This window comes from Bacteroides sp. 1_1_14 (assembly GCF_000162515.1).
In the GTDB taxonomy this organism is placed as follows: domain Bacteria; phylum Bacteroidota; class Bacteroidia; order Bacteroidales; family Bacteroidaceae; genus Bacteroides; species Bacteroides thetaiotaomicron.
This window is the reverse complement of the sequence record NZ_GG774704.1, coordinates 4,671-62,341: the sequence shown is the minus strand read 5'-3', so window position 1 is coordinate 62,341 and position 57,671 is coordinate 4,671. Positions and strand designations below refer to the sequence as shown.

At 43.9% G+C, this 57,671-nt stretch carries 39 protein-coding genes, 2 tRNA genes and 1 pseudogene (1 of these 42 only partly in view); 4 read left to right on the top strand and 38 right to left on the bottom strand.

Translation table 11 applies throughout. The features are described from left to right. From rpsB to yaaA, 11 genes are all read right to left on the bottom strand, one after another. Positions 1-779, bottom strand: the 5' portion of a protein-coding gene (gene rpsB, locus HMPREF9007_RS17435; protein WP_008760802.1) for a 30S ribosomal protein S2. The gene continues 58 nt to the left of window position 1, outside the view; only the first 779 of its 837 coding nucleotides appear in the window; its start codon is at positions 777-779; its stop codon lies off the left edge, out of view. Positions 780-898: 119 nt separating this feature from the next. Continuing rightward, complete coding sequence (rpsI, locus tag HMPREF9007_RS17440) at positions 899-1,285, bottom strand: 30S ribosomal protein S9 (RefSeq protein ID WP_008760801.1); 387 nt, start codon at positions 1,283-1,285, stop codon at positions 899-901. Positions 1,286-1,291: 6 nt separating this feature from the next. Beyond that, complete coding sequence (gene rplM, locus HMPREF9007_RS17445; protein WP_008760800.1) at positions 1,292-1,753, bottom strand: 50S ribosomal protein L13; 462 nt, start codon at positions 1,751-1,753, stop codon at positions 1,292-1,294. A 305-nt stretch (positions 1,754-2,058) separates the two neighbouring features. Then, positions 2,059-2,550 carry a DUF4488 domain-containing protein gene (locus HMPREF9007_RS17450; protein ID WP_008760799.1) on the bottom strand — a complete coding sequence of 164 codons (492 nt, stop codon included), beginning with the start codon at positions 2,548-2,550 and terminating at the stop codon, positions 2,059-2,061. Between the two features lie 139 nt (positions 2,551-2,689). Continuing rightward, the gene (asnS, locus tag HMPREF9007_RS17455; protein WP_008760798.1) at positions 2,690-4,093 is read right to left on the bottom strand and encodes an asparagine--tRNA ligase; all 1,404 of its coding nucleotides are present in this window, start codon (positions 4,091-4,093) and stop codon (positions 2,690-2,692) included. A 27-nt stretch (positions 4,094-4,120) separates the two neighbouring features. Beyond that, complete coding sequence (locus tag HMPREF9007_RS17460; RefSeq protein WP_008760797.1) at positions 4,121-5,611, bottom strand: pseudouridine synthase; 1,491 nt, start codon at positions 5,609-5,611, stop codon at positions 4,121-4,123. A gap of 74 nt (positions 5,612-5,685) precedes the next feature. Then, positions 5,686-7,032, bottom strand: coding sequence for an adenylosuccinate lyase (gene purB / locus HMPREF9007_RS17465; RefSeq protein ID WP_008760796.1), 1,347 nt, complete (start codon positions 7,030-7,032; stop codon positions 5,686-5,688). Between the two features lie 140 nt (positions 7,033-7,172). After that, positions 7,173-7,247: transfer RNA gene (locus tag HMPREF9007_RS17470), tRNA-Val, on the bottom strand. A 32-nt stretch (positions 7,248-7,279) separates the two neighbouring features. Then, a tRNA-Val gene (locus HMPREF9007_RS17475) sits at positions 7,280-7,354 on the bottom strand. Positions 7,355-7,590: 236 nt separating this feature from the next. Beyond that, positions 7,591-8,142: a sugar O-acetyltransferase gene (locus tag HMPREF9007_RS17480; protein WP_008760795.1), complete on the bottom strand. Its 552-nt coding sequence runs from the start codon at positions 8,140-8,142 to the stop codon at positions 7,591-7,593. Positions 8,143-8,147: 5 nt separating this feature from the next. Next, on the bottom strand, positions 8,148-8,921 hold the full coding sequence (gene yaaA, locus HMPREF9007_RS17485) for a peroxide stress protein YaaA (RefSeq protein WP_008760794.1): 774 nt from the start codon (positions 8,919-8,921) through the stop codon (positions 8,148-8,150). A gap of 146 nt (positions 8,922-9,067) precedes the next feature. Between yaaA and HMPREF9007_RS17490 the strand changes: the two genes are divergently transcribed. Continuing rightward, entirely contained in the window at positions 9,068-11,053 is a 1,986-nt protein-coding gene (locus HMPREF9007_RS17490) for a family 20 glycosylhydrolase (RefSeq protein ID WP_008760793.1), read from the top strand. A gap of 834 nt (positions 11,054-11,887) precedes the next feature. Here the strand turns inward: HMPREF9007_RS17490 and carB are convergent. Next, positions 11,888-15,109, bottom strand: a complete 3,222-nt coding sequence (gene carB, locus HMPREF9007_RS17495) for a carbamoyl-phosphate synthase (glutamine-hydrolyzing) large subunit (RefSeq protein WP_008760792.1) — start codon at positions 15,107-15,109, stop codon at positions 11,888-11,890. A gap of 431 nt (positions 15,110-15,540) precedes the next feature. Here carB and trpS point away from each other — a divergent pair, with 431 nt between their 5' ends. After that, positions 15,541-16,641, top strand: a complete 1,101-nt coding sequence (trpS, locus tag HMPREF9007_RS17505; RefSeq protein WP_008760790.1) for a tryptophan--tRNA ligase — start codon at positions 15,541-15,543, stop codon at positions 16,639-16,641. A gap of 81 nt (positions 16,642-16,722) precedes the next feature. On the opposite strand, the gene HMPREF9007_RS17510 is transcribed toward trpS, so the two are convergent. The 24 genes and pseudogenes from HMPREF9007_RS17510 to tig all read right to left on the bottom strand — a co-directional run bounded on the left by HMPREF9007_RS17510 (position 16,723) and on the right by tig (position 54,571). Further along, positions 16,723-19,098: a DUF2339 domain-containing protein gene (locus HMPREF9007_RS17510; protein WP_032850262.1), complete on the bottom strand. Its 2,376-nt coding sequence runs from the start codon at positions 19,096-19,098 to the stop codon at positions 16,723-16,725. A gap of 80 nt (positions 19,099-19,178) precedes the next feature. Next, complete coding sequence (locus HMPREF9007_RS17515; RefSeq protein WP_008760788.1) at positions 19,179-20,327, bottom strand: glycoprotein endo-alpha-1,2-mannosidase; 1,149 nt, start codon at positions 20,325-20,327, stop codon at positions 19,179-19,181. A gap of 74 nt (positions 20,328-20,401) precedes the next feature. After that, positions 20,402-21,304, bottom strand: a complete 903-nt coding sequence (locus tag HMPREF9007_RS17520) for a LamG-like jellyroll fold domain-containing protein (RefSeq protein ID WP_277754636.1) — start codon at positions 21,302-21,304, stop codon at positions 20,402-20,404. Further along, positions 21,270-21,542, bottom strand: coding sequence for a DUF4972 domain-containing protein (locus HMPREF9007_RS27560; protein ID WP_277754635.1), 273 nt, complete (start codon positions 21,540-21,542; stop codon positions 21,270-21,272). Before HMPREF9007_RS27560 ends, HMPREF9007_RS17520 begins: the two co-directional genes overlap by 35 nt. Before the next feature lie 26 nt (positions 21,543-21,568). Then, a complete protein-coding gene (locus tag HMPREF9007_RS17525) occupies positions 21,569-22,699 on the bottom strand; it encodes a DUF4972 domain-containing protein (protein ID WP_008760787.1) in 1,131 nt (376 codons plus the stop codon). Positions 22,700-22,732: 33 nt separating this feature from the next. After that, positions 22,733-24,709, bottom strand: a complete 1,977-nt coding sequence (locus tag HMPREF9007_RS17530) for a GxGYxYP domain-containing protein (protein WP_008760786.1) — start codon at positions 24,707-24,709, stop codon at positions 22,733-22,735. Positions 24,710-24,747: 38 nt separating this feature from the next. Further along, entirely contained in the window at positions 24,748-27,015 is a 2,268-nt protein-coding gene (locus HMPREF9007_RS17535; protein WP_008760785.1) for a GH92 family glycosyl hydrolase, read from the bottom strand. 31 nt (positions 27,016-27,046) lie between these two features. Then, complete coding sequence (locus HMPREF9007_RS17540; RefSeq protein ID WP_008760784.1) at positions 27,047-28,954, bottom strand: GxGYxYP domain-containing protein; 1,908 nt, start codon at positions 28,952-28,954, stop codon at positions 27,047-27,049. Positions 28,955-28,972: 18 nt separating this feature from the next. Then, a complete protein-coding gene (locus tag HMPREF9007_RS17545) occupies positions 28,973-29,668 on the bottom strand; it encodes a DUF3823 domain-containing protein (RefSeq protein WP_008760783.1) in 696 nt (231 codons plus the stop codon). Between the two features lie 28 nt (positions 29,669-29,696). Further along, positions 29,697-31,628 carry a RagB/SusD family nutrient uptake outer membrane protein gene (locus HMPREF9007_RS17550; RefSeq protein WP_008760782.1) on the bottom strand — a complete coding sequence of 644 codons (1,932 nt, stop codon included), beginning with the start codon at positions 31,626-31,628 and terminating at the stop codon, positions 29,697-29,699. An 11-nt stretch (positions 31,629-31,639) separates the two neighbouring features. After that, complete coding sequence (locus HMPREF9007_RS17555) at positions 31,640-34,771, bottom strand: TonB-dependent receptor (protein ID WP_008760781.1); 3,132 nt, start codon at positions 34,769-34,771, stop codon at positions 31,640-31,642. A 465-nt stretch (positions 34,772-35,236) separates the two neighbouring features. Continuing rightward, positions 35,237-37,804: a hypothetical protein gene (locus HMPREF9007_RS17560; RefSeq protein ID WP_225651710.1), complete on the bottom strand. Its 2,568-nt coding sequence runs from the start codon at positions 37,802-37,804 to the stop codon at positions 35,237-35,239. Positions 37,805-38,032: 228 nt separating this feature from the next. Next, positions 38,033-39,217 carry an OmpA family protein gene (locus HMPREF9007_RS17565; protein ID WP_008760779.1) on the bottom strand — a complete coding sequence of 395 codons (1,185 nt, stop codon included), beginning with the start codon at positions 39,215-39,217 and terminating at the stop codon, positions 38,033-38,035. Between the two features lie 102 nt (positions 39,218-39,319). Further along, complete coding sequence (mutL, locus tag HMPREF9007_RS17570; RefSeq protein ID WP_008760778.1) at positions 39,320-41,242, bottom strand: DNA mismatch repair endonuclease MutL; 1,923 nt, start codon at positions 41,240-41,242, stop codon at positions 39,320-39,322. Between the two features lie 14 nt (positions 41,243-41,256). Then, positions 41,257-41,559, bottom strand: a complete 303-nt coding sequence (locus HMPREF9007_RS17575; protein WP_008760777.1) for a hypothetical protein — start codon at positions 41,557-41,559, stop codon at positions 41,257-41,259. A 1-nt stretch (position 41,560) separates the two neighbouring features. Then, entirely contained in the window at positions 41,561-43,291 is a 1,731-nt protein-coding gene (locus HMPREF9007_RS17580) for an OstA-like protein (RefSeq protein ID WP_008760776.1), read from the bottom strand. Between the two features lie 22 nt (positions 43,292-43,313). Next, a complete protein-coding gene (locus HMPREF9007_RS17585; protein ID WP_008760775.1) occupies positions 43,314-44,696 on the bottom strand; it encodes a peptidylprolyl isomerase in 1,383 nt (460 codons plus the stop codon). A 9-nt stretch (positions 44,697-44,705) separates the two neighbouring features. Then, positions 44,706-45,551 (bottom strand): peptidylprolyl isomerase, encoded by an 846-nt coding sequence (locus HMPREF9007_RS17590; protein ID WP_008760774.1) that lies wholly within the window; start codon positions 45,549-45,551, stop codon positions 44,706-44,708. A gap of 54 nt (positions 45,552-45,605) precedes the next feature. Then, the gene (locus tag HMPREF9007_RS17595) at positions 45,606-47,150 is read right to left on the bottom strand and encodes a peptidylprolyl isomerase (RefSeq protein ID WP_008760773.1); all 1,545 of its coding nucleotides are present in this window, start codon (positions 47,148-47,150) and stop codon (positions 45,606-45,608) included. Between the two features lie 94 nt (positions 47,151-47,244). Further along, positions 47,245-48,723, bottom strand: a complete 1,479-nt coding sequence (guaB, locus tag HMPREF9007_RS17600; RefSeq protein WP_008760772.1) for an IMP dehydrogenase — start codon at positions 48,721-48,723, stop codon at positions 47,245-47,247. Between the two features lie 87 nt (positions 48,724-48,810). Further along, a pseudogene (gene recQ, locus HMPREF9007_RS17605) lies at positions 48,811-50,993 on the bottom strand (DNA helicase RecQ). A 169-nt stretch (positions 50,994-51,162) separates the two neighbouring features. Further along, the gene (gene clpX / locus HMPREF9007_RS17610; RefSeq protein ID WP_008760771.1) at positions 51,163-52,407 is read right to left on the bottom strand and encodes an ATP-dependent Clp protease ATP-binding subunit ClpX; all 1,245 of its coding nucleotides are present in this window, start codon (positions 52,405-52,407) and stop codon (positions 51,163-51,165) included. 2 nt (positions 52,408-52,409) lie between these two features. Next, positions 52,410-53,072: an ATP-dependent Clp endopeptidase proteolytic subunit ClpP gene (gene clpP, locus HMPREF9007_RS17615; protein ID WP_004297164.1), complete on the bottom strand. Its 663-nt coding sequence runs from the start codon at positions 53,070-53,072 to the stop codon at positions 52,410-52,412. Positions 53,073-53,215: 143 nt separating this feature from the next. Next, on the bottom strand, positions 53,216-54,571 hold the full coding sequence (gene tig / locus HMPREF9007_RS17620; protein WP_008760770.1) for a trigger factor: 1,356 nt from the start codon (positions 54,569-54,571) through the stop codon (positions 53,216-53,218). 398 nt (positions 54,572-54,969) lie between these two features. On the opposite strand from tig, the gene HMPREF9007_RS17625 reads away from it, so the two are divergent. Further along, complete coding sequence (locus HMPREF9007_RS17625; RefSeq protein WP_004297160.1) at positions 54,970-55,215, top strand: RNA-binding protein; 246 nt, start codon at positions 54,970-54,972, stop codon at positions 55,213-55,215. 87 nt (positions 55,216-55,302) lie between these two features. Here HMPREF9007_RS17625 and HMPREF9007_RS17630 read toward each other — a convergent pair whose 3' ends face one another. Continuing rightward, entirely contained in the window at positions 55,303-56,073 is a 771-nt protein-coding gene (locus tag HMPREF9007_RS17630) for an ABC transporter ATP-binding protein (RefSeq protein WP_008760769.1), read from the bottom strand. Beyond that, positions 56,070-56,813 (bottom strand): ABC transporter permease, encoded by a 744-nt coding sequence (locus HMPREF9007_RS17635; protein WP_008760768.1) that lies wholly within the window; start codon positions 56,811-56,813, stop codon positions 56,070-56,072. Before HMPREF9007_RS17635 ends, HMPREF9007_RS17630 begins: the two co-directional genes overlap by 4 nt. 75 nt (positions 56,814-56,888) lie before the next feature. Between HMPREF9007_RS17635 and lptB the strand changes: the two genes are divergently transcribed. Next, on the top strand, positions 56,889-57,656 hold the full coding sequence (lptB, locus tag HMPREF9007_RS17640; RefSeq protein ID WP_008760767.1) for an LPS export ABC transporter ATP-binding protein: 768 nt from the start codon (positions 56,889-56,891) through the stop codon (positions 57,654-57,656). Positions 57,657-57,671 lie beyond the last annotated feature (15 nt).

Below are 57,671 nucleotides of genomic sequence, written 5' to 3'. Positions count from 1 at the left end.
TCATCAGACTTGTCGAGTCTTGCTTTTACTGATTTCTTCTTGCCTTTGTTTGCAGGAGCTTCACCAGCAGCTTCCATATCGATCTTTTCAGCTTTTCTTTCTTCCAAACCTTCGATCATTGCAGCACAGCAAGCATCCAGGATAACTTCTACCGATTTAGTAGCGTCATCGTTAGCAGGAATTACGAAGTCAACGTTTGTAGGATCAGAGTTAGTATCAACGATACCGAATACAGGGATACCCAGACGGTTAGCTTCACGAACTGCGATATTTTCTTTCATTACGTCGATAACGAACAATGCAGACGGCAGACGAGTCAGGTCAGCGATAGAACCCAAAGTCTTGTCCAATTTTGCACGTTGACGAGAGATCTGAAGAACTTCTCTCTTAGAAAGGTTAGAATATGTACCATCGTTAGTCAATTTATCGATAGTAGCCATCTTCTTCACAGCCTTACGGATAGTCGGGAAGTTGGTCAACATACCACCCGGCCAGCGCTCGATTACATAAGGCATATTAACAGATTGAGCTTTCTCAGCAACAACCTGCTTTGCTTGTTTTTTAGTAGCAACAAAAAGAACTTTCTTGCCTGATTTGGCAATCTGTTTCAAAGCTTCAGCAGCTTCGTCTACTTTTGCAACAGTTTTGTGGAGGTCAATGATGTGAATACCATTGCGTTCCATGAAAATATAAGGAGCCATTGCAGGGTTCCACTTTCTCTTAAGGTGTCCGAAGTGGCAACCGGCTTCCAATAAAGTATCAAAATTTGTTCTTGACATCTTGTTTTTCTTTAAATCGTTTACTTTCTTTTTGTTTTTTCTAAACCAACCGCTGGGTAGTCTATGAGCAGAGTCCCAGTAGTTTAGATACTAAACATATTCCTCGGTCAGGCAGCACATTAACGCTTGCTGAACTGGAATCTTCTACGAGCTTTCGGCTGTCCCGGTTTCTTACGCTCTACAGAACGTGGGTCACGAGTCATGAAGCCTTCAGCACGAAGTGCAGCCTTATCTTCAGCGTTCATCTTAACCAATGCGCGAGCGATTGCCAAACGCAATGCCTGAGACTGGCCAGTGAAACCACCACCACACAAGTTTACTTTGATGTCATACTTCTCAGCAGCACCCAGCTTGTTCAATGGTTGTTTTACAACATACTGAAGTATAGTTGATGGAAAGTACTCTGCAAGGTCTCTCTTGTTAATAGTAATCTTTCCTGTACCTTCGCTTACGAATACACGTGCAATTGCACGTTTACGTCTGCCTAATGCATTTACTACTTCCATTATATCTTATTTATATGAATTAATATCAATCATTTTCGGGCTCTGAGCTTCATGTTTGTGTTCGCTACCAGCGTATACATACAGGTTACCCAGCAATTTAGCTCCCAAGATATTCTTAGGAAGCATACCTTTCACTACTTTTTTCAGTAATCTCTCTTCGCCGTTCGGTTTAGTGATCAAACGGGCAGGAGTCATTTCTCTCTGACCACCAGGGTAGCCTGTATATGACAAATATACTCTGTCATTCCATTTGTTACCAGTCAGTTTTACTTTGTCTGCATTGATGATAATAACGTTATCACCGCAGTCTACGTGAGGAGTAAAGTTTGGTTTGTACTTTCCTCTCAGCAATTTTGCAACTTTTGCTCCCAGACGACCTAAAGTTTGGTCTGTAGCGTCAACGATAACCCATTCTTTGGTTACGGTCGCTTTGTTTGCAGAAATGGTCTTGTAACTTAAAGTATCCACTCTAATTTTGTTTTTTAAATGTTACTACTAAAAATTTTCTTCACCACATATCAGCCTCCCCGGACAAAGGAGGACTAACTTGCTATGAATTAATCTCTTATCATTTTGTGATAATAATCGGCTTGCAAAAGTACGGCTTTTCTTTGAATTGGCAAACTATTTCTAGCTTTTTTTTGGATTTATCGGGTTGAATGACAAGGGGAACTTACTATATTTGTAGATAAGGTGCAGAAAATAAAAAGGCCTCCTCCGGATTGACACCGGGGAGGTCAAAAAACAACAAAGAATCTATATTGCAATCTAATTTATCGCACAATATCTTCCGGAAACTTAGCCGGCATCTCCACCCGTTTCCAGGTCTCATAATACCAAGCGTTCAGTTCATTTCCGTTCAGATCGTTCTTGATGAAGTATTTCAAATGCAGATAATCATTATCCTTTATTTCAAACTCCAGAATATTATCCTGATTATCGAGCATCGGAAGGTGGATATTCTTCTCGATACTCTCTTTATAAGAATCATCAGTCAACTGTTTATACGTACCATATCCTGTGATAATCGCATCCGAACCGGGAATAATGGTAAAATTCACGATTCTGCCGTCATCACTCAATACCTTAAATGTATTACTGGGTTTCAACGATCCCGGAACATCGGGAGATTCTGATACATAATGGCACAACTGCCAGATCCCTTTCAAATCGGCCGGTTTGAATTTGGTTTTCTTTTGGGCCGTCGCACCTGTTACCGCTAACAACATAATTGAAAGCATGGTAAAGAAATAGAGCTTTTTCATGACAATATGATTTTAGTTTACACTCTTGAATGCGCATGTCCAAATATAAAGATTTATTTTGAGAAAGTAACAATCAAATGCACAAAAAAACTCGCACAATCAAAAGATTATGCGAGTTTTACATAAATATACCGAAATATTAGAAATCAGCATTTCTCGGTGTACGCGGGAACGGTATCACGTCACGGATATTTGACATACCTGTTACAAACAGCAACAGACGTTCAAAACCGAGTCCGAAACCGGAGTGAGGGCAAGTACCGAACTTACGGGTATCCAGATACCACCACATATCCTTCATCGGGATATGCATTTCTTCAATACGAGTCATCAGCTTGTTATAATCCGCTTCACGTTCAGAACCACCAATGATCTCACCGATCTTCGGGAAAAGAACGTCCATTGCACGTACTGTCTTCCCATCCTCGTTCTGCTTCATATAGAAGGCTTTGATTTCCTTCGGATAATCAGTCAGAATCACCGGACGTTTGAAGTGTTCTTCCACCAGATAGCGTTCGTGCTCGGAAGCCAAGTCTACCCCCCAGTAAACAGGGAATTCGAACTTGTGACCTTTCGCAACGGCATCTTCCAGAATCTTGATACCATCCGTATAAGGCAAACGAACGAAATCATCCTTCAATACACCTTGCAGACGTTCAATCAAGCCCTTATCGAACATATCGTTCAGGAACTTCACATCATCCGCACAGTTATCCAACGCCCATTTCACACAATATTTGATAAACTCTTCTGCCAGGTCCATATTATCGGCAATGTCGTTGAACGCAACTTCCGGCTCAATCATCCAGAACTCTGCCAAATGGCGGGGAGTATTGGAGTTTTCGGCACGGAAAGTAGGACCGAATGTGTAGATAGCGCCCAAAGCAGTGGCAGCCAATTCACCTTCCAACTGACCGGATACTGTCAAACTTGCCTGCTTGCCGAAGAAGTCGTCATCATAAGAGATAGAACCTCTTTCGTCTTTCTTCAAGTCATACAGATTCATGGTAGTTACCTGAAACATCTGTCCGGCACCTTCACAGTCGGAACCTGTAATAATCGGTGTATGGAAATAGAAAAATCCCTTTTCATGGAAAAACTTGTGAATAGCAATCGCCATGTTGTGACGAATGCGGAACACTGCACCAAAGGTATTGGTACGCGGACGCAAGTGAGCGATCTCGCGCAAGAATTCCATGGAGTGACCTTTTTTCTGCAATGGATATGTATTGTCGCAAGTACCCAGCACTTCGATTTCTTTAGCCTGCACTTCCACCTTCTGACCGGAACCCACAGATTCCACCATTACTCCGTTCACGCTAATACAAGCCCCGGTAGTAATCAGTTTCAGCATCTCTTCATCGAAATTAGCCAGATCTACTACGATCTGCACATTATTTATTGTAGAACCGTCATTCAGTGCGATAAAGTTAACTTGTTTGCTACCTCTGCGGGTGCGAACCCATCCTTTCACATTGACCATAGCGCCAATATCTTCGCGCTTCAACAGATCAACAATTTTTGTTCTACCAATCTTTTCCATAAAACTTTTTTAATACAATATTATATATTACTCAAACGACCCCATGCGGAGGTAGTTTACTTCTGCTTCCGACAGGTAACGCCAGTCTCCGCGGCGCAGACCTTTTTTGGTCAGTCCGGCAAAGAATACACGGTCGAGTTTTACTACTTTATATCCCAGTGATTCGAAAATACGGCGAACGATACGGTTCTTGCCGGAGTGAATCTCGATACCTACCTGGTCTTTCTTGAAATCATCTGTGTAGCTGATAGCATCTGCATGGATTTCACCGTCTTCCAACTGTACGCCGGCTGCAATCTGATCCATATCTGCTTTTGTCAGGTTCTTGTCCAGATGAACATGATATATTTTCTTTTTCAAGAATTTCGGGTGTGTCAGCTTGGAAGCCAGGTCACCGTCATTTGTCAACAGAAGTACACCAGTCGTGTTGCGGTCAAGACGCCCTACCGGATAAATGCGTTCGTTGCAAGCGCCTTTTACCAGATCCATTACCGTGCGGCGTTCCTGCGGATCATCCGATGTAGTAACCGTATCTTTCGGCTTATTCAACAGTACGTATACCTTACGTTCGATGCTAACCGGTTCATCGTGGAACTTCACCACATCCGAGCGTTTGATCTTTGTACCCAATTCAGTTACTACTTCACCGTTTACAGAAACCACACCTGCTGTGATAAACTCATCAGCTTCGCGACGTGAGCAAACACCGGCATTAGCCAAGAACTTATTCAGACGAATCGGTTCGTTCGGATCAACAAACTGTTCCTTGTACTCAATCTGCTTCTTGATGCTATACTTAGCATTCGGATCGTAATCACTGGTACGCGGACGCGGACGATAGCCACCCTGCGAACGGTCATTGTTAAATCTCGGACGATAGCCACCACCGTTGTTATTACGGTAGCCACCACCTTCACCACTGTTGAAGCGGGGACGATATGGACGATCACCACCTTCGCGGTTATAAGGACGCTGAGGACGGTCGCCACCTTCGCCACTGTTAAAACGGGGACGGTACGGACGGTCGCCATAAGAGCGTTGCTCGCCACCTTCACGATTGTAAGGACGCTGCGGACGATCGCCACCTTCGCCGTTCGGATTGAATCTCGGACGATACGGACGGTCTCCACCTTCACGGTTGTAAGAAGGGCGTTGAGGACGATCATAAGAACGTTGTTCACCACCTTCGCGGTTGTAAGGACGTTGCGGACGTTCGCCTCCTTCATTGTTGCTATTGAAGCGAGGACGATACGGACGGTCTCCACCTTCACGATTGTAAGAAGGACGTTGGGGGCGATCATAAGAACGTTCACCATAAGAACGCTGTGGGCGCTCTCCACCTTCACTATTCGGATTAAATCGCGGGCGATACGGACGATCCCCACCTTCACGGTTGTAAGAAGGACGATACGGACGTTCTCCACCTTCTCTGTTGTAAGACTTGTTACCATCACGGCCGGCACCTGTATTCTCCTCATTGTAAGAATTTTCGCGCCATTCTTCGTTTTCTGTGCTCATTTTTTTATTCGAATAAAATTAGACTTTGGCCTCACGGCCTATTTAAAAAACACGTTTATTGTATAAGTAAACAATTAAAGTCCCGTATATGTATGCGGAGTAATTGCTCTTAACTCTTTTTTAATATCTTCGCTTACGTTCAAGCCTTCGATAAACTCTTTAATAGAACTTTCTGTAATAGCCTGGTTGGTCCGGGTCAAAGCTTTCAATGCTTCATACGGATGCGGGTAAGCCTCGCGGCGTAAAATCGTCTGGATTGCCTCAGCCACTACGCTCCAGCAGTTGTCCAGATCACGGTAAATAGCCGGTTCGTTCAGCAACAGTTTGCGAAGTCCTTTCAGTGAACTCTGAATAGCAATCACGATATGACCGAAAGGCACGCCTACATTACGGAGCACCGTAGAGTCTGTCAGGTCACGCTGCAAACGGGAAACAGGCAGTTTCACAGCCAGGTGTTCCAGAATAGAAGTTGCGATACCCAAATTACCTTCCGCATTTTCAAAGTCGATCGGATTCACTTTATGCGGCATCGCGCTTGATCCTACCTCACCGGCTTTGATCTTCTGCTTGAAGTATTCCATAGAAATATATTGCCAGAAGTCACGGTTCATATCCACCATTATGGTGTTGATACGTTTCATCGCGTCAAAGACAGCAGACAAGTTATCGTAGTTCGAAATCTGAGTGGTATATTCTTCGCGTTCCAGTCCCAGTTTCTCTGCAACAAACCGATTACCGAATTGTTTCCAGTCATATTGAGGATATGCTACATGATGAGCATTGTAATTTCCGGTAGCGCCACCGAATTTTGCAGTGATCGGACATGCTTTCAGCATAGCCAGCTGACGTTCCAGGCGGTAAACGAATACCATCACTTCCTTACCCAGACGAGTCGGAGAAGCCGGTTGCCCATGAGTTTTGGCAAGCATCGGGATTTCAGCCCATTCTGTTGCATACGTTTTCAGTTGTGCAATCAGTTCTTCGATCAGCGGATAATAGACTTTATCCAAAGCTTCCTTGATAGAAAGAGGCACAGACGTATTATTAATGTCTTGAGAAGTCAATCCGAAGTGAATGAATTCTTTATAGTCATCCATTCCACCCAGCTTATCGAATTCTTCTTTCAGGAAATATTCTACGGCTTTTACATCATGGTTAGTTACACTTTCGATATCTTTAATGCGTTGCGCATCTGCTTCCGAGAAGTTACGGTAGATATTCCGTAAAGTTTCAAACACGCTGCTATCGATTCCTTTCAACTGCGGCAAAGGAAGTTCGCACAAGGTGATAAAGTATTCCACCTCTACCTGTACACGGTATTTAATCAGTGCAAATTCAGAGAAATAAGCTGCCAAAGCTTTAGTTTTGCCTCTATATCGACCATCAATCGGAGATATGGCCGTTAATACATCAAGTTCCATACGTTTTCTTAGATAATTATCAGACTGCAAAATTAACTCTTTTTCCTGAGTTATAAGGCAAAAGGATAAAGAAAGTTTGTATAAAAGCGGTAAGAAATAAAAAAAAGTCTCACGAATTTCTTCGTAAGACTTCTATTTCGTGGGCGCTGAGGGATTCGAACCCCCGACCCTCTGGGTGTAAACCAGATGCTCTGAACCAGCTGAGCTAAGCGCCCTTTTGTTGACGGAAGTGCTTCGGTATTCTTTGTGGGCGCTGAGGGATTCGAACCCCCGACCCTCTGGGTGTAAACCAGATGCTCTGAACCAGCTGAGCTAAGCGCCCGTACACTTCCGTTTCAAAAGCGATGCAAAGGTACGGCTTTTTTTGAAACCTCCAAACATTTTGCATATTATTTTTCAAGAAACTTTTTATCAAAAATAAAAACCAACTGATTATCAGCAAATAATGAAAAAAGTTTTTTTTCATGCAACTTTCCCTTCTCCAAGCCTGTCCACTAAACAGAACAAGATAAAGCCAACAATGCGGGAACACTCAAATCCGGGAAATAAGATTCCCGGTCAAGCCTGCTTACGGATAAGGCGCGCCGGATTCCCGACTGCAACACTGTCGTCGGGAATATCTTTCGTCACGACGCTTCCCGCTCCTATCACACAACGGTTGCCAATCGTCACACCGGGACAAATGACAGCACCGCCGCCAATCCAGCAATCCTCGCCGATCGTAACCGGATAAGCATACTCTTTCGAACCGCGACGCTCCAGATAATTCATCGGATGATGCGGTGTATAAATCTGTACGCAAGGGCCGACTAGCGTATGGGCACCGATTGTGATATACCCTCCGTCCAGAAAAGTACAGTTGGCATTGACAAACACGTATTCGCCCAACTTTATCCCGTCTCCGTGATCGCAATGGAAAGGAGGACAGATCACCGAAGTTTCAGGAATACCCGGCACCAGTTCTTCCAACAATTCTCTGTACCCGTCATCGTACGTGCTCAACCCGCGCATGATCGCCAGCAACTTCTTGGCATGCTCAAAACGCACCTGCAACTCCGGCGCGGACATATCAGCCAACTGGCTGCTACGCATCTTCTCTACTTCTGTCATATTCCTTATTCTCCCATCCCATTAATAAATGCCAATTTCCTTTCATCCGAAAGCGATTCGTCAAACTCGAACCCTTCCCACGAGAATCCTTTCAGTTCCTCCGGATTTCCGATCTTATTTTTCAATATGAAACGTGTCATCTCGCCACGGGACATCTTGGTATACACCACTATCGTAGCCAGCTTTCCATTCTTCCAGACATGAAATTCGGGAGTGACCACACGGACTTCGCTCTCCACCCGCTTCCAGTCAAACAGGCTTTTCATCTCGTCACTGGCAAGATTACACAAGATTCCTCCTGCCGATCGGATGTCCTCTATGAACGTATCCGTCAGACGCGACCGCCAATAAGAAAACAAGGTCTGATTCCCCAATTCCGGCAATACGACATCTCCTTCCAGCCGATAAGCACGAATCACGTCCAAAGGACGCAACAGACCGTAACAGAAAGAAGTCAGCCGCAAATGTTCCTGCGCATACCCGAAATCTTCTGCAGAGAAGTCCTTCGGATTCAGCCGTTTGAATACAATGCCGGTATATGCCAGCAAGGCAGGCAATTCCGGAGTGGCTTCCGCATGAAAAGCCTGATAACGTTTATAATTCTCCACAGCAATCTTTGCGTTTACACGCAGCAGACGTTCTAATTCGTCTACAGAAAACTGGGACATCTGCAACGCTATTTCCGCTGCTTCCTTCTGAAAACGGGGACTCGTGGTCAAAGGAACTTTCACCTTCGACACCGCACTCATCGTCTTGGCACAAGATAGAAGTACTAACATTCTGAATCGGGTTTAATCATTTTGAAAAACACAAAAATAAAAAATAAATAGCTTCACTTGTTGACAGATATCCAAATTATGCCTACTTTCAGCCAATAATTAACTATAATCATTTATTAATTAACAAAAACACAAAAATCCCCCTTATGAGAAACAAGTTTGTATCTTTGCAAGCTCTGGCCTTATTGGTCATCTTTTGTCTGACGGGTAGCTTAACCCGTGCCGCTGTCAACCCGAAACCGTTTGTTGTCCCCGAACTCAAACAATGGACGGGAAAAGACGGTAACTTCACCCCGGGAAAAGACACCCGAATCGTCTGCACTTCCCAAAATCCCGAATTACTGAGAATAGCCCGGATGTTTGCCGACGATTATCAACAGATGTTCGGGCAGACATTAAGCGTAGCGCAAGGCAAAGCCACGTCCGGCGATTTCGTCCTATCCTTGTCGGCAGACAAGAAGCTCGGTGAGGAAGGTTACGCCATCAAGATAACCGACCGTGTAGCCATCTCCGCTCCCACCCCGACCGGTCTTTACTGGAGCACACGCACACTCCTGCAACTGGCGGAACAAAATCAGGAACGCTCACTCCCGCAAGGAACGATTCGTGATTATCCCGATTATCCGCTTCGCGGTTTCATGATAGACTGTGGCCGTAAGTTCATTCCGATGGCTTATCTGCAGGACTTGGTGAAAATCATGGCTTACTACAAAATGAACACCCTGCAAGTCCATCTGAACGATAATGGATTCAAGCAATACTTCGAGCACAACTGGGACAAGACTTACGCTGCTTTCCGGCTGGAATCGGAGACTTATCCGGGATTGACAGCCCGTGACGGCTCGTACTCCAAGAAAGAATTCATCGACTTCCAGAAACAAGCGGCATCCAACTTCGTGGAAATCATTCCGGAAATTGACGTTCCCGCCCACTCACTGGCGCTCACCCATTACAAACCGGAAATCGGAAGCAAGGAGTACGGCATGGATCATCTCGACTTGTTCAAGCCGGAAACTTACGAATTCGTAGATGCTCTGTTCAAAGAATATCTGGAGGGCGACAATCCGGTATTCGTAGGCAAGCGTGTACATATCGGTACAGACGAATACTCGAACGCGAAGAAAGACGTGGTAGAAAAATTCCGTGCTTTCACCGACCATTACATCCGTTTTGTGGAAGGTTTCGGCAAGCAAGCAGTCGTATGGGGTGCGCTCAGCCATGCCAAAGGCGATACGCCCGTCAAATCAGAAAATGTCGTCATGAATGCTTGGTACAACGGATACGCCGATCCGGCAACTATGATCAAAGACGGATATCAACTGATCAGTATTCCGGACGGACTGGTATATATCGTTCCGAAAGCCGGCTACTACTATGATTACCTCAACGAACCATACTTATATAAGGAGTGGACACCCGCCCATATCGGCAAAGCTGTATTCGACGAAAAACATCCTTCCATTCTTGGCGGTATGTTTGCCATCTGGAACGACCATGTCGGCAACGGTATCTCGGTGAAAGACATCCATCACCGTATATTCTCGCCCCTGCAAACACTCTCTGTAAAGATGTGGACAGGCGCTCAAACAGGCATTCCTTATGAAACATTCAATGAAAAACGTGCCCTCCTCAGCGAAGCGCCCGGAGTCAACCAACTGGCAAGAATCGGCAAAAAGCCGGAATTGGTATACGAACGTTCCACAGTCGCTCCCGGCAGCACTTCCGATTATCCGGAAATTGGCTATAATTACACTGTCAGTTTCGACATTACCGGAGCAAAAGAAAGTGAAGGAACCGAATTGTTCCGTTCGCCTAACGCCGTATTCTATCTGTCAGACCCTATTCGGGGGATGATGGGATTTGCACGCGACGGCTATCTGAATACCTTCCCCTACAAAGTGAATCCGGGAGAAAAAGCAACAATTCAGATAGAAGGAGACAATTGCAGTACAACGCTGAGAGTCAACGGTAAAGTGGTTGATGAAATGAATACGCAGAAACTTTACTTTAATGCGGGAAAAGATTCAATGAACTATGTACGTACACTAGTTTTCCCGCTGGAGAAAGCAGGAAACTTTAATAGTAAGGTACAGAATCTGAAAGTATACAATTATTGCGTAAGCAAACCATAAGATTTAGATACGGATTACACAGATTTCACATTTTTTTAGCGGTACAATCTACCAAAAACCGTATCAATCTGTGTAATCCGCTTCTGGAAGAAGCACAATCATTCATTTCATTTACGTACGGATTTGAGCAAAATGATAGTAATAGTATCTTAAAATGGGGGTGCCCCCAATGGAGATACTACTGTTTCATTCATTTTTGAACCGTTACGAATCAATTCAAACCTGTATAACCAAAAGCTACACAAACGTTTCTTCCCTAAGCAATAAAACGCTTTTTTATTGTCACTTATCACTTTTCGAAGTTAACTAACTGATTATAAACATATCATCGGTGATAATAAGCGGTGATAATACGGTGACAATAGCTGCATTCATACATTTTATTGTCACTTCCCTCCCAATCTCACTGTTCATCTCACCTACTGCTATCTCCCCATCAAGCCTACTTCATCCGAGTCCTGATCCTATGCAACAAATACCGTATACTACCGGTATCTTTCTCTTATAGTACCTTTATTGTTTCATTAAGACACCGATCTCTTTAGTTGTTCACGGCCGTGGCAAGCATTGTTCACAGTCGTGACAAGAGTTGATCACGGACATGAGCAGACCTGTTCACGGCCGTGAAGAGCTAAAGAGAACGGCACTCTATTCCTACTTTCCTTATAGGAAAAAGCAAGTATATAAGGAGCTGAAGAGAACATTAGCACTATCTTACGACTCATTACACCGCAGACAACAAACAAAAAGAAGAGTCATATCTACAAAAGAAGAGACTCCCTCTTTGGTATGCCAAAGAGAGAGTCTCCTCAATATATATACAGCTAAAGCAGTTTATTTATATTCCTGCCAGCTCTTAATCTGAATATCACTCAGTTTCAGTTCACAGAATGCTTCGATGAAAGCACTTGCCAGACGGGCATTGGTGATCAACGGAATGTTATGGTCGATAGCACCACGACGGATACGGTAACCATTCGTCAACTCACGTTTGCTGTGGTTCTTCGGAATGTTGACGATCAAGTCGAACTTATGGTCAGCGATCATCTTCATCACGTTGTTTTCAGCACCCGGTTTTTCATCCGGCCAGTAAACCGGAGTCGTTTCTACACCGTGAGCGTTCAGGAATGCAGCTGTTCCGGCAGTAGCATAAATCTGATATCCCTTGGCAAACAACATACGGCTCGCATCCAGCAAATCTACTTTAGACTTCATAGCGCCGGAAGAGAACATCACCGCCTTTTCCGGAATCTTGAATCCTGTAGCGATCATTGCATTCAGCAATGCTTCAGAGAAATCGTCGCCGATACAACCTACTTCACCGGTAGAAGACATATCCACACCCAAAACAGGGTCAGCCTTGTGAAGACGGGAGAAAGAGAACTGAGAAGCTTTCACACCGATCCAGTCGATGTCGAACGCAGTCTTGTCCGGCTGGCTGTACGGAGCATCCAGCATGATGCGGGTAGCTGTTTCGATAAAGTTGCGTTTCAGCACCTTAGATACGAACGGGAAGCTACGGGAAGCACGCAGGTTACATTCAATTACCTTCACCTCGTTGTTGCGGGCAAGGAACTGGATGTTGAACGGACCGGAGATATTCAGTTCTTTAGCAATCTGACGGCTGATCTTCTTGATGCGGCGGGCAGTTGCAAAGTAAATCTTCTGTGCTGGGAATACCAGTGTAGCGTCACCGGAGTGTACACCGGCAAATTCTACGTGCTCGGAAATAGCGTATTCAACCACTTCACCGTTCTGAGCTACCGCGTCGAACTCAATTTCCTTTGTATTTTCGAGGAACTGAGAAACAACTACCGGATATTCTTTAGATACTTCGGCAGCCATCTTCAGGAAGTTTTCCAGTTCTTCGTCATCGTAGCAAACATTCATAGCCGCACCCGAGAGTACGTAAGAAGGACGAACCAATACCGGATAACCTACTTTTTCTACAAACCCCTTCACTTCTTCAAGGCTGGTCAGTTCCATCCAAGCCGGCTGGTCGATGCCAAGCTGGTCGAGCATTGCCGAGAACTTGTTACGGTTTTCGGCACGGTCGATGGAAACCGGAGAAGTACCCAGTACAGGAACTGACTGGCGATACAACTTCATAGCCAGATTGTTCGGAATCTGTCCGCCTACGGATACGATCACACCGCGCGGTTGTTCAAGGTCGATCACGTCGAGTACACGTTCGAAAGAGAGTTCGTCGAAGTACAGACGGTCGCACATATCGTAGTCAGTAGAAACCGTTTCGGGGTTGTAGTTGATCATGATAGACTTGTAACCCAGTTTGCGGGCAGTCTGAACTGCGTTCACCGAGCACCAGTCAAATTCAACCGAGCTACCGATACGGTAAGCGCCCGAACCCAGTACGACTACTGATTTCTCATTCTTATAATAGTTTACATCGTAACCTTCTACTGCATAAGTCATATACAGGTAGTTAGTCAGTTCCGGATGTTCGGAAGCAACAGTATTGATACGTTTTACTGCCGGAAGGATGCCCAGGGCTTTACGGTGAGCGCGTACTGCCAGATTTTCCTTTTCCATGTTGCCGGTCGGGTTCAGTACGAAGCGGGCAATCTGGAAGTCAGAGAAACCAAGGATTTTAGCTTCGCGCATCACGTCAGCCGGAATATCTTCCACCTTATTATATGTAGACAGTTTTGCCTTGTAGTCAACAATGTTCTTCAGCTTGCCGAGGAACCAAGGATCGATCTTAGTCAGTTCGTGGATGCGGTCGATGGAATATCCTTCTTCCATAGCTTGTGCGATGGAGAAGATACGCAAGTCTGTCGGACGTGAAAGTTCTTTGTCGAGGTCGTCGAAGTGTACATCATCATTACCGACAAAACCGTGCATGCCTTGTCCGATCATACGAAGACCTTTCTGGATGATTTCTTCGAAAGAGCGGCCGATAGACATGATTTCACCTACCGACTTCATGCTTGAACCGATTTCGCGGGATACACCGGCGAATTTCGTCAAGTCCCAACGAGGGATTTTACAGATATAGTAGTCCAGTTGCGGAGCAAGATATGCAGAGTTCGGAGTGCCCATTTCACCGATCTGGTCGAGTGAGTAACCCAATGCGATCTTGGCGGCAACGAATGCCAGCGGATAACCGGTAGCCTTGGATGCCAGCGCGGAAGAACGGCTCAGACGAGCATTTACTTCGATCACACGGTAGTCGTCCGTATCTGAGTTGAACGCATACTGGATGTTACATTCACCTACGATGCCGAGGTGACGGATACATTTCGTAGACAGTTCCTGCAACAGTTTCAGTTCTTTGTCGTCCAATGAGCAGGTCGGAGCTACTACGATAGATTCACCGGTGTGGATACCCAGCGGGTCGAAGTTTTCCATGCTGGCTACAGTGAAGCAGTGGTCGTTCGCGTCGCGGATCACTTCGAACTCGATTTCTTTCCAGCCTTTCAGAGATTCTTCTACCAGGATCTGCTTGGAGAAGGCGAAAGAGCTTTCGGCCAGTTTCAGGAATTCTTCTTCGTTAGCGCAGATACCGCTACCCAGACCTCCCAACGCGTAAGCCGAACGTACCATCACCGGATAACCGATCTTGCGGGCAGCAGCAATGGCATCCTCCATGCTTTCTACCGCCTGACTTACCGGAGTCTTCATATTGATTTCATCCAGTTTCTTCACGAACAGGTCACGGTCTTCCGTGTACATGATAGCTTCTACCGATGTACCGAGTACTTTCACTCCATATTTATCAAGAATACCTTGTGTGTACAATTCGGCGCCGCAGTTCAATGCAGTCTGTCCGCCAAATGCCAGCAGGATGCCATCGGGACGTTCTTTCTTGATAATCTCTTCTACGAAATAAGTAGTTACGGGAAGGAAATACACTTTATCGGCAATTCCTTCAGAAGTCTGAATGGTTGCGATGTTCGGGTTTACCAATACTGAGCTGATACCTTCTTCTTTCAAAGCTTTCAGTGCTTGTGAGCCTGAGTAGTCAAATTCTCCGGCTTGTCCGATTTTGAGTGCTCCAGAACCCAAAACGAGAACTTTCTTGATTTCCTTTTCCATTTCTTTTGTTGTTATAGTAAGTTGTTATTTCTAAGTTTTGCCAATAAAAAAAATGCGTTACCCTCGTAAAAGGATTAACGCATTACCAAAGAACTAAAATATCGTTTTTTGGAGAAAAAAGAAGAAGGTTGTTGATTCCGGGTGGAAAACATCCGAATGTAGATAATACTTACTTCTTATTTCTTGTTGATTCATTGTCGATTTCAAAATTTGTGCAAAGTAACGACATATTTCTAAAACTACAAAGAATTTGAAGAAGAATATTCTCTTTTATTTGCTTTGTTACTGTGAAAACAGGCGCCGTCCCCCTGCCATCTGATACCAAAAGCCAGCAATAGTAAGCATTAGTAACGAAGTAGCTCCATTTTGACGCATCTTTCATTTTTTATCCTTATCTTTGTCGCTAAATCTATTATAATAAGGTAACAACAATGGGAAAAGAAAAAATCATACTCACCGGTGACCGCCCTACCGGGAGACTTCATATCGGACACTATGTAGGTTCATTGAAGCGCAGAGTTGACCTGCAGGATGCAGGTGATTATAGTAAGATGTTTATCTTTATTGCCGATTCACAAGCGTTGACGGACAATATAGATAATCCGGAGAAGGTACGTCAAAATGTAATTGAGGTTGCTCTTGACTATCTGGCATGTGGAATAGACCCGTCCAAGGCTACCATCTTCATCCAGTCACAGATTCCGGAACTTTGCGAACTCAGTTTCTACTATATGGACCTCGTAAGTGTATCCCGTTTACAACGTAACCCGACTGTGAAATCAGAAATACAGATGCGTAACTTTGAGGCAAGCATCCCTGTAGGATTCTTCACTTATCCTATCAGTCAGGCTGCGGACATTACTGCCTTCCGGGCAACCACCGTCCCCGTCGGTGAAGACCAGGAACCGATGCTCGAACAGGCTCGTGAAATCGTCCGCCGTTTCAACTATATCTATGGCGAAACGCTGGTAGAACCGGAAATCCTGTTGCCGGACAACGCTGCCTGCCTGCGTCTGCCGGGAACGGACGGCAAAGCCAAGATGAGTAAATCACTCGGCAACTGTATCTACCTGTCGGAAGAACCGGAAGAAATTCAGAAGAAAATCATGAGTATGTATACCGATCCGGGACACCTCCGTGTTCAGGACCCGGGCAAGATTGAAGGTAATACCGTATTTACATACCTGGATGCTTTCTGCCGTCCGGAACACTTCGAACGCTATCTGCCGGATTATCCGAATCTGGATGAACTGAAAGCGCATTATCAACGCGGTGGACTGGGTGATGTGAAGGTAAAACGCTTCCTGAACGCTATCATGCAGGAAACACTGGAACCGATCCGCAATCGTCGTAAAGAGTTCAGCAAGGATATTCCTGCCGTTTACGAGATGCTACAAAAAGGATGCGAAGTAGCCAGAGCTGCCGCTGCCGAAACATTGGCGGATGTGAAGAAGGCTATGAAGATCAACTATTTCGATGACAAAGAACTGATTGAAGAACAGGTGAAACGCTTCGCGGCTTCACAGGAATAAAGATAATAAAGACGAATATAATAAAGTAAAGGCTGCCGTCCACTTTCGAACAGGCAGCCTTTACTTTATTATATAGTCTGCTCAATCAGTTTCATCTTCATCATTTTTAAAGAGTACGTCTTTCAGTTTCTGATAAAGGAATGAGAGGATCAGCAGGATCAATCCTAAAATGATAAATACAATGATCTTACCGATTGTTGGCATTGCCCATAAGTCTTTCAGAACCAGCTTCAACAGGACGATTCCAAAAGTTGAAAGACTGATGATTCGCAGTACTTTCTGATGCAGACGCATACCCAGTGCCATTTGAATAAATCCTGCGATACTCAGTGAAACGGAGAAGCCGGCATCGAAATCTTCTACTCCTGCTTGCAGGAGGAAAGAACGTGCCATCGTCAGCCAAAGGAAGAGCGCCAGGACATTCAGATAAACGGTGAAAGGAGTTTTCAATCCTATTAATGTATAGTATTGACGGGCAACGTAGTACAGATTAGCTATAACAAACGCTGCCGCAAACCATCGGAGCAAAGCAGGAGTCAGGCTCGTGTATACCCACTGGTCTCCCCATATATTGATCGCATAGATCAGCACGTTCATTCCCATAGCTGTCAGATAAGGGATTGTGTATTGTTTTATCGGGAAGCGCTTTTTGAAAGTATAGCTAAGGATAAAGATGGCAGCAGAAGTAAACGCCAGCATCATTCCGCTTCTTGTAGCTCCTGCCAAGTGCAAGGCAAACTCTGCCATAAATGTATAATAGAGGATGGCGGCAGCAGCAAGAAGCATGATCGAATTCCAGGGAGTGTATCTCAGATAACGGGCTTCGGTAAAGAGAGAACGGTAACGCCCCATCAGTAAAGCGAATGCTCCGGTGGCCAGACCGACAAACAGGGAAGTAGCAAAAGAACTGTTCAGGAAAATGGTTTCGGAGGAGGAAGAGGTCATCAGTACATTATATATATCCATCAGATATGAAACAAGGGTCAGTCCCATCAATACCTGTGTTGCACGTTCGTATACTCCAATCTTCGATTTTACGTAAAGCCATAACAGCAGCACCATTTCCGCTGCCCAGAACAGCGTAATATAATTTCCATCCAACTGAATAGGTATAGTGATGGAGACAAATGTCAGTACCAGTCCCAACATCGCATAAATGAGGAACTTATAATCTTTCTTGCTCATCCGTAGCCAGATGACTAAAACTAAATTGATGATAGCGATCAATAAACTCAGTAATCCTTCCGATTTAAACGGCAGTCCCATATTACGCAGGAACAGGATTCCTAATAACAGATAAATGAAATTGTTGGTTATGATGACCAGCAGCAATCCCCTGTTCTTTTTCACGGCTTCTACCCGGAGTATCGATAATATCGGCAGGAGGAAGATGAAATAAAACAGCGTCGCAAAGATGAAGAGATGGACGGAAATATGTGTCGATCCTGTAGTAAAGCCTGTCAACAGGAAGATTCCCATTACCACATAAGTAAAAACAAATGCGATCACCGGAAGTTCTCCCCATTTCTGATAGATGGACAGTCCGAACATTCCAAGATTCAAGATACTCATATAAGTGAACAGTACCAGGTAGTTACCATTCCCGGTGCTAACAAGGAAAGGTGCCAGAAATCCCCCGACAAGTGAGATGATAGCCAGTTCGCGCCTGTCATACAGAATGGACAGGATAGACATGAACAGCGTTATAGCTATCAGAATAGTAAAAGCAACCGTCTGAGGAAAAAGGTGATAAAAATGAAAGGCAATGGCGACTGTGAGATAGAAAACGGCAAAGGCGCCACCCGCAAGCAAGGAACTGAATGTGCGGTACTTCTTTTGCAGGCGTTCGGCAACCACCAGCAATGCGGAGCCGGTCAGGAAACCAAGTACGGTACGCAATGTTTCGTTAATCCAGTCTTTATCAATGGCATATTTTACGAAGAAGCCGACTCCGATGACGAATACAAGAATACCAATCTTACCGAAAAGATTTTCACCGATAAACTTTTCATAATTAACCTGCTTCCGTTTGGAAACAGACGGTATTTCGAGAGGAGCCTCTGGAGAAGTTTCCTGCAAAGTGGCCTCAGCAGATTCTTTTTCAAGGGAAGCATTTAATTTCTGCGGTGTAGTTTCCGCCATAATGGGCTGTATGCCTTCAACAGCTTTTTCTTCGACAGCTTTCTCTTCCTTCAAGGCTGTCACTGTCGAATCGGGCAATTCTTCTGTTACATAAGGCAGTATATCCGTATTGTCCAAAGTCTCTGCCGTTACATCCTCTTTGGCCCTTACGGGGCCGGAAGCCATTTTCTCCTGAGCTTTGAGCAGGTCGTCCATTCGTTTCTTTATCTCGCCAAGCTCTTTGTCTACCTTGCCGAACCGGCTTTCAAACTTTTGCAGCAGAACAAAAAACAACACTGCAGCAAGCAATGCACATGTGCCATAAAGTTCACCCATAATGTTCTATATTTGAGTTATGTATCACAAATATAGAACATTTTAATTACAAATGGGCAAAACCGACAAGATATAGCATATTATTGAACATCTTCCGAAGCAGATCTTGCTTTCCGGAATTCATCTACCCAATAGGCAGTTCTTATCAAATAGTAATCATCAGCCAATGGTTTATAATCCAAATATTCAAAAGCATCGCACTTCTTTGAGACAGCCGGCTCTATCTGAGTTCCTTCATGCCATTCATTGAAAGACGTAATCGAAATATAAGAAGCACCGCTTTCTATGGCAGCTTTATACATATCATCGTAATATTTTCCATTCTCACGATCGCGGGTGGTACTTCCATTCCAAGGACGAATCCGGGTATCAATATATCCCGGACCGACACTCGGAATAAACAATTTATTATGTGCCTTTGCCCATTGCTGCATGGATTTCCAGTTGGCCGGAGTAGAAGCATTTGTGAAACCTATTGCGGCAAAGTAAGTGTAAAAGCCATCCATGCACGCTGTCTCAATGTCGGGCAACTCGCTTTCCTTCAATGTCAGACCAATAAAAAGACCGTCGTACTTGGTATTACGCACACTTATCTCTCCCCCGGCAGCAAACAACTTCGCCCACTCGGCAGGTTTGATCAGATAAGAATCATAGATAAAGAAAAGAGGTTTGCCGTGCGTACGGTAAAAAGCCGGGTGATCACCATAAGTATCCACTATATATTGAATATTCTCCCTTACCGTTTGCGGGCTGCGTCCATTAAAAGGCTCTATATGAAAGCACACCTTTGCCCCTACTTTTGCAGCCTCATCCAGCAGGAGAGACACACTTTGGTTGCCATAATCGCTTTCTCCCCACCAAGTGACAGACAGTACACCGACATTCGCTTTTATATGCATCCGGATATGTTTCCGAATGATTTCAGGATCATTGCTGCTGTACGTTCCGAGCTCCGGATAAAAATTACAGGCGATGTCATCATTAAGTCCGGATATGGCACCGACATCTCCCGAATGTCCCGGAGCAAGGGCTATCGGGTGCATCCAGTGCTTCATTTCTCCATCCACTGACGGATTTCCATACCAATTATAATAAAAACTGATCGTATGGTCATCCAACGTAATGTTTGCCGCATCCAAATCGTGTTCACCGTTCATTTTCTTTTTGTTACCGTTACAGCCGGCACACAGAAATAATGCCAATAAAACAAAAACAAGTTCTTTCCTCATGTTCGTTTGTTTAAGAAAGTAGTCCCAAAGCCAGCTATCCGACGGCCTTGGGAACTACCCGGTTCGTAAAACAATTATCTATTCTCTACCCATTGAAAATCTCCGATCAGCCTGGCTGAGAATTTGCCCGTCAGATCTTTGATGTTATTGTTATCCGAAACAGTCTTATTCAATGTCCATCCGCATACCAGATCCGATTCGCTTCCTGTCACGGATTCCGGAGTATCCATCAGATGTTGTATTTCGGCCTGTGTCTTCGCTGATTTCCAGATATGCAGATGACGCATACATCCATTGGTGCTCTTTTCTCCGATACGGTTGGCAGTTGCGCTAAGCCCGGTAAAGGCAACCATAGCCACTTCCTTATCATTCGGAGTATATGGCAAACGGTCATCCCGGCCTCTTTCCGACAACATCAACTGACCGTTGACGTAAATCTTGGTCATCACCGGAATTCCGTCTCTGACTTCTCCGTCCACTCCGTTCTCGTTAGTGACAACTGCCACATGAACCCACTGATTTAGTGTGCTGAATGAGAAGCCCGGTTCAAACAAGTCACTATAGCCTATACCATACGTCATACGTAATCTGCCGAAGTGACTGTTTACCGCCCATCCTTTACGCTCGTGATCTTTCGTATCATCATCCGTGAAGGTGGAAAGCAAGAATACAAAGCTATTGAGATATTCGTCCACATCTGTCAACTTCACCCAGAACTCGACTGTAAATGCCTGTTGTCCCTGCTCGCCGAAAGATGAATACTCCGGATGAACACCAAAATTAATGTATCCGCCATTCTTTCCGTTGACCAACAGTTCAGCGGCAACCGGTAAAAAGTCTTCGGTACGTCTGGTCGCTCTGAAGTTCTTCTCTATCTGGTTAGCTTCACGGATAATGCGGTCGGCTTCACTGTCAGCCAACTTTTTGTTTCCTTCTTTCAGTTTAGCGATCGTTTCCTCCAGATAACAATTCATCATCCAGCATGGCTTTACTGGATACCGGATAGTTATCTTTCAGTTCGCCATATGTAGCTCCATCCCGCAGCGCAGTCAGGTTAGTCACCAATGTACTGAAGCGCTCTATGAAGATTTCGGTCTTGTCCGTTTCCGTCGGCCAGCCGCTATTGTCATCATCATCAGAACAAGAAGTAAATGCCAGCATCTGAAGCATCATAAACACTATCACTACCCAATTATATAAATAGTTATTTTTCATATCTATCCTGTATTTTCTGTTTCGTATCATTCTAATTCAATCCACCTATAGTCTCCGACCAGCTTTGCCGTATACTTTCCGGTCAAGTCTTTAATTTCCTGGTCGTCAAGCGCCATCTTCGCGAAAGTCCATCCGCAAACCAAATCGTCCTCTTCGCCCGTCACATTCTCCGGATGCTCCATCAACCGGCGGATTTCATCCTGAGTCTTGGCGACACGCCAGATATGCAGATGTTTCATACTTCCGTTAGCACCTTTATCACCGATACGGTTGCCTGTAGCACTCATGCCGCCAAATGCCACCATCGGGACATTGCTGTCGTTAGAAGCATACGGTTTGGAAGCATCCTGATGAGAGGTGGTCGAAAGTTTCAGTTCACCGTTCATATACATTTTGGTCATGACAGGTCTGCCTCCATTCATCTCGCCGTCTACTCCGGTTTCATCCGTCACCACAGCCAAGTGTACCCACTCATTAACGGTGGCAAATCCGAAGGCAGGTTCCATCAGGTCATTAAAGCCCATTCCGTATGTCATACGCATGTTGTTGCCACCATAGTTGTAGCTATTCACGCACCAGCCTTTGCGTTCGTGATTGTTCGTATCATCATCCGTAAAGGTAGAGATCAGATAGAAGAAGCCTTCTACATCCTTCAGCTTTACCCAAAACTCAACAGTAAATGCCTGCTTGCCAACTTCACCGAATGTGGAATACTCCGGATGAGCGCCAAAGTCAATATATCCGCCATTCTTTCCGCTTACTTCCAGCTCTGCCGGAACCAGTAAGTCTTCCGTCCGGACAGTCGCCTTAAACTCGGCTATCTTTTCGTCCGATTCTTTCAGCAGTCTGGCTGTCTCTTCGGGAATCCGAGCTTCCGCCACTCCCGCTTCTTTTATCGTCTGAAGGAAATCTTTCAGCTTGGCTATCGCATCTTCCAGAATCGCCCGGCTTGTTTCAGGATACATTCCTTCCCGAAGCCCGAACTGGGATTCAGCCTGCAGGTCGGTCAACACTTTTATCTTCTTGCCTATCTGTTCACGATACTCATATACCTTCACTCCTTCTCCGTCATCATCCGAACATGAGTAGCAGATACCCATAGCGAAAGCCGAAAGAAAGACTATAACCAGTAACCGGATACTATATCTATTTTTCATATCTCATTTGTTTTAGATTCGTTTATAATTCCTTTAATAAATACCGCCTTCTTCTATGTACTTCCTGATAGAAGCGGCCAAATCCATCGGGAGCATAAATTCATACGTATCCGGACAATCCTGTTCAACCCGTTCGAGTTCCTTGATCAGTCTCTCGTACACTACCACTTTATTTCCTTCAAATCCGTAATAGTTGGTCAACAGATAGACATGCCGGAATAAAGGACGCCGCGGGCTGGGAGATACAGACATCAGATCACGGTATACGTCTCCATTATTGCGGCACATAGTCCCCTGATCAATACGCACCACGCCATCTACCAATTTGTAAGATGAGCCTGTGGTATGTGTCCGGTTAGATCCGTCCATAATCGCATCGACAGCCTTGCTCTTCATGTATTGTTCGAAATACATCTGCTCGTCTGTATTCCAGAGATGCGCCGTGTGGAAACCAGCAGTGGATAACCACTTCTTGTTCATCTCCAGCCATTCTGCATATTTACCGCTCTGCGCATAATAATCACCATAGATAAACTGGAAACCGGAAGGCCCTGCCGTCAATTCATCGTTCGGAGTCATATTCTTATAGTAAAATTCAAGTAGCTTCGGATTCAATTCCTGTAAGCCTGCCGCCAAAGTCACTCCTACGGGAACTTCGCCTCTGCGCTTTCCTTCCTTGAATATCTGATAAAGAGAATTTGCATCAAACTGAATATTGTCTCCGTCACTCAGACTGATAGCGACATATATCTTACCCGGCTTCACTTCTCCGGCTATCCCTTTACGCTGCTGGAAGGCTTTGCTCGGGAAACTGCACCAATAACTGCCATTCGCATAATAGTCACTCACTACAAATCCTGCATTATGGATGTTGGTAATCTTGTTCAGTTCGTCGCCATTGGCATTCATTCCATAACCAAATACCGAAGAACCCACCGGATAAGATCCGCTATTGAAGATATTATCCATGATCTGTTTGTCATCTCCATTAGAGTCGTCCAACCAGAAGACAAAGCCTTTAGAAGCAGCTACGTAATCGTACATTCTCCACGGATTATCTTTATAATCACTCCGCAATCCACCGGAGAAGGTTAGCTTCGGATGGCATTTGTCGGCATAGTGCGCTATCGCCCAGCCATAAGCTTCTGCCTTTGACGACCATTGGTTACGTATATCCCTAACTTCCAGATTTCCTATTCCCAACTCGTCCTCTATAAACTTTCTCATGGATTCCGTAACCGGAATGCCTTTCTCCTGTGACGAAATCATCTGTGCCATACTCCATGACCAAGGCTGATTCTCATCCCAGACTACCAGGCAGTTGAAGCGGTCTTTATACATATTATATAATGCCGCAAAGCCTCTATTGCGGGAAGTATTCGCCAAAGGCTGCATTTCATACTGCACTTCGGCATCATCCAGCTGCGTCAAATCCTGCTGTAACCAGATCAGATAAGTCAGTGCCTGTTCCTGGTTAATCACTCCCTGCATGACAGCAGTGGTCAGCTTCGATATATTTTCGTCATCACGAATATCGAATACATTCACTTTCGCCACCGGCTGATTCTTAAAGAACATACCACTTTGAGGAGTCGCATCACTATGATAATCCATCAAAGGATGCAGCTTTTGCGCCCAGTTCTTCACCAGACGGGCAGTCACTCCGGCAGACATCTCTCCGGTCGTTCTGACAACTTTCATTTCATATCGGTAAGACAACAGGCTATTGTCCGTAATCGCAAATTCCGCGCTCTGCACTCCTTTGGCAACCGTCTGTTGCTCATTAGTCTGCAAATCCTTTACCTGCACCTCCTTGATATCCGTAATATAAGGATCAATCCAGGTGACCACTGCTTTTCCATTGATCTCCTCCACACGGGGAGTACGGACTTCATTTCCTCTTTCGGCCGTTGTTCCAAATTCATCGTCATCCTCGCTGCAACCGAACATTGAAAAGGAAAAGATAAATAAAAACGACCATAGACTGGTGAGTACAATCATCTTTTTCATTGTGTTATATTTTAGATTTTAATATTATTATTCTGACTTTATTCCGGCAAACTCTCTGAAGAGGGCGGCACGGCATCCGAAGCTATCCCCCACTTCTTATTGGGCTTATCTCCCATCTGCAAAACCAGACGTCCGCCGTTTTGAATATCCGCATGGCTGAACCACGGCTTATTCCACGGCTTTCCATTCAAGGTAGCCGACTGGATGTACTTATGGTCCGGCGCATAATTCTCCGCTATGATCTCAAAATAATGTCCGTCACCTACCTCCATCTTTGCGGATTGGAATACCGGACTACCGATATTATAAGTTGGAGAACCGGGAGTTACCGGATAAAAGCCCATCATGGAGAATACCACAAATGCAGTCATTCCACCTCCGTCTTCATCACCGGGAACGCCCATCAAGTCATTACGGAACCACTGGTTCAGCAAAACGCGAATCCTTTTTTGTGTCATCCACGGCTGACCGGCATAGTTATACAAATAAGGAATATGCAGACAAGGTTCATTTGCCATAGAGAACTGGCCGACATTACCGGTATGGTCCGGCAACTGATGATAGAAATCAAACTTGCTCCGCCCCAACGGTTCATTGAATGTCTGATTCAATCTCTCGATAAATGAAGCCTGTCCACCCATCAAGGCAATCAAATCCGCCGGATTGTGCTGCACATCCCAACGATAGATCCAACCGTTGTTTTCACCATAATAGCCACGTGCCCCCTGTCCTCCCGAATATCGATAGTCAAACGGTTCGATAAACTTTCCGTCCTTGTTCTTGGGATGAAAGAAACCCGTTTCCGCATTATAAACATTCCGGTACGTATAAGACATCCGCATAAACTTCTTATAGTCATCGGTCTTGTTTAATGTTCTGGCTATCTGTGCCAGACACCAATTATCGTAACAGTTACCCAACATAACCGCAACCGCCTGCCGCCTCTCGAACGAATGAACAGCCTTGCAAGTTTCTTCTTCGCCAGGGTTCAGTGCAGGGAAAAATCCTTTTTCCTGATAGAACTCATCGAGCTCCGTCAACGGACATCTCAGCCAGGGCAACAATGTTTTCTCTGTGATCGCTCCCTTGCAGGCTTCATAAGCAGCCTCCAAATCAAAGTCCTTCAATCCTTTGCAATAAGCATCCCAAATAACTGCCACTGCATGATTGCCATTCATCCGGTGGCTGTCTCCAGTCACCTCGGGGAAGGTAGGCATCCATCTTCTGTCCGACTGTTCTGCCATCCGGATATATGAACGAACCATATCGAGTTCCTTCTGCGGTTCTATCAAGATACGCAACGGATGTGTAGCCCGGTAAGTATCCCATATCCAGTCATCTGTATAAAAAGGTACTCCGCCATCTTCATGAATCTTGCCATCGAAAGCACTGTAATACTTCCCGTCTTCCGAAAGATTGATCATGCGTTCGTAGGTACGATAAAGGGAAGTGTAGAAGATTTCTTTCTCGTCTTCCGAACCGCCTTCTATCACAATCTTGCCCAATGTCTCGTTCCATATCCTGCGTCCGGTATCCGCCACTTCCTTTACATCATAGGTGGTGATGTCACGTTGCAGATTCTTCTTTGCCTGCTCGGCACTGATAAAGGAAATTCCGTAACGCAGCTTCAGGTTATTCTCGCTTCCATAAAACAAAGCGATGGCACTACCTTCCTTACTTTCCATATTAACTTTTCCATCTGCCAGTACCCCTTTGCGTAAAGGTGGCTGACTAGTTTCGAGATACAGATAGATTTTGGTAGGAGTGTTGTCAATAATCTGATAGCCACTGACTCCTTTTTCTTCAGCGACCAGCTTTCCGTTCTTCGTATTCACCACCAAAGCATTATCACCTTCCGTCCCAAAACTGATATGATAAATACCAGCCTGATGTGAAGGGGCGTACTCAACCTGTATATCAGCCTCATCCAGGTATACGGAATAACTATAGGGGGTAATCTTCTCCAAATCATAGGAGTAAGATACAATCGGCCGGGATACCTCTCCCTGCACCGGGTTCAGGTTAAAAGCCGAGCTGCCTCTATGACTGGTCACCACCACCGGAAGTCCGTTTACCCTGTCCGATGTAAAGTCTCCCCTTTCCGGATAGACCCTGAGCATCGAGTTCGGCAGATGTACGGTTGGGTAAGTAGGCACCAGCAGATGGCTGATATTGCCGATATATGGATTTACATAATCGACAAAGTCCTTCGCGGGCGTCTGTTCCGTATGGGTACACGAAAAAAACGCCATCGCCATCAAACAGGAGCCGACTGTTCTTTTTATATTCAATCTGTTCATCATCATTCTATATGAATATGTCTGTTCATTAATCTGGTTAGTTCATCGTTATCTTTCCGGCAGCAGCATCCGGATGCTGCTGCAGATAGATACGATAGAGTTCAAAAAATGTCGGTGCATCCAGCAATTCAATATTCGTATGCCGCTGTTTCAACTCATCACAAATCCCTTTATACCAGGAAGGTGACTTCAATATGGCTCTGAACCAATGGAAAGGAACCGGACGTTTCTCCACTCTTTCCACAATCACATCCATTGCCCTGCGGTAATCATGATCTACAATATCATAATCTGCCCGGATCACCGGCATATCATTGTGCAGCAATGTCAAAGGCATCTTCTGCGGAACTATTCCATTCGGACTGAACGATGCGTAACAGTCCAATCCGTCTGAATCCAGTCCGGGGGCTTCGCCGTCAATCACAAATCCTGTAATGGTCAATCCCCACTTCTGATAATATTTGCTGCAATGCTTTGCCCATGCACTCAATCCGCTTTTCAATCCGGACACCGAGCGAGGCTCTTGCAACATACCCGGCATCAAATATCCGGCACCATTGTCAGCAGCGGCAAAATAATCATTCGGAGTAGCCGTCACCCGATAATTATGCATCACCATCGGAACGCGTTCTGCAAGTACAGGACTGACAGACCACATCAAAGGCACTTCTCCCCGGCTAGGTTCGTCCCACAGGAAAGGGGTAGTCTGAGCAATCCAGGAGGAGGAATCATAATCGCCTACATAGAAGAGGATAAAGTTCCGTCCCTGAAAGTTGATTGTTCCGTCACGGTTCAGATAGCCTCTGTCCATCAGTTCCTGATGTGTCACCCACTTTTGGGGATACTTTTCCTGAAGAGGAAAATGTTGCCAGAAGGAGGAGTTAGCCAATGCTCCCAGTCCGATGGCATCGGCATCCTTAAAGGCATTATAAGCACTGATAATACGGGAAAATTCCCACTCGGTAGCTACATCTTCATGCTTTCCTCCAGCATGCTGCGTATATTTATAAATCCAGCTCGGGAAACCTCCGATATAGCAGAATTTCTCTCCTTTATTTTGCTTATAGGCTTCTTGCAGAAAAGTTTTCAGTATCTGCAAGTCCAGGCCTTCTTCTTGTGTCGGATCATCCGTTGCCGGCTCGTCTCCCCAAGGAGAAAGGTCAAAGAAAAAAGCTTTCTTGCTGACAAAAAAGTCATGATTGGTCAATTGGTGATGGTTCGTTACCGTCCGGGTAGGATCGGTACGCCAGAACTGGTCGATGTAATAAGCGGCGTACTCCATATTGCATAACCCTTTCTTCAGGTATTTCTCTATAAACCATACATAGGGATCGATTTTCAGAGATCCTGTCGAAGGTTGACCGGTTCCGGCAATCCTTCCTTTGCCCGTGAAAAGAGAAGAACCATCTTTGTTCACCAGCCAGCATTTCACAGCCAGCTTCGGTCCTTGCAGTACCAAGCGGGTATAGAGACTATTGGGAGATATGTCATAGCGCACAGCTATCAGATTCTCGATTCCTGCCACAGATGAAGCAATATTACTGGTAGATGCTACTTTTGAGTCATAAACAACCACTCCGCGTATTTCTTTTCTGAAAACGGTCACGACATCCGACAGTTCTGTGTAAGCTACCGTATCACGTCCCGCCAGCCACTGTCCTGCCTGACGGTATTTATTCCACCAATAATCATCGACATTCTCTCCCTGCCCGTTCTTGACATAGCGAATGTACAATCGCGGACTATTCCGATTCACAATGCCTTGCAAGGTAGCTGTCGTATGCATAATGTCCCATAGTTGCTCCGCCTTCTCCTGTTCTTTCAGATCAAGTTCATTGAGCGTTCTCAAATCCAGTATCCGGACCGGATCACGAGATTCTGCCAACAATATCTCTGAACAAAAGACAGAGACCGCAAGGAATACCAACTGTAAATACTTTCTCATGGCTTTTCCGTTTTTATGCTAAATATCCAACTGTACAGATGCCGAATAATTGTACTTTGTCTCACTTCCGTGAGACTGTGCGCCGATCCGGAAATAATAACTCTTGCCCGGAACCAGCGTAGAAGTGTAGTCGTCCAGATTGATAGACAGTTCGAAAGCCTCACCATCAGTAATGGAACGGTTTAGTTCTTCTGTCCGGTTGACAATATTCAGTTTGTTGGATACATCGATGTGAGAGTGTGCAAACAACGAAATACGATAGACCTCGTTACTGGTCACCTGCTCCAGTTTGAATTTCGCCACTACCTTTCTTCCGATCACAGATATTTCCGGTTCAATGATCCGCAGATAAGGATTCACTTCGAAGACCTGATAATTCTTTCCCGGCTTTATTTTCATATCCAGAGTATCCAAAGGAACGTAGTTCCCACGATTCAGGATGATTTTATAGTCACCGGAGAAAATCATACCGTTATAAAACGTTCCGTCTTTTTTAACGACCATATTCTGAACAGGAGGATTATCTCCCCACCCCTGTTCGATGAAATAAACGCGGGAACCGTCCGATATCTCCTGTTGAATGAGTTCTCCGGTCTTCCGGTCTCTCAGTTCGCCGGCAAAAATTGCATCCGGCCCTTCGAGATTATCTTTTTCACAAGAGTAAAACATACTGCCTGCTACTACAACGCATAATAAAAATAGAAGCTTTTTCATATCTAATCTATATTTTAGAATATACTAATTAAGGATTCTGTACCAGACCATTAGCCCCCGTACCCGGAATACTCTTATAATACCAGCTATAATCAAAGGTCTTTGATTCAATGCCCAACGGATTGACACGTACAAATACATAATGCGCAGGATTTGTCCGCAGGTCAAGGAAAGGTACAAGTCCCTTTCTCACCCGGTTTTCAAATTCCTTATGGAAAGTTCTCCAGCGCGACAAATCCCATCTGCGTTTGTTTTCAAATGCCAGCTCGACAAAACGTTCTTTGCGAACATTCGCCTGAGTCAATGCAATGTCATCTTTGTGAGCCGCTCTTTTGCGGATCGCATTCAAAGCGTCTTGTGCAGCCTGTTTTTCAGCAGAAGTAGAGGTTGTCTTTTCGATAACGGCTTCTGCATAGTTGAGAAGAATTTCCCCATAACGGAAATCGATCCAAGGCTGTGTACCTTTACTCCATGCCTGCTCAACCGGATTTTCTATCTGCAAGAACTTCTTAAACAGGAACCCGCTACGGGTATAGTGTCCCAAAGTCGGATCGAATCCTGAATATTCCGTGCTTTTCTCCGCTCCGTAAGTATAATAGATCAGACCATCCTGCCCCTTCTCCGAAGCCTGAGTCCTGTAATGATAACCGGAACCGTCAGCTTTTACCAGACCACCCTGAATAATGATCTTCGTACTTCCGAAGTTCTGTCCCGGGAATAACACCATCGCACTCAAACGGGCATCACGACCGGCAAATGCCTGGTAAGGTTTATCTATCGGGAAAGACAGGTATCGAGTGGATAGGTTAAATCCATTATAATCACTTTCATTTCCATCCACACGCGTGCTGATTGGTTTGGGCGTTCCGGTTCCGTCATCCGTATAATCTTCGAAAGAATCGACAAAATCCAGTGTCGGATTCATACGACCGGGATAGAGATTCGGGTCAAGGATCATCTGACGGGGGCTGAACCAGACATCATAGTTATGTGCCAGAATGGTATTTGCAGCATAGGCTTTCATGAAGATAGGCTCTTTCAATCCGTCCAGGCATTGGAAAGGCTGTTCAAATAACTTCTGATAGTTGGTTGTCGCTTCTTCCGGAGTAGCGGGGGAAGGTTTGTAAAGACCGAACTTACCGCTATTCATGATTTCCTGTGAGGCTGATATACATTCATCATAATAATGATCGGCCGATATAACTTCTATACCTACCAGCTTCTGGTCAACAGCCGGACCTGAGAAAGAAACATAAGGCTGATGAGTAAACTTGGCAACGGAAGCGGCATACAGAGCGGCTCTTGACTTCAGCGCCAATGCTACCCATTTGTTCGCTCTCAGCACATCATTCTCATTCGCATCTCCAAAAAGCGATACTGCCTGGTCACATTCTTCTAAGACAAAGTCCCAAGTATCTTTCTCCGTATTTCTGGGGACACGCAGTTCTTCGATATTACCGTTATACTCCTGCGGTTCTTTAATGATAGGTACCCCACCGTATCTTTTGGCTAAGGCGAAATAGGTATAAGCTCTCAGGAAATGAGTTTCCGCATTGATCTCATTCTTTTGCTGTTCGGTAATACTGGTCAATGTAGGAATAGTAACCAACAGACTGTTTAAATCACGAATGAGTTTATAACCGTCTTCCCAATAATCGAACCACTCTTCTCCAAAGTCATTGTACTCCGGATGGATAGCCTCATCACAGAAATGGGCAGCCATAAAACCGGCATTATTCACATCCGTACCGACTCCCACATTGAAGCCGCGATTCGGTGAATAGGTAAAATCTTCGATAGGCAAACGACCGTACAGATTGGCCATATGTGCCTGTACCCCTTCCGGAGTGGAGAACAATTCATCCGCCGGAATTTTATTCTTCGGATCGATATCAAGCAAATCGCTACATCCGCCCAGCAGGAACATGGCTCCCAATAATAAACAACTATATATTTTCATAATCATCTTCTTTAAAAGTTCAAGGTCAATCCAAAGTTAAAGCTCTTATTCAGAGGATAATTCAAGCCGGCACTATAGTCTCCTTCAATCTTTTCCGGATCGAATGCCTTTACAAACGGGTCACAGATAGTAAACAGGTTATTTCCGTTCGCATAAATTCTTAAACTACCGATACCCAGTTTATGCATCAGTCGGGGACTGAAGGTGTAGCCGATCTCAATTGTTTTCAGTCTCAGATAAGAAGCGTTCTTACGCCATATCTGCGAATCCCTCGTATAGAACGATCCCATGTCCTGCTCCAGACGGATGGCCGGCCATTCTCCCGGTATCCATTCACTGTTCGCATCATACGGGTCGGACAGATGCCAACGGTCGTAGAAGTATTCGGGGGTATTGCCACCCTTGAAACAGAGCATCTTTGCGTATACCTCGTCAAACTGCACCGTGTACAGGGCAGAACCTTGAAAAAGAGCGTAGAAGTCGAAGTTCTTCCAGGACGCTTCCACATTGAAACCATAGTGAATCAACGGGCTGCCGGACCAGAATAAAGGGGTCTTATCCAGATCATTCACCACTCCGTCACCGTTTACGTCTTTCAGGATGTAGTCACCGGGAAGTTCCTTGGAATTTCCGTTATCCCCATTCTGAATCGGATATGTATTAATCTCGTCAAAGTTCTGGAAACGTCCGTCCGTCTGATACCCCCAGATAAAATCTCCCCAGCGGTTGGATGCCTGGTTTCTCCATCTTTCCATACTGCTCTTGTAAGGACCGCTCTCTATATAACGGCGTTGGGTACGCGCCAGGTTAAAGTTACCGGATACACTGTAGTGGAAATCACCGATTTTGTTGGTATGAGTCAATGTAAATTCAATACCCCTCGTACGGTCGCCGTTCAGGTTTTCCTGTGGCAACTTGGAACCGAACGTATTGGGAAGAGAACCGTAACGGTCGGCCAACAGGCCGCTGCGGTCACGCTGATAAATATCAAACTCTACTGCGATCAGCCGGTTAAAGATTGAAAAGTCAATACCAATATTATACATATTCACTTTAATCCAGGTCAGATTCTTATTGATCATCACAGGAGAAGCTACTCCATTGGTATAATTTCCCTGGCTGAATACATATCCGCCACTGTTCAACGTGTAACCGGAGAAGTATTGGAACGGATCACCGGCATCTTGCCCCGAACGACCGGCAGAGAAACGAAGTTTCAGATTATCGACAAACTTGAAGTTGTCTTTGATAAAGCTCTCTTCCGAAATTCTCCATCCTACGGAAGCGGACGGAAAGAATGCCCATCTGCTGCCCGGAGCATATCGATAAGAACCGTCGTATCTGCAAGCAAGCTCTGCCAGATATTTGCCTTTATAATCATAGGTCAGACGCCCGATATGAGAAAGATAAGCCTGGTGTTCCGAGGAACCGGATACTTTCTGGTCAGATTCGCGTGCATTGTCCAGTTCACCGATTGTGAAAAAGTCAAACTTGCGCTCACCATTCATCCAGTTTGCTTTCTCTTCGCGTCTTTCGAATACATAAGTAGCTCCGATGGTATGGTTGCCGAACGTTCTGTTATAGTTTGTCTGAAACTGCATATCCACCCGTTCCGATTCTCTGCGATTATCCTGGAGTAAAGCCGGATAGTTGGCATCTGCCGCTGTATACTCGCCCGTATATTCGCCATAGGTATATGTCTTAAAACCTTTCCGCGTAGCCTTATATCCGTAGTTATTGTAATCGTAGATAAAAGTACCTTTCACCTTCAGCCCCTTTACATAAGGAATATTATACTCTAATGCAAACTGTGTCTGCAAGTTCTTATTCCGCTCTTTAGCGCTTCCGGTATAATCGGCATCGATCATAGCTGCCGGATTAGGGACATAAGAGAAGTTATTATAATAATCCGGATTGTCATTGGCATAGATAGAAGTAGTAGGCGGATTTACACGCGTACTCTTAAATATATCATAGAAAGGAAACCAGGGACGGTTGGTGGTATCATAACGTCCGCCAAGATTGATACTGGCTGTCAGGTCTTTGGTAATCTTCAGACTGACATTGGAACGGAATGTATATTTATCATAAGTCAATGCGTTATTCTTCAACAAGCTGTTATCGGTGGCATAACCGAAACTACCGTAATAACTTACTTTGTCGGTACCACCTTCCAGGGACAGAGTCGTCTGGAACTGTGTGGCGTGCTTATTGAAAACGGCATCATACAAGTCTACACTCTCATAACCGGGAGCACCTTGCTGCCATTTGGTCAATTCGTCCTTTGTGATATAAGCCGGTCTGCCTGCATTGATTTCCGCCTCATTTCGCATGGTCATATATTGTCCGGCGTTGGCCATCTCCGGCACATTGGTAGGAGAAGTAATGCCGACATTGGCGTTCAACGTAATACGCGGTTTGCCTGTAGCCCCTTTCTTGGTGGTAACAATCACGGCACCATTCGCCGAATTCATACCATAGATAGAGGCAGTAGCATCTTTCAGAAAAGATATGCTTTCAATATCTTCCGGATTCAGCCGTTGAAATTCGCTGGAACCGTCTCTCACCACTCCGTCAATCACAAACAAAGGAGTTCCGAAGCCACGGACATTGATATTGGAACTAAACTTACCCGGCTCTCCATTTTCCTGTCTGATCCGCAGACCGGCAACTTTTCCCTGAATGGCCTGTGCCAAACTAGGTGCCTTGGTCTTTACTATATCATCTACTTTCAGGTTTCCGATAGCTCCTGTCAGACTTTCCTTTTTCTGAATGCCATATCCGACAACAACTACATCGCCCAATGCTACCACATTCTCCTCAAGGACTACCGTTACGAAGTTTTTATTCACCACTTTCACTCTCTTCGGATTATAGCCGACATATCCTATCTCCAGTTCCGCTCCCACAGGAACCTGGATAGTAAACTTACCATCTATATCAGAAATAGTCCCCGTACCCGTTTTCAGTACTTTCACTGAGGCTCCGATAATGGCTTCTCCTTTATTGTCTGTCACCTGCCCGGAAACTTTCAGGTTTTCCTGCGCCATAACAGAATCCAAAGAAAGGATGCTCCCCATTATCAAATAAAGGAACCTTAAAAAAACTCTTTGCAAATGATCTTTGCTCTTTCCTGTTTTCATAATTTATAGATTAACATTAATTAATTCAAACCGTTTTCATCTCAAGAAAACTTTCTCTGACAAGTAAGTCCAAGCAGTAATTAAGAAGTGTCGTTTTTCATATTTCCATCATTTTATAAGGTTATAGTTTGATCCGCTCAAGTCATCAGAAACATAGTGGAGGATATCCCGTCCGTTTCTGAAGCAAATATAGAATTCCAGTCCTTAATGCCATATTAATTTTAGATTAATAGCGATAAAGAATTTCATTCTTTTCGCATAAGTATCTAGTTATCAATGATGTTTTCATGATAAAAAACAATTATTATTTGATGGTATAATGAGTGCCTTACTCCGCAAGGATTTATTTCGGGTACCGATGAGACCTATTTCCGGCACCGATGAGGACAGGCTCCGCCACCGATGAGGAACTATCTCTCCACCGACCAACAGAAAGTAGCGGAAAATTATTAATAGAGGATTAATTTAGAGTGAATTTATAATATCATCGTAAGAGAAATCAGGCTTGGCATTCAGTAAACGTTCATATTCAATACAGAACTTATCGAAACTTTGCTTGGACAAACCTTTCTGCCCCATCTGATACAAGACTCTGCATTTAGTGCGGATAGCGTCTTCGTCTATATTATCAACAAGCAGAATTACATCTGATATTTTCAGCAAAAGCCTGGAATCTTCTTTTATATCGGGACGGTTGACCACAGAAAGCAGTATTTCCGTCAACAGAACGTAGTAGGCTGACTTATATTCGTCAATCCATTCGGCACTGACGTTAGGGAGCAATGCGCCGGCACTCGCCAGGGATATGATTTTATTGATTATCTTTTTATCCGTAATGGTATCTTTATCTTTTATCTGATCCAGCAATCTCATCACTTCCTGATAATCGCAGGTCACGTCTTTCCCCAGATTCAGATACCAATAGCCGTTCTTATTGGCAATATTGATATCTCCGATTTTCTCAATGATCAGCCTTAGCTTTCTGATATTCACGTTTCTGTTATTCGATGCACTGGACTTACTCATATCGAACCAGAAAGTTTCATCCAGGCATTGAGAAGTCGTTCCCTTTCCGTTCTTAATGGTATTCAGCAGTAAAAACAAGAATAATTGCTTAAGAGTAGGCGTAAAATCTCCCGTGATGTTACCGCCTTGCTTATCAAATATCTGGAATCCGCCCAGTAATAAAACCGAAGATACTTTTTGTTCAGTCGGTTCTTCTTCGACCAATCTGTCTTTTACTTCTTCCGTAGCAACCGGACCGACTGACACATTCACTTTTCTCTTTCTCTTACTATGCAATAACCATATACTTCCTCCTATCAGGCACAGTAGTCCTGCCAAAATACCGGATATCAATATCACCGGCTTCATTCCGCCAGTCTGATGAGGCAAAATACCTTCCTTGGACAAAGGTGGAAATGCCAGTTTATAAAATTCGACTTTAGATATTCCGGGCTCCTTTTCCTGCAACACCACAGCATAAATAGAAGATGTCTCTCTATGCAAAAACATATCACAATAAGAATGAATATCGAGGAAGTTATAAACAATGGAATCACTCATCACTTCCTGAACCGGTTGTCTGGTCTGTATATCAAACCGGCTCAAATAAACAAAAGTATTATATCGGTCATTATTATATGTCAAAGCATATACACTATTCGACGGTGTATCGACAATCATTGAATTACCGAAAGTAAAGTGCTGCCTGTCATTCACAAACTCCCATAACTTAGCGCATTTACCTGTTTTCAAATTCAACCGGTAAAGATCATAAAAGTTTCCTGGAGATTCTTCCTGCTTACCCGACTGATTGCCATAACCACCCATGATCAATAAGTAGTCCTCATTCTCCGCCCCCATCGCACTTAAATAGCGGGGAAACAGACAGGAATCAAGGGAACTGATCGACCACCCCTGCGGATCAGACAGATTTATTCTGCTCAACTGTGAATTATAGCGGTGATTACCATAGCCACCAAAAACAATCAGTTCATCTCTTTTCTGATTGATAATACGATTATGATGCTGGCGGGTATCAATCATTACCGGAGTTTCTAATGTCCAGCATTTCCGGTCAAACTCATAGACATTCAAATCGTTGAAATCCGGTGTATAAGACAAGAGCCTGTTTCGTTTGGCATCAAAAATAATCTGGCTGGAAGCTCCTATATAAGGATGTCCTTTATAAGCAATCGAATCAATACGATTCGCCTTCACATCGTAAACAAATAACTGACCGCCTCCTGCTATGAAAAAACGTCCCGACACATCGTCATAAGCCACCTGCGGATTAATATGGTGCACATTCAACGAAGCTAATGCCGCCCATTTAGTATGTTTATCTATCTCCCAGACGCCATTACGTACAAAAGCCTGTTTATTTCTGACACTATCGTAAGTCACATCTTTATCATGAGCAGCCAATTCCCATTTATAAAGCAGTTTACCTTGAATATCAGCAAGTTCTATATTACGAATGGTCATAGGAGGTACATCTGTAGAGAAGAAACGGGGATGCTTGCTGCCTCCGAAATAGATCTTGATATCCTTAAAGTTGCTCAGGGAATGATTGATTTCCGCCTGGATACCGTCTGCAGCAATATGAATCCGGTCTTTGGCAAATTGCAGATCGACGTGTATCCATCTGTCTGCTACAATCTTTACCGAATCTGCAATCTCCGTATTCTTGATCACCCGGTCTTTGTCAGTCAATACAATATTAAATCGGGAATAAAGCAGGTAGGAGATAAAATCAAAGCAGGAAGAATCATCTGCTATGACCCGTACAACATAACCATAAGTATACAGTTCATTTCTCAACTTTATATCGAATCCCACCGAGAAACCGTCCTCGGGAAAAGACAAAGAAGCCGCAGGAGTAAGATCCAGATTGGTCCGCTGATCCTGATTGGTAGAATGAGCCAGAAACGTAAGACCATAATCATAGACACTATTATCTATAACATTACTCTTGCATACCCATATATGCAATAAAAAGACTAAAGATAGAAGGTATCTACATTTCATAGTAACAATCATAAAAACCGGAATCCTTGTTCAAAAGTAAGAAACTTATGTCTAAGACCAATGCATTTGATTGCAATATTCGCAAAAAATTATAGGATATGCAAATCATTGGAAACAAAAAGACTCGCCCAAGTAAAGTATCCGAGGGATATCTTTACCTGAGCAAGTCTTTCCTTTCATAAATACGGCCCACTTAACAGCCGTATCTATATTACAATATCAAATGTATTATTGAGCTGATTCTACCAATACCACACGATTCAGAATCGGTTGACCGAACTTGTCGACACCACCACCTGCTGCAACAGACAGTCTGTCTGCAGAGATGCCATATTTCTTAACCAACAGGTCCTTTACAGCTTGTGCACGTTCCAGACTTAACTTCTGGTTGATAGAAGGAGTACCGGTTGCAGAGTCTGCATATCCGTTGATTGTATAGGTCATGTTCGGGAATTCTTTCATCTTGCTGGCAAGATATGACAAGTTCATTTCTTCTTGTGGAGACAATTTGTCTGAACCGATCTTGAAGAATACAGTACGCGGTGCAATGTTGGCATCTGTTACAACGACTTCTTCAGCTTCTTCCACTACAGGCTGCTGTGCATTGGCTAACTGTTGCTGCAACTGCATATTTGCGGCTGCCATAGCATTCATCTGATCACGCATCTGTCTCAATTCCAGTTCGGAGATAATCTGTGGAACAGGACGTTGGAATCCACGGGTCGGGAAGTAATAAGTCACACCGAGAGTAGCACCTAAGATACCATCATAATCGGGTTTGCCACCGTGTTCACCATCAAATTTACCTTCCAGCCCTGTTGCACTCAGTTCAAGGTTCAAATCTACAGCGTTTGACAAACGGAAACGGTTGATAATACCTGCATTGAAGGTAGCAGCGTTTGTATGAGGCTTAGAATAAGAATGAGCCCAACCGGCACCGATATACGGAATAATCTCATATACGCGATCCGGATTGTAACCACCGAAAAGTGCATTCAGATTAATCAGCAAGTCGCCATGAAGATTCATATAGTCCCATCTCTGTTTGTAGGAGCCATCTTCTCTCGGGCCACCGACTACATAATTTGCAGATTCATTGGTGGTGAATCCTTTGGATTGCAGTCCGCTATATTGCATACGTAACCCGAAACCGGGTGTTACCCATTTACCAACTGACACATTCAATGTCGGAGCAATACGATCTCTGAATTTTCCGATATGGTCGTTATTACCAAATAATACCTGTGCACCGCCTCCTACAGAGAAGAACCAGTTGCTCCAGAATGGGTTAGTTATTACTTGATGTTTATCTTGTACCTGAATAACCTCGTATTCAGTTACAGTCACGGTTTGCTGCGCAGAAGCGACAGACGCAACGCCGGCAAAAGCCAGCAACATTAGAATCTTTTTCATATACCTAATAGTTAAGTGGTTATTATAATCTTTTCTTTGTTGAACTATTTAAATAACACGAACTGAACTAAAAGGTTTTAAGAAATGATGATTTTATTTGTTTTATTTGAATAATTTCTCGATGTCCTCTTCCTTGATTGTTGTCAAGACTGTTTTGCCATCCGGAGTGTAATTTGGTGAAGGACAGGCAAAAAGACTGTCTACAAGACTTACCATTTCCTCATTACTCAATACCTGACCATATACAATAGCCGCCGCACGTGCGAGTGTTAAAGCTAAGATATTCTGGATTTCCTCCTTCACATCATTCCCTTTTTCCATAGCTGTATGTAGCATATTCCGTACCAACTCAACCGGATTCAATCCTTCTATCCCCGAAGGAATGCCATTGATAGCATAACTACCGCCACCCAAATCACTCAGATCGAAACCTACCGCCGACAAATCATCCATGATTCCTTGCAGGACAGCCGCTTCTGAAGCAGGCAGCTGTAATATCTCGGGGAAAAGCACTCCCTGCGAAACACCTTGTTTTTGTTTTATCTGCACCATATACCGATCAAAAAGTACGCGGATATGCGCACGATGCTGGTCGATCAACATCAATCCGGATTTCACCGAAGTCAGAATAAAACGACCTTTGAACTGCAAATGCAGATTCCCTTTCTCAATCACCGATTCATTGGCATATAAAGTAGAGGAGGCCGATGAGAAAGTGGAGGAAGCGGCAGATACCGCCGAAATAGTTTTCTCTTCAGCAACCATCGGTTCTTCCTCGAAAGGAGAATTTTCCCAATCCATTTCCGGTTCCTGCTGAGGCTCATTCATCTTACTTGCCTTGGTCAATCCACCATACAGTCCTTCCCATTCCACCTTCGGACGGCTATATGATCCGCCGCCACTTCCACCGGAAGATACTTTGAACGGATTGAAATCCGAATTATAATGAATCTTCGGAGGTGCAGGAGGCAGGTTCTGCTCAAATGCAGGAATATCCGGCATATCTTCCGTATCGAAATCAATGGAAGGAATGGCGCTGAACTTGCCCAACGACTCCTTTACTGATGCCGAAAGTATTTGCCAGATAGCCTGTTCATTCTCAAACTTGATTTCTGTCTTAGTGGGATGAATATTCACATCGATATTAGCCGGATCCACTTCAAAATAAATAAAGTAAGAAACTTGCTCGCCAACGGGAATCAACTGTTCATAAGCCTCCATCACTGCCTTATGAAAATAAGGATGGCGCATATAACGCCCGTTGACAAAGAAATATTGGTGAGCACCTTTCTTACGGGCAGTTTCCGGCTTCGCTATGTAGCCTGAGATTTTCACCATCGTAGTATTCACCTCTATATTCAGCAACTGTTGATTCAGCTTCTTGCCGAAGATAGCAAGAATACGTTGCCGCAAAGGAGATACAGGCAGATTAAACAGTTCGGAATCATTGCTGTAAAGCGAAAAGGCTACTTCGGGATGAACCAAAGCAATACGTTCAAACTCTGCCAGAATATTACTTAGTTCTGTTGAATTAGCTTTCAGGAACTTGCGACGGGCGGGCACGTTGAAGAACAGATTCTTCACAGAGAAGTTACTTCCCTTGGAACAGGAAACAGCTTCCTGACTTTCGACTTTGGAGCCTGCAATCACCAGTTTTGTTCCCAGTTCTTCCGATTCCAACCGTGTTTTCAGTTCAACCTGCGCCACAGCTGCAATGGAAGCCAGTGCTTCTCCACGAAACCCCATCGTACGCAAAGCAAACAAATCCGCTGCTTCCCGAATCTTAGAAGTCGCATGGCGTTCAAAGGAAAGTCGCGCGTCCGTTTCGGACATTCCCTTTCCATCGTCTATAATCTGGATGCAGGTCTTACCGGCATCCGTAACTAACACATGTATATTTTGAGCATCTGCATCGATCGCATTCTCCACTAGCTCTTTAATAACAGATGCCGGACGTTGTATCACTTCACCGGCAGCAATCTGATTAGCTACCGAATCAGGCAACAAATGAATTATATCGCTCATAGTTTATTTAGTAGTTAAAATGACCAGCTTCCCGTCGCTAAATAATGCCACAAATATAAAAGGAAAGCTATGATAATCAATATGATTCCAAAAGATACAGGCTTACGGCCACTTGCCTTTCTGCGCTTCAGGTGCGTCGTACCTTCGACAAACTTACCACGGATATCTTCGGGACTGAATTCTTTATCCGGAAGCATTCCCAACTCGCGTTTCGCCTTCTCCTCCATCTTCTCAAGCTTTTCTTTCCGCTCGTTTACGTAAATGTATTGATGATTAAAGCCTCGAGGTTTTCTCATCGAATTGAAAAACATTCCCATATTACTTCATATTAATTAAACTTCGCTTATCTGTCTTTGGCTTCCGGTCGGTGGTTGGTTTCAGTGTCTCTCCTTCCTTCTTGCCTCTCCAGTTGAATATATCTTCTTTATTTAAAGGGCGGACATAGTCAAACCAGGCAAATGTAGATAGCCGCAACTTGTCGGGAGGGATCTGATCCATCGGATATAATGTTCCGTTGGACTTACCTACGAACATCCCTTTTTCCATCTTCTTCTCTTTCATATAAAGATGGAGCACACTCCCCTCCATATTATTAAATCCGGTCATCGTACTGTCTTTTTCTTCCGGGTAGAAAGCGGTCATCACATTACCTATCACTTCAATATGACGCATATCACCATTTTCGAAATAGGCTTTCATCTCTTTACCGGACACTTGGTTATAATGAACAGAATCTTTCATCTCCACCGTCAGTGCCTGATTGATAATGTGGGCCCAGTTAATGGTACTGTCATTCATATAAATCTTGATCTCCTCGCCAAGCAGTTGCTGACCTTCATTCCAAAGAATCGGATCGGTATACATGGTCAGACAAGAGTCTTTTGAATTATAAACCAGTGAGTCACAAACTCCCTGTACATCCGTCCGGTACATACGTACCTTATGATAAGCTTTCATCAGGCGGAAAACAGAGTCCGTATTCAGATTATAGGAAATAAGCTGCAACGTATCTCCATGCATAAAGAGACTGTCTCCTTGTGAATAGTCAATAGCAACTGCACGTTTGGTAGCAAAAGCAGAGTCGGTCAATTCGTTATAGAAACAATAATCGCCGGTCAACATATTCTTGTTAATGGTATCCGTCATTCGTATATTATCGAACGCTTCACCGTATCCCACTTTCCGGTCATAAAACAAACTGTCACCAATCAACTTCTTTCCCTCATTCGTCAGGATAGAACGGTCCAACAATTCAGCCTGTTCGCTGAGTGTATTATAGAAGCCTCGTTCCGAATAGATGTGATTATTGTCACTTACGATATTCGAAGGACCGAGAATGGTAGCAATCTTGGAAAAAGTATTATATTTCAGTGTATCCGACGTCAGGACAAACTTAGGATTCACCAATTTCACATCATGATTGAATACCGACTGTTTGGTAGCCGGACTGTATTCTCCCCAATCCGAGGTCAACACATTCTCTTCATCCATCAAAGTACCGCCCTCGAAATAATAACCGAGATCATAAAGACGGTCATAATTCAGACTATCGGTCAGAAGCGTCGTGTTCCGGTTGATCATCTTTACGTTCTCACGAATCTGCGCAATCTGTGTCATCCCGTCGTAGTAAAGATAATCACCGTAAATAAACAAGGTATCCCCCTGCTCCATACGTACATTGCTGAATGCTTCTACCGAATTGGTTTTCTCGTAAATCAAAGCACTGTCACAAAACATATACATACTGTCGTGACGCAGCTTTACATTCCCAATCAGTACCTGAACATCCGGTCGGGCAAGCTTGTCGGCCTGTCCCTGATTGGCATGAAGCAAATATACTTTCGTCTTCTTATTTTCGGGCTCTTTCTTGATATCTTTATCAGTTTGCTTCGTTCCATTTGGAGTTTTCGCAGCCGGAGTCTCAGCCTTTTTAGTCTGTCCGGTGGGCTTCACCTGCGCCACAAGGCATACGGCAAACAGGCATAGAAAGCCTATAAGAAGCCATCTATGCCCGTCTTGCTGTTTATCTTTTTTGTTTTGTTTCAGCATATAAAGTCAAGCTGTTTAAACATCAATCGTTCCTTACCCAACCCGGATACTTGAAGTCACACTTCTGCCAATTCGGGTCAATACGTACATACGTATGTTTTTGTTTGTTCAGAATCCACTTCTGCAACATTTCTTCCCGGCGCTTATCCATCACGATTTCTTTCAGGTCCTGATAGTCTTCTGCAATGGTAGCTTTATGACCGTTGATCTTTGCTTTCAGTTTTACAATGGCACAAACTTCTTTTCCATCCTTCTCGTTAATCATCGTAAAGGCTCTGGAAATTTCGCCTACATTCATCTTATCCACCACTTTCGCAACATCCTGAGGCAAATCCTGCATCTGGAACTTAGAAGTAGTGATACCTGTACGCTCATTCGTATTCACCATAAGACCGTGATTATTACGAGTATCCTTATCCTGTGAAATCACAGAGGCAGCCTCATCAAATGTAAACTTATTCTGACGGATATCATCGCCAATAGAATCCAGACGGGCACAAGCCTCAGTCAACTCCTTTTCAGATACTTTCGGACGCAACAGAATGTGACGGGTATTCACACGGTCGCCACGTTTCTCGATAAGCTGGATAATATGATAACCAAATTCAGATTCTACAATCTTGGATACTTTCTTCGGGTCCTGAAGACTGAATGCTACATTGGCATAAGCCGGATCCAGCATACCACGTCCCATAAAATCAAGTTCACCACCTTTGATAGCAGAAGCCTTATCTTCGGAATACAGACGTGCCAGTGTAGAAAAATCAATTTCACCCTTTGTCACACGGTCTGTATAATCGCGCAGACGTCTCTTTACATCTTCAATTTCCGCAATAGGAATTTTAGGTTGCAGTGTAATAATCTGCACCTCTACCTGAGTCGGAATATAAGGGATACTGTCCTGAGGAAGATCCTTGAAATATCGGCGTACTTCTGCCGGAGTTACCTTGATATCTCCTACCAGTTTCTGCTGCATCTTCTGTACTGTCAGTCCATCACGGGCATTTTCGCGCAACGTTTCACGAATTTGAGTAGCAGTCTTATTGAAGTATTCCTCCATTTTCTCCTTAGAACCAATCTGCTGGATATACATATTGGTCATCATATCTACACGCTGAATGATTTCCGCTTCGGAAACTTCGATACTATCCAACTTTGCCTGGTGCAGGAATAACTTCTGCACAGCGATTTCTTCGGGTATTACACAATAAGGATCGCCTTCAAATCTGCGTCCATTGTACAAGGCATCCATACGGGCCTCTTCTACATCTGATTTCAAAATAGCTTCGTCACCTACTACCCAAACTACCTCATCAATTACATTGTCCTGTGCATAAGTTACCACGTTGGCAAATACTGCCAGGACAAGGGTAACAATAAATCTAAAGTTCACAAACTTCTTCATTCTTTGTATTTAATAATTGTATATAATCTTCTTCTTGTTTACAGCCTGCTGATACAGATCATTCTTCACTTGTTCCATAAAGTTCACCCGTTTCTGATTGACCAGTAAATCCTTCACTTCCGACCGGGCAAACTCATACGGTTTCTCTTCACCTGCCCCGCGATAATCGCTCACATTGAGGAAATAGTAAAATGCCGTATCTTTCAGTTCCACATGTCGGTGCTTGTCTACATATTGCTCCGGTGACGCCTCTTTCAATGGAATCAGGTCCAGAACATCCGTAACCGGAACCCATTTATTGTAAAAGTATTCATACTTCACCGCATTCTGCAAACTATATTTTTCCAGACTTTCCACAGCATCCTGTTTTTCCGTCTTGTACCATCTGCGAACATTGTTCAGCTGAGGTGCCGTCAACGGTACTTTAATAAACAATCCCTTGATCAGCGGAGATTCCAGTTTAAACAATTCCTTGTTTTTCTCATAATAATCCGCTATTTCCTGTTCCGAAATATCATTCGTCAGTTTTTGGTTTATCAATTCCTGCTGATAGGTATGCATAATCAAAGCTTTCCGGTAATTCTCCACCAGCTTATCTACATCCACATTATCCGGAATATTATTCGCAGCTTTTTCATACAACAAAATCTCCTCCGCCCAGCTACGAATGTAATGCTCGGCGAAAAGAATGCTATCATCTTTTGACAATCCGACCGGTAGTACAGACATCAAATCTTCTTTATACAAAAAGTTACCATCTACCTCCACCAATGCAGTCTTGCCTTTGTGGTCGTACTGCTCTTTGCACGCTCCACAACAGAGAAGGGTAATTAGTAAGAGGACTAATATTCGCATTGTCAATTCAAATCTACTTATTTAAGGTACGAAGATAGTGAATAATCGGTTACATCAGTTATTATTAACTGTTTTTAAAACCTCTTGGTTTATTTCAACCTTACCAGACTCCCTCAATTCTTGCTCCCAATATGCGTTAAGATAGCTTCTATAATCTTTTCTCACCTGATCAATTACCTCTCTGTAATCCTCCGGTCCCTTCTGTTTTTTGCCTACAGCAATAGTAAAAGGATAAGACACTACAGGGTCAAAAGTGCCCTTCTTAAAGACCAATTTATCTATATATTTATTATCTCCGTCGGCAAAAACACCCTGTTCAATTTTAATTGTTTCAGCACCGGATGTATTAAATGTTTTGCGAAGCATATCCTCCCATTCATTCTCCGGAACTTTTTTCAGTAGCTTTTTAGCCTGTTTAGCAGTCTTTTTATCTGCACAATGCAACACTACTCCTTTGTATCGGGGATGCTCCCATCGGTAATCCGATGAATGAAACTTAAAATAAGTAGCCAATCCCGCCCGGTCATTAACAGCCGGTAAATCTACTTTCTGATGCACGATTTCCTCAGCCAGACATTTCTCAGCAAATTCCTGCAAAGTATAACGAAGTTCCGGATGTTTTCTTTCCATATGCTGACTCTCATAATCCAGCAGAGATTTTGCTATAAAGCCATTCAACTGCCGTTTTACAGCCTGAGGATGGGATGAAGCAAACCGCTTAAACATTTCTCCTGTATATGCCTGCCCGTTGATGGTAAACAAAGCCCGTTCCGTTCCACCTTTCTGCAATACTTCTTCCAAAGACTCCATATTGGGAATATACTGGTATTCCTTTTTCAATTGCTCTACGATGGCTTCCGTTCCTTTATCCAACGGCTGACGCCTTAAACGATTCAGAAGACTGTCACTAACGACTTCATATGCAGGCACTTCCTTTCGATCTATGACTTTCAGAATATGAATCCCCTCCGGAGTAAAAAAAGGTTTGGATATTTCACCTTTTGCCAAAGAGAAAGCAGCCTCCTCAAACTCCGATGTTGTCTGTAAACTTTCTATCCACCGGCAACGTTTATCATCCGAAAACCGATCTACCAAACGGGCAAAATCCACACTCGGCTGATTTTGTATCACCTGATAAATAGAGTCCATGCGAGCCTGTTCCTCCTGTAAATGCCGGGATGTAATGGTCTGAGGCAAATATTTGTAAATTTGCCGTATCTGCACTTGTCCGCCACGTACATTTTCCTTCATCTTCTGATATAGAATACGGGCATTGCCATCCATTTCCTGATCATCCAGAAGGTATGACCTCAGCAAATTTATCCGATAAGCCTGCTGTTGCTTGCGAAAAGCCGAAGTAGTGTCGAGTCCGGCCGCTCTGGCCGCTTCCACTTTCAACTTAGACAGAATGAAAAGCTCCGCATATTCTCTAGGAGACAATTTCGTACCATTACCGTCCGTATGCCGGCGATAGGAGTATTCAAACTCCGAACGAGGTATTTCTTTCCCATTAATCCGCATCACTACGGGATCTTCCTGAGCGAAAGCTAATACTCCGAAGAGACTTATCCATCCTAAAAGCAGATTTCTTTTCATCATTGATTTTTATTTAAAAACGACAAACGGTGAACAACGAACATATGCCATACAGCCTGTTCACCGTTCACCGTTAATCGTTTACCGTTTATATAAATTATTCCGGACGGCTATAGTTAGGTGATTCACTGGTAATCGTCACATCATGCGGGTGACTTTCCATCACTCCGGCATTTGTAATACGAGTAAACTTCGCATCATGAAGTTTTTCAATATTAGCAGCACCGCAATATCCCATACCTGCACGAAGACCACCAGACAACTGATAAACTACTTCATAAAGTGTACCTTTATAAGGAACACGAGCAGCAATACCTTCCGGAACCAATTTCTTCACGTCGGCAGTTCCACTCTGGAAATAACGGTCTTTAGAGCCATTCTCCATTGCTTCCAATGAACCCATACCGCGATATGATTTGAATTTACGTCCGTTAAAGATGATAGTATCACCCGGAGACTCTTCTGTTCCGGCAACCAATGATCCGATCATCACACAGTATCCGCCGGCAGCCAATGCTTTTACCACATCACCGGAATAGCGCAAACCACCATCAGCAATCAGAGGAACACCTGTACCTTTCAGTGCCTTGGCTACATCATATACAGCCGACAACTGAGGAACACCTACACCTGCAACAACACGAGTCGTACAGATAGAACCCGGACCGATACCTACTTTCACAGCATCAGCACCAGCTTCTGCCAAAGCCTTCGCAGCTTCTCCGGTAGCAATGTTACCTACCACGATATCAATATTCGGGAAGCGTTTCTTTGCTTCTTTCAGTTTCTCAATAACGTACATAGAATGTCCGTGAGCCGTATCGATTACGATAGCATCTGCACCGGCATCCACCAATGCCTGCATACGATCCAGCGTATCAGCAGTAACGCCGACACCTGCAGCTACCCGCAGACGACCTTTGGCATCTTTACAAGCCATCGGTTTATCTTTTGCCTTTGTAATATCTTTATATGTAACAAGACCGATCAGTTTGCCATCCATTCCTACAATCGGCAACTTTTCAATCTTATGTTTTTGAAGAATCTGTGCAGCAGATTCCAGATCGGTAGACTGATTGGTAGTAACCAATCTTTCTTTAGGAGTCATAACAAGATCAATATGCTTTGTCATGTCTCTTTCGAAACGCAAATCTCTGTTAGTAACGATACCTACCAGATAACCTTCATCATCCACTACAGGAATACCACCGATTTTATATTCAGCCATAATTCCCAAAGCGTCACTGACAGTAGAACCTCTCTTGATAGTAACAGGATCGTAAATCATACCATTTTCAGCACGCTTTACAATGGCAACTTGTCTTGCCTGCTCCTCAATAGACATATTTTTGTGAATCACACCGATACCACCTTCACGGGCAATGGCAATAGCCATTTTCGCTTCGGTAACCGTATCCATGGCAGCCGTCACAAAAGGTATTTTTAACTCAATGTTTCTTGAAAACTTTGTCGAGAGATCGACAGTGCGCGGTAAAACTTCAGAATAAGCGGGGATCAACAATACGTCATCGTAAGTTAACCCATCCATTACAATCTTATCAGCAATAAATGACATAGGGCTGTGCGTTTAAAAATTTATTGCGTGCAAATATACGGTTTTTATTCAAAACAGCATACCTGCACGCCTATTTTTTTCGCTTTTTTAATTAGCCATTTCAGAGATGAACTTGATTCTCACCAGTCGGACTTCCTCTTCGGTAAATTCATCGCCCAGTTCGTCAAGAGCATCATCAATCTTGTCTGTCGTAGATTCCTTGAAGTAATCATAGATATCGAGCATATGATCTTCATCCATAATTTCTTCCAGGAAGTAGTCAATATTCAGTTTAGTTCCGGAGTAAACGATTGCTTCCACTTCATCCAGCAGTTCACCAAACTCGATTCCTTTGGAAAGAGCGATATCGTCCAGCGCCACTTTACGGTCGATAGCTTGAATGATAGCCACCTTCATCTTTGACTTATTGGCAACCGTACGTACACGTAAATCTTCCGGACGTTCGATTTCATTCTCTTCGCAATGACGTTTGATCAGTTTACAGAACTCTTCACCATAGCGTTTCGCCTTTCCGGCACCTACGCCCGGAATATTCTGCAGTTCATCCAATGTCACCGGGTAGATGGTAGCCATTGCTTCCAAAGACGGATCCTGGAAAATGACATAAGGAGGAACTTCCAGTTTCTTGGACAGCTTCTTCCGTAGGTCCTTCAGCATTGAATAAAGAGCCGGGTCTACCGCACAAGAGCCACCGCCACGTGCAGGTACTTCTTCTTCCGTTTCTTCAAAATCATTATCTTCAGTAATCTTGAATGATTTTGGCTTCTTCAGGAACTTATGCCCCTCTTCCGTCACTTTCAAGAGACCATAATTCTCCACATCTTTGCTCAAGTAACCGCCAATCAAAGCTTGCCGGATCACTGCATTCCATGTTTTGTCTTCTTCGCCCATACCCGAACCGAACACTTCGAGGTCTTCGTGTAGGTGAGCCTGTACTTCCGACGTTTCTCTACCTTGTAGTATGTCTATGATATAATCTGCCTTAAAATTTTCTTTCACCGCGATAATCGCTTCAATCACGGCACATAATAACTCTTGAGCCTCCACTTGTTTTTTAGGGTTTAAACAGTTGTCACAATTTCCACAATTTTCTTCCGTATATTCTTCACCGAAATAATGCAGCAATGTCTTGCGCCGGCACACGGAAGATTCGGCATAAGCAGCGGTTTCCAACAGAAGCTGCTTGCCAATTTCCTGTTCTGCCACAGGTTTTCCTTGCATGAACTTTTCCAGTTTCTGCAAGTCTTTGTTTGTATAAAAGGTCAGGCACTGGCCTTCGCCACCGTCTCTACCGGCACGTCCAGTCTCCTGATAATACCCTTCCAGACTCTTCGGGATATCATAATGGATCACAAACCGTACATCCGGCTTGTCGATTCCCATACCAAAAGCGATGGTAGCCACAATCACTTCCACCTTTTCCATCAGGAAATCATCCTGGTTTTTCGTTCTCGTCATTGAGTCCATACCTGCATGATAAGGACGCGCGTTTATTCCGTTTGCCTGAAGAATTTCAGCAAGTTCCTCTACTTTCTTCCGGCTCAGGCAATAGATAATGCCCGACTTTTCCGAGTTGTTCTTGATGAACTTGATGATATCTTTATCAATATTGTTAGTCTTTGCGCGTACCTCATAATAAAGGTTCGGACGGTTGAACGAAGATTTGAAAACCTGTGCATCCACCATCCCCCAGATTTTTTCTGGATATCGTGCTGTACCTTCGGTGTTGCTGTTGCAGTAAGCGCAATCAAGGGAGCTTTCCCTATTTCGTTAATGATCGGACGAATTCGCCGATACTCCGGACGGAAGTCATGCCCCCATTCGGAAATACAATGAGCTTCGTCTACCGCATAGAACGATATTTTCACCGAACGCAAAAAATCTACGTTTTCTTCCTTTGTCAATGACTCAGGAGCCACATATAGCAATTTTGTTTTTCCGGCAAGGATGTCAGACCTTACTTGGTCTATTGCGCCTTTATTTAATGAAGAATTTATAAAATGGGCGATGCCATCCTCTTCACTGAAATTGCGCATTGCATCCACCTGATTCTTCATCAACGCAATGAGCGGAGAAATAACAATTGCCGTACCTTCCATCAAGAGCGAAGGTAACTGATAGCATAAAGATTTTCCGCCACCGGTAGGCATTAGCACAAAGGTATCTTTACCATCAAGCAAGTTCTGAATGATTGCTTCCTGGTTTCCCTTGAACTTATTAAATCCGAAATACTTTTTCAGTTCATCTGTTAAATTAATCTTCCCTGCCATCTTAACTTAGGTTGTTTTATTCAGTTCATGGTTTAACTTTAAGTAAAGCCCTCCATTGCAAGAGAGCCAAACAAAGTTATAAACAACTTCGTAATTACCAAGCAAAATACGACTAATATTTTCAAGAAAAAACAGAAACAATCATTTTTAATAGCCTTACTATTTGATATTAAGCAGTTTGCAGCCTTGCCATATTCGCTTTTTCCAGCTGTTGTTTTGCATAATCCAGCGTTACCTTATACTCTTTTTTGCTCTCTGAAGGGATTTCAAACATGACATCCATCATGATTGTTTCCACAATAGAACGCAACCCGCGGGCACCTAACTTATATTCTACAGCCTTGTCAACGATATATTCGAAAACAGAATCTTCAAATGTCAGCTTGATACCATCCATTTCAAACAACTTGATATATTGCTTGATGATAGAGTTTTTCGGTTCGGTAAGAATAGCACGGAGTGCATTGCGGTCCAGCGGGTTCAGATAAGTCAGCACCGGAAGACGACCGATAATTTCGGGAATCAGTCCGAATGACTTCAAATCCTGAGGAGCAATGTACTGCATCATATTATTCTTATCGATCACTGCCGTTTTTTGCGATGCGGTATATCCTACCACATGCGTATTCAGCCGTTGGGCGATTTTCTTTTCAATACCATCGAAAGCACCACCACAGATAAAGAGAATGTTCTTGGTATTCACCGGAATCATTTTCTGGTCGGGATGCTTACGGCCTCCCTGGGGAGGAACGTTCACCACCGATCCCTCAAGCAATTTCAGCAAACCTTGCTGCACCCCTTCTCCACTTACGTCGCGAGTGATAGAAGGATTGTCTCCTTTGCGGGCGATCTTGTCTATCTCATCGATAAACACAATTCCTTGCTCAGCCTCCGGCACATTATAGTCTGCCACCTGAAGCAAACGGGTCAGAATGCTTTCAATATCTTCACCGACATAACCGGCTTCCGTCAATACCGTAGCGTCTACAATCGTAAACGGAACATGAAGCAACTTGGCAATAGTACGTGCCAGCAATGTTTTCCCGGTTCCGGTACTACCCACCATGATAATGTTTGATTTTTCAATCTCTACATCATCACCGCTGTCTTTCTGCAAAAGACGCTTATAATGGTTGTAAACCGATACGGAAAGAAAGCGCTTCGCATCATCCTGTCCGATTACGTACTGATCGAGGAATTTCTTTATTTCTACCGGTTTGGGCAGTTCTTTTAAGTTGAGTTTGGTAGCTCCGGCCCTTTTTCTGCCTTCGCCCAGTGCTTCCTGAGTAATCTCATAAGCCTGGGTAGCGCAGCTGTCGCAGATATAGCCGTTCATTCCTGTGATCAGGAATCCGACTTCATTCTCCGACCGACCACAGAAGCTACACTTTTTCTTTGTCTTTGAATCAGCCATTTTTATTTTTTAATCAATACTTCATCAATCATTCCGTATTCTTTCGCTTCCTGAGCTGTCATCCAGTAATCACGGTCCGAATCGGCCCATACCTTATCAAAGTCAGTGTGCGAATGATCGGCGATGATCGTATAAAGTTCTTTCTTCAATTTCTGAATTTCACGGGCTGTGATTTCAATATCTGAAGCCTGTCCCTGCGCACCGCCCATCGGCTGGTGAATCATCACACGTGAATGCGGCAATGCAGAACGTTTGCCTTCGGCACCGGCTACCAGTAATACAGCAGCCATCGAAGCAGCCATACCTGTACAGATAGTAGCAACATCACTTGAAATAAACTGCATGGTATCGTAAATACCCAGTCCGGCATATACACTACCACCCGGAGAATTGATATAGATAGAGATATCCTTACCCGGGTCTACAGAGTCCAAATAGAGCAACTGCGCCTGAAGCGTGTTTGCCGTATAGTCATCTACTTGTGTACCCAGAAAAATAATGCGATCCATCATCAGTCGGGAGAATACATCGAGCTGAGTTACATTCAGCTGTCTCTCTTCGAGAATATAGGGATTCAAATACCCGGCTTGCGATTTAATCACATCGTCCAGCACCATGCCATTCATTCCTAAATGCTTGGTTGCGTATTTTCTAAAATCATCCATGTTATTGTTCCTTTCTAATTAAATTTATTATAAACGTAAGTGCAAAGAAACGAAAAAGAACACATAGACACAAAAAAACACAGAGTTATAATTTTATAAAAACTCTGTGTTTCTGTGACTTTATGTTCTATTCAACCGAACGATTATTCAAACATTTTATTGAATTCTTCCATAGAAACATTCTTGTTCTCCAAAGTGACCTGAGCTTTCAAAGCTGCAGCCAACTTTACTTCCACTACGCGGCTTACCAGGTTGTTAATAGTATCTTTCTTCTTCAACATTTCCTGTGCATAGTTATCAAGTACATCTTCGGGGACAGACAACATTCCGTATTGAGCGAACTGTGCTTTGGTAGTTTCTTTCGCCATCTTCAGCACATCTTCCTGCTCTACTTTGATATCGTTTGCCTCTACCAGCTGTTCCTTGATCAGGTGCCAAGTCAGTTCTTCGACACTCTTATCGTAGTTTTCGGCTACATATTCTTCGCCTTTTTCTTCGTTGTTCAGCAACATGATACGTTTCAGCAATGCATCAGAGAATTCCAGCTTACCTACTTTGTCCATCATCACTTTACGAATGTCGATCAGGAATTTATAATCGCTATCAGCAACAAATCTTGCTGCGATTTCTTCTTTGATCTTAGCGCGGAATTCTTCTTCAGTCTTCACTACACCTTCACCAAATGCCTGGTCAAATACTTCCTGAGTCAGTTCACCCGGTACGAAACGAGTGATTTCTTCTACCTGGAAGCTGAAGTCAGACTTCACATCCTTAGCGATTTCCTTGTCGATCTTCAACAGAGAACCAAGTTCAGCAGCGTGTCCGTCGTAAGCAACATTCGGGTTGAATACCAGTACATCATTTACTTTTGCATTAGCAAAGATAGCTTTCTGATCGTCATTCTTCATATAAGAAGGCATTAATACTGCACCTTCTACCTGAATACCGCCTTCTTTCGTATTACCTTCTTCGTCCAGCTGAGCCAACAGACCTTTCAGCATGTCGTTATCTTCGTAAACGTCCACTTTGTCGTATTTACCAGTGCGCTGAGTATACATCTTCACCTGGTTTTCGATCATTTCATCCGATACTTCGATCGTATAGTAATCCACTTTATCTTTAGCGCTTACTTCAGCTTTGAATTCAGGTGCCAGAGCGATATCGAACACAAACTCGAATTCTTCCATTGTATCGAAGTCGATAACCTGCTGTTTTTCTTCGTTAGGCAACGGTTCGCCCAGCATGTTCACCTTATTTTCTTTAATATAGTTGTAAACAGCTTCTTGCAGTACCTTATTCACTTCTTCTGCAATCACTGATTTACCATACATCTTCTTAACCAGGCTCATCGGAACCATTCCTTTACGGAATCCCGGCATTTGTGCCTTCTGACGGAATGATTTCAACGATTTGTCTACTTTTTCCTGATAGTCGGCTTTCTCAAGCTTCACAGTAAGCAGTGCGCTTACTTTGTCAATGTTTTGTAATGAAACGTTCATTCTGACAATTATTTATTTGATTTATACTTTGTTCTAACTCAAACGAGGGTGCAAAATTAGTGCTAATCTTTCAATTTTCAAAAGACATTGCAGATTTATTTCGCATCTATTTTGGAATATACAAGTGACAATTGCATGACAGGCAGCGGTTCACTAGCCACGCATCCTTCTTTTTTTCTCGTTACCTGCAAATTAAAGTAAGAAAAAGATGGTCAATCCAAAAATTATTCTTTTCTTTGCTGCGGATTGATGGACCATTAGTTTCTCGATTTGATTACAAGGTTTTTACTTCTGTTTCGAAAACGCATTTGTAAACTCTCTGTCGTTTTAATCTTTTTATTAGTAACCATCTATCCAGAGAGTTTTATTCATTTATTTATTTTTTTATCATTTTCATTATGAACATTTATGTTGGAAACCTTAACTACCGTGTTAAGGAAGGAGATCTGCAACAAGTGATGGAAGATTACGGAGCAGTATCATCAGTTAAAGTAGTTATGGATCGTGAAACCGGTAAATCCAAAGGATTTGCTTTCATCGAAATGGAAGACGATGCAGCAGCTGCTAAAGCAATCGCAGAATTGAACGGTGCAGAGTACATGGGCCGTACAATGGTAGTTAAAGAAGCTAGACCCAGAGCTTAATTGCCGACGCTAATATAGCTAAGAAAAAAAAGAAACTTCTGCCACATGATGACAGAAGTTTTTTATGTCCTTCTATTTACTTTTCCGTCAGCCTTCCATATTCTGCACTTCCATATCCTTCACTTTACGAAGCAGGTCCGAAGCAAAGATAAAGTTATTCAGCCGTTCATTGGTAGAAGTGAAGATATCATCTTTCGTCCCTTCCCATTCTTTATGTCCTTCATAAATATAAATCACTTTCTCACCGATTCCCAGCACAGAATTCATGTCATGGGTATTGATGATAGTCGTCATGTTATACTCCTGAGTGATGTCATGAATCAAGTCGTCAATAACTAATGACGTTTTGGGGTCCAGCCCGGAGTTCGGTTCGTCACAGAACAGGTACTGCGGATTCAATGCGATAGCACGGGCAATGGCCACACGCTTCTGCATCCCACCACTGATTTCACCCGGAAATTTATCTTTCGCCTCGGTCAGATTCACACGTTCCAGACAAAACATGGCACGCTTGGTACGGTCACGCAGTGTATCGTTGCTAAACATATTCAGCGGGAACATTACATTATCCAGCACCGACATGGAGTCAAAAAGCGCCGCACTCTGGAAAATCATCCCCATCTCCTTACGAAGCATCTTTTTCTCCTTCTTCCCCATCAGGACAAGGTTACGTCCGTCATACAGCACTTCTCCTTTTTCAGGAGTAAGCAAGCCTACGATACATTTCATTAAGACCGTTTTACCGGAGCCGCTCTGACCGATAATCAGGTTTGTCTTTCCATTCTCAAAAGACGCATTGATATCACTCAATACCGTTTTATCCTCAAATGATTTATAAAGTCCTCTAATATCAATCATCCCATCAAAAGTTTAGTTAATACCAAATCTGCAAACAGAATCAACACACTACTGCTTACCACAGCATCCGTAGAAGCCTTTCCTACAGCAATGGAACCACCATCTACCGTATAACCGAAAAAGGCAGAAACACTTGCAATAATAAAGGCAAAGAAAAGGGATTTTATGATACCCGCCCAGATAAACCATTCGACAAACATATACTGCAATCCATATTCCAGATCGACCGCATTCATCACACCGGCAAACCAACAGGTACAAAAAGCACCGATGATACCGGCAAAAATACTAAACGTCACCAATACAGGAATCACAGTTACCATGGCCGTTATTTTGGGTAGTATCAGATAATTGGCGGAATTTATACCCATTATTTCAAGTGCGTCAATCTGCTGCGTCACCCGCATCGTTCCCAGTTCTGAAGCAATGTTCGAGCCTACCTTTCCCGCCAGAATCAAACACATAATAGAAGAGGAGAACTCCAGCAACATAATTTCACGAGTCACATATCCCACTGTCCAGCGAGGCATCCATGGACTTTCAATATTCAATTTTATCTGAATAGTAATCACCGCGCCGATGAAAAACGAAATCAACAACACGATGCCGATGGAGTTCACACCCAGTTGCTCCATCTCGTTAAGGTATTGCCGGAAAAACATACGCATACGCTCGGGACGGGAAAAAGTACGTCCCATCAGCATGATATATCGTCCGACAGTTCTCAATGCTTTTATCATAACTCACACTATTTGTCTGCAAATGTACATTATTTCAGCTTATTTTTACTACATTTGCCGCAAAATAACTAGAATATGGAAGAAAGCAAGATGGTGCTTCGCACGGAAGACCTGGTTAAGAAGTACGGTAAACGAACCGTTGTAAGCCATGTATCCATCGACGTGAAGCAAGGTGAAATTGTGGGTTTGCTGGGACCGAACGGTGCCGGTAAGACGACTTCATTCTATATGACCGTAGGACTGATCACTCCTAATGAAGGACGAATCTTCCTCGACGACCTTGAGATAACCAAGTTTCCAGTATACAAACGGGCGCAGACAGGTATCGGATACCTTGCACAGGAAGCCTCCGTATTCCGTCAGATGAGTGTAGAAGACAATATCGCTTCTGTACTCGAAATGACCAATAAGCCCAAAGATTATCAAAAAGACAAGCTCGAAAGTCTGATCGCTGAGTTCCGCCTTCAGAAGGTACGCAAGAACAAGGGTAACCAGTTGTCCGGAGGTGAACGCCGTCGTACGGAAATCGCCCGTTGTCTTGCCATCGACCCGAAGTTCATTATGCTCGATGAACCGTTTGCCGGAGTAGACCCTATCGCAGTAGAAGATATTCAGCAGATTGTGTGGAAGCTGAAGGATAAAAACATCGGTATCCTGATTACCGACCACAATGTGCAGGAAACATTAAGTATCACTGACCGCGCTTATCTGCTGTTCGAAGGCAAGATCCTGTTTCAGGGAACACCGGAAGAATTGGCAGAAAACAAGATCGTGCGTGAAAAATACTTAAGTAACAGTTTCGTTTTGCGCCGTAAGGACTTCCAGTTAAATAAAGACGAATAATCCTCATAAATAAAA

Excerpts from the sequence above, each read along its gene's own strand:
- clpX (WP_008760771.1), bottom strand. The coding sequence starts at position 52,407 with ATGGCTGATTCAAAGACAAAGAAAAAGTGTAGCTTCTGTGGTCGGTCG.
- HMPREF9007_RS17630 (WP_008760769.1), bottom strand. The coding sequence starts at position 56,073 with ATGATTGATATTAGAGGACTTTATAAATCATTTGAGGATAAAACGGTA.
- HMPREF9007_RS17540 (WP_008760784.1), bottom strand. The coding sequence starts at position 28,954 with ATGAGAAAGTATTTACAGTTGGTATTCCTTGCGGTCTCTGTCTTTTGT.
- HMPREF9007_RS17490 (WP_008760793.1), top strand. The coding sequence starts at position 9,068 with ATGAGAAACAAGTTTGTATCTTTGCAAGCTCTGGCCTTATTGGTCATC.
- HMPREF9007_RS17450 (WP_008760799.1), bottom strand. The coding sequence starts at position 2,550 with ATGAAAAAGCTCTATTTCTTTACCATGCTTTCAATTATGTTGTTAGCG.
- HMPREF9007_RS17530 (WP_008760786.1), bottom strand. The coding sequence starts at position 24,709 with ATGAAAAAGATGATTGTACTCACCAGTCTATGGTCGTTTTTATTTATC.
- tig (WP_008760770.1), bottom strand. The coding sequence starts at position 54,571 with ATGAACGTTTCATTACAAAACATTGACAAAGTAAGCGCACTGCTTACT.
- HMPREF9007_RS17520 (WP_277754636.1), bottom strand. The coding sequence starts at position 21,304 with ATGATGAATTGTTATCTGGAGGAAACGATCGCTAAACTGAAAGAAGGA.
- lptB (WP_008760767.1), top strand. The coding sequence starts at position 56,889 with ATGGAAGAAAGCAAGATGGTGCTTCGCACGGAAGACCTGGTTAAGAAG.
- mutL (WP_008760778.1), bottom strand. The coding sequence starts at position 41,242 with ATGAGCGATATAATTCATTTGTTGCCTGATTCGGTAGCTAATCAGATT.
- HMPREF9007_RS17535 (WP_008760785.1), bottom strand. The coding sequence starts at position 27,015 with ATGATGATGAACAGATTGAATATAAAAAGAACAGTCGGCTCCTGTTTG.
- trpS (WP_008760790.1), top strand. The coding sequence starts at position 15,541 with ATGGGAAAAGAAAAAATCATACTCACCGGTGACCGCCCTACCGGGAGA.
- asnS (WP_008760798.1), bottom strand. The coding sequence starts at position 4,093 with ATGGAAAAGATTGGTAGAACAAAAATTGTTGATCTGTTGAAGCGCGAA.
- HMPREF9007_RS17560 (WP_225651710.1), bottom strand. The coding sequence starts at position 37,804 with ATGAAATGTAGATACCTTCTATCTTTAGTCTTTTTATTGCATATATGG.
- HMPREF9007_RS17565 (WP_008760779.1), bottom strand. The coding sequence starts at position 39,217 with ATGAAAAAGATTCTAATGTTGCTGGCTTTTGCCGGCGTTGCGTCTGTC.
- HMPREF9007_RS17555 (WP_008760781.1), bottom strand. The coding sequence starts at position 34,771 with ATGAAAACAGGAAAGAGCAAAGATCATTTGCAAAGAGTTTTTTTAAGG.
- yaaA (WP_008760794.1), bottom strand. The coding sequence starts at position 8,921 with ATGTTAGTACTTCTATCTTGTGCCAAGACGATGAGTGCGGTGTCGAAG.
- HMPREF9007_RS17595 (WP_008760773.1), bottom strand. The coding sequence starts at position 47,150 with ATGATGAAAAGAAATCTGCTTTTAGGATGGATAAGTCTCTTCGGAGTA.
- HMPREF9007_RS17625 (WP_004297160.1), top strand. The coding sequence starts at position 54,970 with ATGAACATTTATGTTGGAAACCTTAACTACCGTGTTAAGGAAGGAGAT.
- HMPREF9007_RS27560 (WP_277754635.1), bottom strand. The coding sequence starts at position 21,542 with ATGAAAAATAACTATTTATATAATTGGGTAGTGATAGTGTTTATGATG.
- HMPREF9007_RS17590 (WP_008760774.1), bottom strand. The coding sequence starts at position 45,551 with ATGCGAATATTAGTCCTCTTACTAATTACCCTTCTCTGTTGTGGAGCG.
- HMPREF9007_RS17545 (WP_008760783.1), bottom strand. The coding sequence starts at position 29,668 with ATGAAAAAGCTTCTATTTTTATTATGCGTTGTAGTAGCAGGCAGTATG.
- HMPREF9007_RS17515 (WP_008760788.1), bottom strand. The coding sequence starts at position 20,327 with ATGAGGAAAGAACTTGTTTTTGTTTTATTGGCATTATTTCTGTGTGCC.
- HMPREF9007_RS17550 (WP_008760782.1), bottom strand. The coding sequence starts at position 31,628 with ATGAAAATATATAGTTGTTTATTATTGGGAGCCATGTTCCTGCTGGGC.
- HMPREF9007_RS17460 (WP_008760797.1), bottom strand. The coding sequence starts at position 5,611 with ATGAGCACAGAAAACGAAGAATGGCGCGAAAATTCTTACAATGAGGAG.
- clpP (WP_004297164.1), bottom strand. The coding sequence starts at position 53,072 with ATGGATGATTTTAGAAAATACGCAACCAAGCATTTAGGAATGAATGGC.
- HMPREF9007_RS17575 (WP_008760777.1), bottom strand. The coding sequence starts at position 41,559 with ATGGGAATGTTTTTCAATTCGATGAGAAAACCTCGAGGCTTTAATCAT.
- HMPREF9007_RS17510 (WP_032850262.1), bottom strand. The coding sequence starts at position 19,098 with ATGGGTGAACTTTATGGCACATGTGCATTGCTTGCTGCAGTGTTGTTT.
- HMPREF9007_RS17480 (WP_008760795.1), bottom strand. The coding sequence starts at position 8,142 with ATGACAGAAGTAGAGAAGATGCGTAGCAGCCAGTTGGCTGATATGTCC.
- purB (WP_008760796.1), bottom strand. The coding sequence starts at position 7,032 with ATGGAACTTGATGTATTAACGGCCATATCTCCGATTGATGGTCGATAT.
- HMPREF9007_RS17580 (WP_008760776.1), bottom strand. The coding sequence starts at position 43,291 with ATGCTGAAACAAAACAAAAAAGATAAACAGCAAGACGGGCATAGATGG.
- carB (WP_008760792.1), bottom strand. The coding sequence starts at position 15,109 with ATGGAAAAGGAAATCAAGAAAGTTCTCGTTTTGGGTTCTGGAGCACTC.
- HMPREF9007_RS17635 (WP_008760768.1), bottom strand. The coding sequence starts at position 56,813 with ATGATAAAAGCATTGAGAACTGTCGGACGATATATCATGCTGATGGGA.
- HMPREF9007_RS17525 (WP_008760787.1), bottom strand. The coding sequence starts at position 22,699 with ATGAAAAATAGATATAGTATCCGGTTACTGGTTATAGTCTTTCTTTCG.
- HMPREF9007_RS17585 (WP_008760775.1), bottom strand. The coding sequence starts at position 44,696 with ATGAAGAAGTTTGTGAACTTTAGATTTATTGTTACCCTTGTCCTGGCA.
- guaB (WP_008760772.1), bottom strand. The coding sequence starts at position 48,723 with ATGTCATTTATTGCTGATAAGATTGTAATGGATGGGTTAACTTACGAT.
- rpsI (WP_008760801.1), bottom strand. The coding sequence starts at position 1,285 with ATGGAAGTAGTAAATGCATTAGGCAGACGTAAACGTGCAATTGCACGT.